The organism is Pseudomonas sp. PDM03, assembly GCF_014852385.1.
In the GTDB taxonomy this organism is placed as follows: domain Bacteria; phylum Pseudomonadota; class Gammaproteobacteria; order Pseudomonadales; family Pseudomonadaceae; genus Aquipseudomonas; species Aquipseudomonas migulae.
The window spans coordinates 1-56605 of sequence record NZ_JACVBM010000027.1; the positions used below are offsets into that span (position 1 = coordinate 1).

General features: G+C 60.4%; 53 protein-coding genes and 2 pseudogenes (1 of these 55 cut by a window edge). 23 read left to right on the forward strand and 32 right to left on the reverse strand.

The annotated features are described in order from the left end of the window. Positions 1-222: 222 nt before the first annotated feature. The 4 genes and pseudogenes from IB254_RS30035 to IB254_RS26575 form a co-directional block, all read right to left on the reverse strand. Complete coding sequence (locus tag IB254_RS30035) at positions 223-1104, reverse strand: methyl-accepting chemotaxis protein (RefSeq protein WP_411737737.1); 882 nt, start codon at positions 1102-1104, stop codon at positions 223-225. A gap of 27 nt (positions 1105-1131) precedes the next feature. After that, a pseudogene (locus IB254_RS30040) lies at positions 1132-2187 on the reverse strand (methyl-accepting chemotaxis protein); the annotation flags it as partial. A 108-nt stretch (positions 2188-2295) separates the two neighbouring features. Further along, a complete protein-coding gene (locus tag IB254_RS26570) occupies positions 2296-3678 on the reverse strand; it encodes a PLP-dependent aminotransferase family protein (protein WP_192420359.1) in 1383 nt (460 codons plus the stop codon). A 181-nt stretch (positions 3679-3859) separates the two neighbouring features. After that, positions 3860-4621, reverse strand: a complete 762-nt coding sequence (locus tag IB254_RS26575; protein WP_008041586.1) for an SDR family oxidoreductase — start codon at positions 4619-4621, stop codon at positions 3860-3862. Positions 4622-4857: 236 nt separating this feature from the next. On the opposite strand from IB254_RS26575, the gene IB254_RS26580 reads away from it, so the two are divergent. Next, positions 4858-5862 (forward strand): NADP-dependent oxidoreductase, encoded by a 1005-nt coding sequence (locus IB254_RS26580; protein WP_192420362.1) that lies wholly within the window; start codon positions 4858-4860, stop codon positions 5860-5862. A 102-nt stretch (positions 5863-5964) separates the two neighbouring features. On the opposite strand, the gene pyrF is transcribed toward IB254_RS26580, so the two are convergent. Beyond that, complete coding sequence (pyrF, locus tag IB254_RS26585) at positions 5965-6663, reverse strand: orotidine-5'-phosphate decarboxylase (RefSeq protein WP_167362965.1); 699 nt, start codon at positions 6661-6663, stop codon at positions 5965-5967. 293 nt (positions 6664-6956) lie between these two features. Here pyrF and IB254_RS26590 point away from each other — a divergent pair, with 293 nt between their 5' ends. The 3 genes from IB254_RS26590 (at position 6957) to xopAW (ending at position 9632) form a co-directional block, all read left to right on the forward strand. Beyond that, entirely contained in the window at positions 6957-7715 is a 759-nt protein-coding gene (locus IB254_RS26590; RefSeq protein WP_008029291.1) for a response regulator, read from the forward strand. Beyond that, on the forward strand, positions 7715-8764 hold the full coding sequence (locus IB254_RS26595; RefSeq protein ID WP_008029293.1) for a sensor histidine kinase: 1050 nt from the start codon (positions 7715-7717) through the stop codon (positions 8762-8764). Before IB254_RS26590 ends, IB254_RS26595 begins: the two co-directional genes overlap by 1 nt. 130 nt (positions 8765-8894) lie before the next feature. Then, positions 8895-9632: a XopAW family type III secretion system calcium-binding effector gene (gene xopAW / locus IB254_RS26600; protein ID WP_192420364.1), complete on the forward strand. Its 738-nt coding sequence runs from the start codon at positions 8895-8897 to the stop codon at positions 9630-9632. Positions 9633-9760: 128 nt separating this feature from the next. Here the strand turns inward: xopAW and IB254_RS26605 are convergent, their stop codons facing one another. From IB254_RS26605 to IB254_RS26625, 5 genes are all read right to left on the reverse strand, one after another. Beyond that, positions 9761-10816 (reverse strand): AI-2E family transporter, encoded by a 1056-nt coding sequence (locus tag IB254_RS26605; protein ID WP_192420366.1) that lies wholly within the window; start codon positions 10814-10816, stop codon positions 9761-9763. Between the two features lie 70 nt (positions 10817-10886). Further along, entirely contained in the window at positions 10887-11693 is an 807-nt protein-coding gene (locus IB254_RS26610) for a DUF4892 domain-containing protein (protein ID WP_008029299.1), read from the reverse strand. A gap of 8 nt (positions 11694-11701) precedes the next feature. Then, positions 11702-12361 (reverse strand): glutathione S-transferase family protein, encoded by a 660-nt coding sequence (locus IB254_RS26615; protein ID WP_192420368.1) that lies wholly within the window; start codon positions 12359-12361, stop codon positions 11702-11704. Between the two features lie 50 nt (positions 12362-12411). Continuing rightward, on the reverse strand, positions 12412-13266 hold the full coding sequence (locus tag IB254_RS26620; protein ID WP_192420370.1) for an alpha/beta hydrolase: 855 nt from the start codon (positions 13264-13266) through the stop codon (positions 12412-12414). Beyond that, on the reverse strand, positions 13263-14069 hold the full coding sequence (locus tag IB254_RS26625; RefSeq protein WP_192420372.1) for an alpha/beta fold hydrolase: 807 nt from the start codon (positions 14067-14069) through the stop codon (positions 13263-13265). The genes IB254_RS26620 and IB254_RS26625 overlap by 4 nt, the downstream gene beginning before the upstream one ends. A gap of 206 nt (positions 14070-14275) precedes the next feature. Here IB254_RS26625 and IB254_RS26630 point away from each other — a divergent pair, with 206 nt between their 5' ends. Further along, positions 14276-17218, forward strand: coding sequence for an RHS repeat-associated core domain-containing protein (locus IB254_RS26630; protein WP_192420374.1), 2943 nt, complete (start codon positions 14276-14278; stop codon positions 17216-17218). Between the two features lie 51 nt (positions 17219-17269). Here the strand turns inward: IB254_RS26630 and IB254_RS26635 are convergent, their stop codons facing one another. The 5 genes and pseudogenes from IB254_RS26635 to IB254_RS26655 form a co-directional block, all read right to left on the reverse strand. Further along, a complete protein-coding gene (locus tag IB254_RS26635; protein WP_192227929.1) occupies positions 17270-17713 on the reverse strand; it encodes a hotdog fold thioesterase in 444 nt (147 codons plus the stop codon). Between the two features lie 32 nt (positions 17714-17745). Next, positions 17746-19411, reverse strand: a pseudogene (locus IB254_RS26640) (AMP-binding protein). A gap of 237 nt (positions 19412-19648) precedes the next feature. Continuing rightward, entirely contained in the window at positions 19649-20101 is a 453-nt protein-coding gene (gene sixA / locus IB254_RS26645) for a phosphohistidine phosphatase SixA (protein WP_192420376.1), read from the reverse strand. Further along, positions 20098-20445 carry a DUF4389 domain-containing protein gene (locus tag IB254_RS26650; protein ID WP_008029309.1) on the reverse strand — a complete coding sequence of 116 codons (348 nt, stop codon included), beginning with the start codon at positions 20443-20445 and terminating at the stop codon, positions 20098-20100. The genes sixA and IB254_RS26650 overlap by 4 nt, the downstream gene beginning before the upstream one ends. 31 nt (positions 20446-20476) lie before the next feature. Beyond that, positions 20477-21502 (reverse strand): NAD(P)H-dependent glycerol-3-phosphate dehydrogenase, encoded by a 1026-nt coding sequence (locus IB254_RS26655; protein WP_192420378.1) that lies wholly within the window; start codon positions 21500-21502, stop codon positions 20477-20479. Between the two features lie 196 nt (positions 21503-21698). Between IB254_RS26655 and IB254_RS26660 the strand changes: the two genes are divergently transcribed. The 7 genes from IB254_RS26660 (at position 21699) to IB254_RS26690 (ending at position 29221) form a co-directional block, all read left to right on the forward strand. Further along, entirely contained in the window at positions 21699-23822 is a 2124-nt protein-coding gene (locus IB254_RS26660) for a TonB-dependent receptor plug domain-containing protein (RefSeq protein ID WP_192420380.1), read from the forward strand. Then, positions 23823-24755: an ABC transporter substrate-binding protein gene (locus IB254_RS26665; protein ID WP_192420382.1), complete on the forward strand. Its 933-nt coding sequence runs from the start codon at positions 23823-23825 to the stop codon at positions 24753-24755. Next, the gene (locus tag IB254_RS26670) at positions 24752-26653 is read left to right on the forward strand and encodes an ATP-binding protein (protein WP_192420384.1); all 1902 of its coding nucleotides are present in this window, start codon (positions 24752-24754) and stop codon (positions 26651-26653) included. Before IB254_RS26665 ends, IB254_RS26670 begins: the two co-directional genes overlap by 4 nt. Before the next feature lie 247 nt (positions 26654-26900). Continuing rightward, a complete protein-coding gene (gene fabA, locus IB254_RS26675) occupies positions 26901-27416 on the forward strand; it encodes a 3-hydroxyacyl-[acyl-carrier-protein] dehydratase FabA (RefSeq protein WP_003179264.1) in 516 nt (171 codons plus the stop codon). An 11-nt stretch (positions 27417-27427) separates the two neighbouring features. After that, positions 27428-28648, forward strand: a complete 1221-nt coding sequence (gene fabB, locus IB254_RS26680; RefSeq protein ID WP_008029314.1) for a beta-ketoacyl-ACP synthase I — start codon at positions 27428-27430, stop codon at positions 28646-28648. 54 nt (positions 28649-28702) lie between these two features. Beyond that, positions 28703-28960 (forward strand): hypothetical protein, encoded by a 258-nt coding sequence (locus IB254_RS26685; protein ID WP_192420386.1) that lies wholly within the window; start codon positions 28703-28705, stop codon positions 28958-28960. 72 nt (positions 28961-29032) lie between these two features. Further along, complete coding sequence (locus tag IB254_RS26690) at positions 29033-29221, forward strand: hypothetical protein (protein WP_192420389.1); 189 nt, start codon at positions 29033-29035, stop codon at positions 29219-29221. A 70-nt stretch (positions 29222-29291) separates the two neighbouring features. On the opposite strand, the gene IB254_RS26695 is transcribed toward IB254_RS26690, so the two are convergent. From IB254_RS26695 to IB254_RS26730, 8 genes are all read right to left on the reverse strand, one after another. Then, positions 29292-29834 carry a DUF2058 domain-containing protein gene (locus IB254_RS26695; RefSeq protein WP_008041629.1) on the reverse strand — a complete coding sequence of 181 codons (543 nt, stop codon included), beginning with the start codon at positions 29832-29834 and terminating at the stop codon, positions 29292-29294. Positions 29835-29862: 28 nt separating this feature from the next. Beyond that, positions 29863-30696 carry a nucleoside triphosphate pyrophosphohydrolase gene (gene mazG / locus IB254_RS26700; RefSeq protein ID WP_192420418.1) on the reverse strand — a complete coding sequence of 278 codons (834 nt, stop codon included), beginning with the start codon at positions 30694-30696 and terminating at the stop codon, positions 29863-29865. Positions 30697-30819: 123 nt separating this feature from the next. After that, positions 30820-33063, reverse strand: a complete 2244-nt coding sequence (gene relA, locus IB254_RS26705; protein ID WP_008029318.1) for a GTP diphosphokinase — start codon at positions 33061-33063, stop codon at positions 30820-30822. Positions 33064-33185: 122 nt separating this feature from the next. Then, complete coding sequence (gene rlmD / locus IB254_RS26710; RefSeq protein WP_192420391.1) at positions 33186-34538, reverse strand: 23S rRNA (uracil(1939)-C(5))-methyltransferase RlmD; 1353 nt, start codon at positions 34536-34538, stop codon at positions 33186-33188. After that, positions 34538-35440, reverse strand: coding sequence for a cysteine synthase CysM (cysM, locus tag IB254_RS26715; RefSeq protein ID WP_008029320.1), 903 nt, complete (start codon positions 35438-35440; stop codon positions 34538-34540). Before cysM ends, rlmD begins: the two co-directional genes overlap by 1 nt. 108 nt (positions 35441-35548) lie before the next feature. Further along, positions 35549-36571, reverse strand: a complete 1023-nt coding sequence (locus IB254_RS26720; protein ID WP_192420393.1) for a PDDEXK nuclease domain-containing protein — start codon at positions 36569-36571, stop codon at positions 35549-35551. Positions 36572-36755: 184 nt separating this feature from the next. Then, positions 36756-38162: a sensor histidine kinase gene (locus tag IB254_RS26725; RefSeq protein WP_192420395.1), complete on the reverse strand. Its 1407-nt coding sequence runs from the start codon at positions 38160-38162 to the stop codon at positions 36756-36758. Continuing rightward, entirely contained in the window at positions 38149-38871 is a 723-nt protein-coding gene (locus IB254_RS26730; RefSeq protein ID WP_008041637.1) for a response regulator transcription factor, read from the reverse strand. Before IB254_RS26730 ends, IB254_RS26725 begins: the two co-directional genes overlap by 14 nt. 214 nt (positions 38872-39085) lie before the next feature. Here IB254_RS26730 and IB254_RS26735 point away from each other — a divergent pair, with 214 nt between their 5' ends. After that, the gene (locus tag IB254_RS26735) at positions 39086-41839 is read left to right on the forward strand and encodes a response regulator (protein ID WP_192420397.1); all 2754 of its coding nucleotides are present in this window, start codon (positions 39086-39088) and stop codon (positions 41837-41839) included. A 163-nt stretch (positions 41840-42002) separates the two neighbouring features. Continuing rightward, complete coding sequence (locus IB254_RS26740; RefSeq protein WP_192420399.1) at positions 42003-42992, forward strand: 2-hydroxyacid dehydrogenase; 990 nt, start codon at positions 42003-42005, stop codon at positions 42990-42992. A 5-nt stretch (positions 42993-42997) separates the two neighbouring features. Here the strand turns inward: IB254_RS26740 and IB254_RS26745 are convergent, their stop codons facing one another. Beyond that, positions 42998-43375 carry a hypothetical protein gene (locus tag IB254_RS26745; RefSeq protein ID WP_192420401.1) on the reverse strand — a complete coding sequence of 126 codons (378 nt, stop codon included), beginning with the start codon at positions 43373-43375 and terminating at the stop codon, positions 42998-43000. A gap of 134 nt (positions 43376-43509) precedes the next feature. Here IB254_RS26745 and IB254_RS26750 point away from each other — a divergent pair, with 134 nt between their 5' ends. Both IB254_RS26750 and IB254_RS26755 read left to right on the forward strand, forming a co-directional pair. Next, positions 43510-43944: a hypothetical protein gene (locus IB254_RS26750; protein WP_008029332.1), complete on the forward strand. Its 435-nt coding sequence runs from the start codon at positions 43510-43512 to the stop codon at positions 43942-43944. Continuing rightward, complete coding sequence (locus tag IB254_RS26755) at positions 43944-44348, forward strand: META domain-containing protein (protein WP_192227941.1); 405 nt, start codon at positions 43944-43946, stop codon at positions 44346-44348. Before IB254_RS26750 ends, IB254_RS26755 begins: the two co-directional genes overlap by 1 nt. A 95-nt stretch (positions 44349-44443) precedes the next feature. Here IB254_RS26755 and IB254_RS26760 read toward each other — a convergent pair whose 3' ends face one another. Then, positions 44444-44911, reverse strand: coding sequence for a TlpA disulfide reductase family protein (locus tag IB254_RS26760; RefSeq protein ID WP_192420403.1), 468 nt, complete (start codon positions 44909-44911; stop codon positions 44444-44446). A 114-nt stretch (positions 44912-45025) separates the two neighbouring features. On the opposite strand from IB254_RS26760, the gene arsC reads away from it, so the two are divergent. The 3 genes from arsC to IB254_RS26775 are packed head-to-tail and all read left to right on the forward strand — an operon-like array spanning position 45026 to position 46399. Beyond that, positions 45026-45379: an arsenate reductase (glutaredoxin) gene (gene arsC, locus IB254_RS26765; protein WP_192420405.1), complete on the forward strand. Its 354-nt coding sequence runs from the start codon at positions 45026-45028 to the stop codon at positions 45377-45379. Beyond that, positions 45376-45972, forward strand: coding sequence for an NAD(P)H:quinone oxidoreductase (gene wrbA / locus IB254_RS26770; RefSeq protein WP_008011647.1), 597 nt, complete (start codon positions 45376-45378; stop codon positions 45970-45972). Before arsC ends, wrbA begins: the two co-directional genes overlap by 4 nt. 1 nt (position 45973) lies before the next feature. Next, positions 45974-46399, forward strand: a complete 426-nt coding sequence (locus IB254_RS26775; protein WP_008029342.1) for a DUF2069 domain-containing protein — start codon at positions 45974-45976, stop codon at positions 46397-46399. Positions 46400-46501: 102 nt separating this feature from the next. On the opposite strand, the gene IB254_RS26780 is transcribed toward IB254_RS26775, so the two are convergent. Further along, complete coding sequence (locus tag IB254_RS26780) at positions 46502-47176, reverse strand: DNA-3-methyladenine glycosylase I (protein ID WP_008029344.1); 675 nt, start codon at positions 47174-47176, stop codon at positions 46502-46504. A 127-nt stretch (positions 47177-47303) separates the two neighbouring features. Beyond that, positions 47304-48128, reverse strand: coding sequence for a tRNA 2-thiocytidine(32) synthetase TtcA (ttcA, locus tag IB254_RS26785; RefSeq protein ID WP_192420407.1), 825 nt, complete (start codon positions 48126-48128; stop codon positions 47304-47306). Between the two features lie 376 nt (positions 48129-48504). Here ttcA and IB254_RS26790 point away from each other — a divergent pair, with 376 nt between their 5' ends. Both IB254_RS26790 and IB254_RS26795 read left to right on the forward strand, forming a co-directional pair. After that, entirely contained in the window at positions 48505-49107 is a 603-nt protein-coding gene (locus IB254_RS26790; RefSeq protein WP_008029348.1) for a Yip1 family protein, read from the forward strand. 149 nt (positions 49108-49256) lie between these two features. Next, a complete protein-coding gene (locus IB254_RS26795) occupies positions 49257-49751 on the forward strand; it encodes a SprT family zinc-dependent metalloprotease (RefSeq protein WP_008029350.1) in 495 nt (164 codons plus the stop codon). 112 nt (positions 49752-49863) lie between these two features. On the opposite strand, the gene IB254_RS26800 is transcribed toward IB254_RS26795, so the two are convergent. Together IB254_RS26800 and IB254_RS26805 are read right to left on the reverse strand one after the other, a co-directional pair. After that, the gene (locus IB254_RS26800) at positions 49864-51045 is read right to left on the reverse strand and encodes a CaiB/BaiF CoA transferase family protein (RefSeq protein WP_192420409.1); all 1182 of its coding nucleotides are present in this window, start codon (positions 51043-51045) and stop codon (positions 49864-49866) included. Positions 51046-51190: 145 nt separating this feature from the next. Beyond that, positions 51191-52525, reverse strand: a complete 1335-nt coding sequence (locus tag IB254_RS26805) for a dicarboxylate/amino acid:cation symporter (protein WP_008029353.1) — start codon at positions 52523-52525, stop codon at positions 51191-51193. A gap of 338 nt (positions 52526-52863) precedes the next feature. On the opposite strand from IB254_RS26805, the gene IB254_RS26810 reads away from it, so the two are divergent. After that, positions 52864-53862, forward strand: a complete 999-nt coding sequence (locus IB254_RS26810) for an AraC family transcriptional regulator (RefSeq protein WP_192420410.1) — start codon at positions 52864-52866, stop codon at positions 53860-53862. Between the two features lie 123 nt (positions 53863-53985). Here IB254_RS26810 and IB254_RS26815 read toward each other — a convergent pair whose 3' ends face one another. From IB254_RS26815 to IB254_RS26825, 3 genes are read right to left on the reverse strand one after another with little or no spacing between them, the layout of a single operon-like run. Beyond that, a complete protein-coding gene (locus IB254_RS26815; RefSeq protein ID WP_008041754.1) occupies positions 53986-55332 on the reverse strand; it encodes an ATP-binding protein in 1347 nt (448 codons plus the stop codon). Then, positions 55329-56006, reverse strand: a complete 678-nt coding sequence (locus tag IB254_RS26820; protein ID WP_008029360.1) for a response regulator — start codon at positions 56004-56006, stop codon at positions 55329-55331. The genes IB254_RS26815 and IB254_RS26820 overlap by 4 nt, the downstream gene beginning before the upstream one ends. A gap of 48 nt (positions 56007-56054) precedes the next feature. Continuing rightward, complete coding sequence (locus IB254_RS26825; RefSeq protein WP_008029361.1) at positions 56055-56360, reverse strand: hypothetical protein; 306 nt, start codon at positions 56358-56360, stop codon at positions 56055-56057. Between the two features lie 143 nt (positions 56361-56503). On the opposite strand from IB254_RS26825, the gene IB254_RS26830 reads away from it, so the two are divergent. Further along, positions 56504-56605: the start of a dienelactone hydrolase family protein gene (locus IB254_RS26830; RefSeq protein ID WP_192420411.1), read on the forward strand. The gene runs 690 nt beyond the window's last position; the window shows 102 of its 792 coding nt (coding positions 1-102); it begins with the start codon at positions 56504-56506; the stop codon falls past the right edge of the window.

Sequence of the window (56605 nt, forward strand, 5' to 3'; positions counted from 1 at the left end):
CTTTCAGGTCCATAGGTTTCAGCTCTCGCCACGGCATGGTCAGATCCTCGGAATCGACCAGTGCCAGTTAAAAACTGTTACCTATGTGCTTGAACTGTTTTGTTACCTATGTGGGTGAGTCATACCGGCAAGACTTTTTGGTTCCTTTTGTGGCGTTTGACAAAAGGGACTCGCCGTAAGGGCGAAACCGTAAGTGGCCGTTACCGCAGAAATGGATATGTATCAAAGCCGGAAATGCCCGACCATCCCCTTCAACTCAACCCCCAACTGCGCCAACTCGATACTCGACGCCGCATTCCCCTGCATCGCCAACGAAGACTGATCCGCACTCGCACGAATACTGGTCACACTGCGATTGATCTCCTCAGCCACAGAACTCTGCTCCTCCGCTGCCGCTGCAATCTGCTGGTTCATCTGCTGAATCAACGACACCGCCGCAGCAATACTGCCCAAGGCACTTTCGGTCTGAAGTGCATCACTGACCGCCAGTTTCACCAATTCGCCACTGCTCTGAATCTGATGCACCGACGACTGCGCCGCCGAACGCAAGGCGCTGACCAGACGTTCAATCTCCTCGGTCGATTGCTGAGTCCGCTTCGCCAGCGCCCGCACTTCATCGGCGACCACCGCAAACCCCCTGCCCTGCTCGCCGGCCCGTGCCGCCTCGATGGCCGCATTCAGCGCCAACAAGTTGGTCTGCTCAGCCACACTCTTGATCACGCTGAGCACCGTGCCAATATTCTGAATCTCCGCACTCAGGCTCTCGATGCTGGAACTGGCCGAGGACGCCGAGTCGGCCAGCTGTTCGATCCGCGCCATGCTCTGGCGCACCACCACCTGGCCACTTTCGACCTTGTCGTCCGCCGTCTGCGCAGCCTGGGCAGCTTCTTCCGCGTTACGTGCAACATCGTGCACGGTGGCGGTCATCTGGTTCATTGCGGTTGCGACCTGCTCGGTTTCTTCTTTCTGACTGCTGACTTCAAGATTGGTCTGTTCGGTCACCGCCGACAGCGATTGCGCGGAACTGGCCAATTGCTCGATGCCCGCCTGCAAACCGCTGACAATGCTGCTGAGCCCCGCGCCCATTTGCTGCATGGCCTGCATCAGTTGGCCGATCTCGTCCCGGCGGGTCACTTCAACCGTCGCACTCAAATCGCCCGCAGCAATTTGCTGAGCCACACGAATCACACTGCGCAACGGCCCCACAATCAATCGGGTAATCACCCACGCAGCGATCAGCCCGACCAGCAAGGCCAGGGCCGATGAACCGATAATCAGCAACGAATTCTTTTTCAGCTCGGTCTGCATCGACTGGTCTTCGGCCACATAGGCCTGATCCACCCGCTCCACCACCTGCGCGGCGCGCTGATGCAGCTGTTCATAGACGGTTTTTTCCTGCGCCAGCAGGCCGGTGTACTCGGCAAGTTTTTCGCTGAAACCACCAATGTGCCCAACCACCTCATTGAGGACCGTCTGATAGCCCTCGTCCTTGACCGTGGTTTTCAACTGCTCGGCCTGAGCCAGCGCCTGATCGGCCTGCTCGATCTTGCCTTGGCCGGCACTGTCATCGCCCTTGCGGCTCTGGTCCAGACGCACGCGCGCCTCGTTCATGGCTTGCAACATCAGCCGCGATACCTGGCTGACTTGATTGGCCTGTTCGATGAACTGGCTACCGTCCTTGCCCTCGGATTCCTTCAAGGTATAAGCGCCATCGTCGGCGAGACCGGCCTGCAACACATCAAGGTTGTTGGCCACGCTGGACACCGACCAACTGGCCATTTCCAGCGCCAGGTCCTTGGCCTGACTCAGCGAGACAAATTCGTCAAAAGCCTTGCGGTAAGCTCCCAGCGATTGCTCGACGTCGTTCATCACCGGAACGTTGGCCGGTGATTGCGCCTTGAGCTGGTTCGCCAGGACGACCAGGCCTTCAACGCCCTCGTGCAACGCAGTGACGATTTTCGGGTTGCCGTGCAAGGCGTATTCCTGCTCGAGCAACCGCACCTTGAGCAGGCCACTGTTGAGCGACGACATCTGTTTGAGCCCGTCGAAGCGCTGGCTGATGGTTTGCAGGGACCATACGCCGATGGCCGCTACCAGGGCTGTCAACAGCAGCACCAGCAGAAACCCGACACCCAGTTTTTTTGCCATACCGAGGTTGGCAAAACGTCCTTGCACGGCCGAAATCATTGCACTTAGTCCCCTGACATAGTCTGTTAACGCAGATTCGCAACGGGCCTGTGTCAACACAAGTCTCTGGCGTCGGAATAATGGCCAAAAGCTACGCCAACGTCGTTTTCAGAACGCTTGAGGTCGATCCGAAGCGGTGGCCTGAAAAAACGCCCGGGCTCGCGGATCACAGGCATAGGCCACATTGATACGCTGCCAGTCACCGGCCACGCCGGCGGGACTGAAGGCTGTCGCGCAAGACAGCAGGACACCGTAGCGCCGAGCCTGAATCCGCAGGTGAGCGTAGTCGGACTTGCGCGATCGCGCCCAGATGAACAGGCCGCCGACGGGTTTGCCGAAGACCTCCCACTCAGCGTCTTCCAGCATCTGCAATGCGGCCTCTCGGTCACCGCTCAGACGCTGCCGCAGGCGCAGCACCAACTTGCGATAGGCACCGCTCGCCAACAGGCAGGCCAGTACCGACTCGCAAAACCCGGAGGTGCCCAGGCTGCTGATCCTCTTGACCTCGGCCAGCCTCGATATGACTTCCGCGCCAGCCACTACAAAGCCGACCCGCAACGAACTGCTGAGAATCTTGGAGTAGCTGCCGAGGTAAATCACGTTGTCATCGGTCTCCAGGGCAGCGAGCCGCACGCCCGGGCCACTGTGCAAATCCGCGTAGACATCGTCTTCGATCACCAGCGCACCATGGGTTTTTGCCAGTTGCAGGACCCGCTCCGCCACCGCCGGCGCCAGGCTGCTGCCCGTCGGGTTGTGATAGAAACTGTTGATGAACAATGCCCGGGGCTTGTTCTCCCGCAGCAGTACCGTGAGCGCTTCGATGTCCGGCCCGCGCGGCGTGCGCGGTACTTCGAGCATGTTGACACCGCGCAGCCTGAGCAACTCGAACAACAAGGAATAACCGGGGCTTTCCACCACCACGCAATCACCTGGCTTGAGCAAAGTGCGCACGATCAGGTCAAGCCCCTGACTGGCGCCCGCCGTTGTCATGATTCGACTTTCTTCTGCGGCGATATCCAGCAGCCTCAGGCGCTTGAGGATTTGCTGACGCAACGCCCGCAAACCCAGCGGCGCGCCGTAATTGAACAGCGCAGACATGTCCGTGCGACTGACCTCACGGATCGCGTAGCTCAGGTCGTCGGTTTCACGCCAGCTTTCGGGAAGCCCGCCACTCCCCAGCGGCAGCTCACCCTCCCTGCTGTGTGAATTAACCTCTGCACCTTCTGACCACGGCGAGTCCGCAGCGACCAACGCCGGGGTTGCGACGACGAACCCCGCGCCATGACGTGGCGCCAGCATGCCTTGAGCCACCAGCCGCTCACAGGCCTCGACGACGCTGACCTGACTGAGCAAGTTGACCCGTGCGATTTGCCGCGCAGAAGGCAAACGCGTCCCCGGCTCTATTTCGCTCCGACGCAGCCAGCAAGCCAGCGCGTCGACGATTTGCTGTACGACCGGCACCATTGCCTGTCGATCGATTCTCAATTCCATGAGCAAGCAAACTCCTGTTCGTTTGGCGGAAAACAGTTAATCACAGCAACGCTGGATGGGCTGTGCGACAACGCCGCCAAAACTCACGGATCTAACCATTTGAAACACATTGCCCGAGCCATTCCCCAGGCAAAAAAAACCCGCACACGTGGCGGGTTTTATTGCGGTGCATGGCCCGGCTTCAGAACGCCGTGACGCCACCGTCCACCGCCAGCGAATGACCGGTGGTGAACGCGGCACCGTCGCTGCACAGGTACAGCACGGCACTGGCGATTTCTTCGACCTTGCCGATGCGACCCACCGGGTGCATGGCGCTGGCGAACTCGCCCTTCTTCGGATCCGCTTCATAGGCGCGGCGGAACATGTCGGTGTCGATCACCGCCGGGCATACCGCGTTCACGCGAATCTTTTTCTTGGCGTATTCGATTGCCGCCGATTTGGTCAGGCCGATCACCGCGTGCTTCGACGCCGCATAGATGCTCATCTTCGGTGCGGCACCGAGGCCAGCCACCGAAGCAGTGTTGACGATCGCGCCACCGCCCTGAGCCAGCAACAACGGCAGCTGGTACTTCATGCACAGCCAGACGCCTTTGACGTTGACGCCCATGATCGCGTCGAATTCGTCGACCGTGCCTTCGGCCAGTTTGCCTTTCTCGATTTCAATACCCGCGTTATTGAAGGCGTAGTCGAGGCGGCCGTAGGTATTCACCACTTCGTCCATCAGATTTTTTACATCGCTTTCCAGGGTGACGTTGCAACGCACGAAGGTCGCTTCGCCGCCCGCCGTACGAATCAGCGCCACGGTGCCTTCACCGCCAGCGGTGTCCATGTCGGCCACCACCACTTTCAACCCTTCGGCGGCGAACGCTTGGGCGGTCGCGCGGCCGATACCATTGGCGGCGCCCGTGACTACAGCGACCTGGCCGGAAAACGTCATGCTCATTGTGATGCCCTCGAAGTGAAGAATGTGCAGGTTAGCGTGCGACCAGTCTAGCCACAGGCACGACCCGCGCGGCAGCACTATCAGAAGCCCGGTTAAGCGACCATGAGTTGCAGTGATAAAACCACCAGACCGACTATCACTGCACTGGATCGATGTGCATTCGCCGCATCAGCCAAACTTGCGGGGTCGTCCATGAAGGTCTATCAACAAGTCTTCATTCATCTTGAGTGCCTGTCATGACTACCCAGACCAATCGCCAGTTCCTGCTCGCCAAACGTCCGGTGGGCGCGGCGACCCGCGAGACATTTACCTATCAGCAAGTCCCGGTCGGCGAACCGGCCGCGGGTCAGATCCTGGTCAAAAACGAATACCTGTCCCTGGACCCGGCCATGCGTGGCTGGATGAACGAGGGCAAATCCTACATCCCGCCGGTCGGTATCGGCGAAGTCATGCGCGCACTGGGCGTAGGCAAAGTCGTGGCGTCCAGCCATCCGGGGTTTGCGGTCGGGGACTACGTCAACGGCGCCCTGGACGTGCAGGATTACTTCCTCGGCGAGCCGCGTGGCTTCTATAAAGTCGATCCGAAACTGGCACCGCTGCCACGTTACTTGTCCGCGCTGGGCATGACCGGGATGACGGCCTACTTCGCCCTGCTCGATGTCGGCGCACCGAAGGAAGGTGACACCGTGGTGCTCTCGGGTGCTGCGGGTGCGGTGGGCAGCATCGCCGGGCAGATCGCCAAGATCAAAGGCTGCCGCGTGATCGGCATCGCGGGCGGCGCGGACAAGTGCAAGTTCCTGATCGACGAACTGGGTTTTGACGGTGCCATCGATTACAAGAGCGAAGACGTCGTCGCCGGCCTCAAGCGCGAATGCCCGAAAGGTGTGGACGTGTATTTCGATAACGTCGGCGGCGATATTCTCGACGCCGTGCTGAGCCGTCTCAACCTGAAGGCACGGGTGGTGATTTGCGGCGCCATCAGCCAGTACAACAACAAGGAAGCGGTCAAAGGGCCGGCCAACTATTTGTCGCTGCTGGTTAACCGCGCACGCATGGAAGGCTTTGTGGTGATGGACTACGCCGCACAGTTCGCCGCGGCCGGGCAGGAAATGGCCGGGTGGATGGCCAAGGGGCAGCTCAAGAGCAAGGAAGACATTGTCGAAGGGCTGGAGACGTTCCCGGAGACGCTGATGAAGTTATTCAGCGGCGAGAATTTCGGCAAGTTGGTATTGAAGGTTTAACACCAACCTGTAGGAGCCGGCTTGCTGGCGATAGCATCACTGTGGTTTGTCTGAAACACCGCGGTGATGCGATCGCCAGCAAGCCGGCTCCTACAAAGGTGATCAGGCGATTTCGGCTACGACGTCAGCCAACGCCTTGGCCGGATCCGCCGCCTGGCTGATCGGACGGCCGATCACCAGGTAATCGGAACCGGCATCCAGTGCCTGACGCGGCGTCAGAATGCGGCGCTGATCGTCCTGGGCGCTGCCCGCCGGACGAATCCCCGGGGTCACCAGTTGCAACGACGGGTGAGCCGATTTCAAGGCCTGGGCTTCCAGCGCCGAGCACACCAGACCGTCCATCCCGGCTTTTTCCGCCAGCGCAGCCAGGCGCAACACTTGCTCCTGCGGTTCGATGTCCAGACCGATGCCGGCCAGATCTTCGCGCTCCATGCTGGTCAGCACGGTCACGCCAATCAGCAGTGGTTTCGGACCGGTACGCTGATCGAGCACTTCACGGCAAGCCGCCATCATGCGCAGACCACCGGAGCAGTGCACGTTGACCATCCACACACCCATTTCCGCCGCGGCTTTTACCGCCATGGCGGTGGTGTTCGGGATGTCGTGGAACTTGAGGTCCAGGAACACTTCGAAACCCTTGTCGCGCAAGGTGCCGACGATTTCCGACGCGCAGCTGGTGAACAGTTCCTTGCCGACTTTGACCCGGCACAGTTTCGGGTCCAACTGGTCGGCCAGCTTCAGTGCGGCGTCACGGGTGGGGAAATCCAGGGCGACGATGATAGGAGTCTGGCAGACGGACATGTGCGGGCTCTCAGGCAGGACGAAATCGGCGCGCATTGTAGCGGAACCAGCGCGGCTGCGGGACCCGATGATCGGTAAATCGTCGTCGGCGCTCAGCCAAGCCTAGCCCTTTCGCCGATTGTGTCGAGACCGATACACTCACGACACGCCCACAACACCCTTCCCCGCTACCCTCGGCAGCCGCAACACGTCCTTACAGCACTTCCCGCCTCCGGGCCGGACGCCTATGCTGAAGCCACAACCTCGCAGCCCATCTTTGTGGTTGGCAGCCTACCTGGCAGATGAACGCACGCATGCACAACACCCACGCACCTGTGAACGACGATCAAAAAGCGCCCGGCGATGACAAACGCTGGAGCATTCGCGCCCTGATCGTCGACGATGACGTCCCGATCCGCGAACTGATGATCGACTACCTGGCCCGCTTCAACATCCACGCCAGCGGCGTCACCGATGGCGCGGCCATGCGCCTGGCGCTGCAAGCGGAGCATTTCGACGTGGTGGTGCTCGACCTGATGCTGCCCGGCGAAGACGGTCTGTCGCTGTGCCGCTGGTTGCGCGCCGAATCGGACATTCCGATCCTGATGCTCACCGCGCGTTGCGAACCCACCGACCGGATCATCGGCCTGGAACTGGGCGCCGACGATTACATGGCCAAACCGTTCGAACCACGGGAGCTGGTCGCACGGATTCAGACCATTCTGCGTCGGGTGCGCGACGATCGCACCGAACAGCGTGCGAATATTCGCTTCGACAACTGGCGCCTGAACAGCGTGCTGCGCCAGTTGATCGCGGCGGATGGCCTGGTGGTGCCGCTGTCCAACGCCGAGTTCCGCTTGCTCTGGGTGTTCATCGAACGTCCGCGCCGGGTGCTCAGTCGTGAACAATTGCTGGATGCGGCGCGCGGTCGTTCGATAGAAGCCTTTGATCGCAGTATCGACCTGCTGGTTTCGCGTCTGCGCCAGAAACTCGGGGACGACCCGAAAGCCCCACAGTTGATCAAAACCGTTCGCGGCGAGGGTTACCTGTTCGACGCACGAGACATCGGCTGATGCGTGCGCGCTTCGATACGCTGTTCGGTCGCCTGTTTGGCGTGCTGCTGGTGGCGATCATCCTGGCGCATCTGCTGGCGTTTGCCTGGTTTCATCATTACGGCCCACCTCCGCCGCCGCCCCCGCCCGAGTTCGCCCAAGGCTTCGACGGACCGCGCCCGCCGCCGGACCCGCGTTTCGAAAACCGGCCACCACGGCCATGGTTCGGCGGGCCACTGGTGCCACTTACCTTCCAGCTGATTTCGCTGATCATCGCCGCCTGGTACGGCGCCAAACTGTTGAGTCGGCCGATCCAGCGCCTGAGCGACGCCGCCGAGCGCCTGAGCGAGAACCTCGACAGCCCGCCGCTGGATGAGTCCGGCCCACGGGAGGCCCGGCAAGCGGCCTACACCTTCAACCTGATGCAAAAACGCATCATCGAACAGATGCAGCAGCGCTCGCGGATGCTCGGTGCGGTGTCCCACGACCTGCGAACGCCGCTGTCACGCCTCAAGCTGCGGCTGGAACAGATCGACGACGACAAGCTGCAAGGCCAGATGCGCCAGGATCTGGACGACATGATCAGCATGCTCGACGCCACCCTCACCTACCTGCACGAGCAGCGCACCAGTGAGGCACCGCAGTGGATGGACGTGCAGGCGCTGGTCGAATCCCTGAGTGAAAACGCCCAGGACCAGGGTTGCGATGTGCAGGCCAACGGCCATTGCGCACCGTTGCAAGTGCAGCCGATGGCGTTGCGCTCGTGCATCAACAATCTGCTGGATAACGCACTGCGTTATGCCGGGCAGGCGCAGATCGTGCTTGAGGACAATCGCGAACATCTGGTGATTCGGGTCATCGACCATGGGCCGGGGATTGCGGCAGATAAACGTGAAGCGGTGTTTGAACCGTTCTTCCGCCTGGAAGGTTCGCGCAACCGCAACTCCGGCGGTGTCGGTCTAGGCATGACCATTGCGCGTGAAGCGGCTGAACGATTGGGTGGGCAATTGAATCTGGAAGAAACTCCCGGTGGCGGTTTGACCGCCGTTATCTGGTTGCCCCGCACCTGAATCCCCACAGGGTCTGAGTCTGACCTGTGTGTACCAATCGGTACAAACCCCACATACCTACGACAACTTGCTCCTTGAGGCTGCATAAGCCGGTGCACCCACCGGTTTTCCATTCCAGGGAGTGAGCCCAATGATCGGTAGCGTCAGCAACTACACGAGCTATACCAGCACCAGCAGCACCACAACCAGCAATGCTCGCAGCCAGCAATTCCAGAAAGAACTGCTCGCCAGGCTCGACACCAACAGCGACGGTTCGGTGGATCAGGACGAGCTCACCAGCGCTCTGTCACAGAAAACCGAGGACGGCCTGCTGGTCAGCCTGAGCAAGAACTTCGCCGACCTGGACAGTGACGACAGTGGCAGCCTGAGCAGCGAAGAAATGGCTGCGATGGCACCACCGCCACCACCACCGCGAGATCAGGCACCCAACACCGAACTGGCCGACGCGCTGATCAGCGCACTGGACTCCGACAGTGACGGCGCCATCAGCAGCGATGAACTGAGCAACGGCCTGACCAACGCCGGCAGCAGTGCCGACAGCACAGAGATTTTTTCGGCGCTGGATAAAAACGAAGACGGCGTCGTCAGCAAGGACGAACTCGCCGCCAGCCTCGCCCCGCCGCCACCGCCGCCGCAACAGGTGCCCAGTGACGAATTGTTCAGCCAACTCGACGCGGACAGCGACGGCAGTGTCAGCGCCAGCGAATTGAGCAGCGCGCTGCAGGCCGGTCGCGAGAAAAACAGCAACAGCGCAACCGGTCAGGCGAACGTGACTGAAGCGCTGAATAAAATGATCGCCAACCTGAGCAAGCAGTACTCGCTCGACAAAGTGGCGACGGTAGGCAAGTACCTGAACGTTACAAGCTGAGCAAAAACTCACGCATCTAATTGTAGGAGCCGGCTTGCTGGCGATCGGATCACCGTGGTTCACCTGAAACACCGCGGGGATTCGATCGCCAGCAAGCCGGCTCCTACACATTGATCGTGGTCGGCCATTTACGGCCGGCGATCTTCCACCCGCGCCTGACTCTTGCTCCAGTCGGTCAACAGGCTGTACGCCACGGCCAGCAACGTCGGCCCGATAAACAGGCCGATGAACCCGAACGCAATCAACCCGCCAAACACGCCCAACAGCACGATCACCAACGGCAAATTGCCGCCGCGGCTGATCAGATAAGGCTTGAGCACGTTGTCGACCCCGCTGATGATGAACGTCCCCCAGATTCCAAGAAACACCGCCATCCCGTATTCGCCCTTCCAGGCGAGCCACGCCGTGGCCGGAATCCACACCAGCGGTGGCCCCATGGGAATCAGGCTCAGCAAGAAGGTGACGATGCCCAGTACCAGCGCCCCCGGCACCCCGGCAATCAGGAAGCCGATCAGCGCCAGCACCGCTTGCGCCGCCGCAGTCCCGATCACGCCGTTCACCACCCGTTGCACCGTACCCGCCACCAGCTCGATGTAATAACCGGCGCGATCACCGATCAACCGTTGCAGCAGCCCATGGACAAACGCCGCCAAACGCGGCCCGTCCCGGTAGAAAAAGAACACGAACACAATGCTGAGCGTCAGCTCGAGAATGCCGCCGCCAATCTGTGCACTGCGCGCCAGCAACCAGTTGCCGACCTGCCCCAGATAAGGTTTGAGCGACACCATCATCGCCGCGCCCTGCTGATCGATGCTGTTCCAGATCACCACCAGACGTGCGCCTACCAAAGGAATACTGCCCAGCCATGTCGGCGCCTCGGGCAGGCCATCCATCTGCACGTCCTTGATGAACGCCGTGGCATCACGCACATGGTCCGCGAGGTTGAAACCCAGCCACACCAGCGGCACCGCCACCAGCAACATCCAGCCGAGGGTCAGCAATGCCGCCGCCAGGGATTCACGCCCATTGAGCCAACGGGTCAGCAAGCGCATCAGCGGCCAACTGGCGAACGCAAGCACTGCGCCCCAGAACATGGCCGACCAGAACGGCGCCATCACCCAGAAGCTCGCGCCAAACAGCACCAGCAGCAGGATCTGCACCAACAGCCGATCGTTATTGATCATCCGCGTCTCGAAAAAAGTCAGTCAGCCAATAGAGTAGGCGAACGCGGCAAGCACGTCCGCCTGCCACAGCTTATCGCAACAGTTCGATGTGCAGGCCAGAGCCTTCGACGCTGCCGGTTTCCATTCTGGCCGTGCGCACACCCTGGCCGATCAGGGCCTGGCGCCAGGCTTCGGCCTTCGGCCCGGACACACTGACCCGCAACGTGGTGTCCAGGTTCAGTCCACGGGAGATCAGGCGCAGCCAGGTATCGTCAGGGTCGCCGGTCAGCTTGGGGAAATCGAGCTCGCCGGTGCTCTTGAGTTCTCGAAGCAAGGTGGCGGAAGTCGGCAGCAAATCGCCCAGCGGTGCTGCGGCGTCGAACTGCTCGACGTGCAAATAGGCTTTGCGATTGCCGCGAGTGATGCTGTAAAGCGCCACCAGGGTGTTGTCCCGCGGCGCCGCCAGACGCAACAACAGGTAGGCCTGCTGATCGTCGGCCCCATAGAGTTTGGCATTGCCGAAGACCTCATTGGCCCACAGGCTGCTCTCGCCGCAATCGCGGGCCTGGCACCAGAACAGCAACTGGGCGTCCTGCTTCTGCAAGGCTTCGCGAGCCGCCGTGAAGGCTTCGGTGGAGGAATGCTCCGCAGGCAGCTCGTAGGTCACCGAGGTGGTTTGGCCCCGGGCGCTGACCTGACCGTCGAAGCGCAACTGCCCACTGATCTTGCGGATCGAGCCCAACGGGTAGATCCGTTCGAGTTCAGCCGTGGGGCGATAGTCGACGATCTGCGAGTCGGCCAGGCGCGGCACGATCGGCAGGTCCTGACTGCCCGGCACATCGGCGGCAAACAGCGAAGGACTGAAACAACACAGCATTAGCAGACTGAGTGATCGCATGGACAGGCTCATCGGATCAGCATGGCCTGGGCACCTTTGACGACACTGGCGTCGTCGATGCGTTCGGGCACCAGCAAACCGCGCTGCACCGCCGGGCGCGCCGCCATCGTCGCCATCCAGCGTTGCAATGCAGACAAGCCGTCCACTGCCACACCGGACCACTCGTGACCACGGACCCACGGATAGGTCGCGATGTCGGCAATGCTGTATTCGTCCGCCAGAAACTTTACGTCTTGCAGGCGCGTGTCGAGCACTTCATACAGACGGCGGGTTTCATGCTGATAACGGTCGATGGCGCCCTGGAGCTTTTCCGGAAAGTAACGGAAAAACACGTTGGCCTGGCCCTGCATCGGACCGATTCCACCCATCTGGAACATCAGCCACTGCAGCACCACCGAGCGCCCCTTCGGGTCCTTGGGCAACAGCTTGCCGCTCAGTTCTGCCAGATAAATCAGGATGGCGCCGGATTCGAACACGGCAAAATCGCCGTTGGCGCGATCGACAATCGCCGGGATCCGGCCATTGGGGTTGATCTTGAGGAAGTCCGCGGACTTCTGTTCCTTTTTGTCGAAACTCAAGGCGTGCACCGTGTAGGGCAGGCCGAGTTCCTCGAGCACGATAGAGACCTTGTGGCCATTCGGGGTCGCAGCGGTGTAGAGATCTATCATGGTTGTCTCCCATTTCAACCCGCCCAGCCTCGACAGTTGCCCGGCGCAAGTCAAGGAACGGCGAAGAACCGATTGAAACAGTCTGCGACAAGGTCGGCACCGGATTCGTCATTCAGGTGCAAATGATGACCGCCAGGCAGCTGTTCACGGCTAAAGGGTAGACGCTCCAGCAACTCTGGATGTTTGGCGAGCATGCCGTCGGCCGCGACGACCAGCAGCGCAGGACAACTGACGCGCTGGACGAAGGCCATGGCTTGTTCGGTGGTCAGACGCAGCGGCGATGGCAGCGTCAGACGGCTATCGGTGCGCCAGGTGTAACCGCCCGGCACTGGCATCAAGCCGCGTTGCGCCAGCAGTTCGGCGGCCTCGCGACTGACCGCCACCAGGCCTTTCATACGCGCTTCGATGGCGCGTTCAAGGGTGTTGTAGACCGGTTTGCTTTTCTCTCGCAGGTCCAGTTGCGCTTGCAGGGCCATGCCCATGCGCTCGGCAGCATTTTCGCCTTTGTCTGTAGGAGGAATGATGCCGTCGATCAAGGCCAGGTGCGTAACTCGCTCCGGCAGCGACCCGGCGATGATCAACGAAGCGATCGCCCCCATGGAGTGCCCCATCAGCGCAAAACGCTTCAAGCCCAGCTGTTCGGCGACTTGCAGCACATCATGGGCGTAGTCCCACATCGCGTAGCCGGCACCCGTCGGGCGATGCCCGGAATGACCGTGACCGGCCATGTCCAGCGCAATGATGCGCAGCCCTTTGAGCTTCGGCGCCAACCGGGCAAAGCTGTTGGCGTTGTCCAGCCAGCCGTGCAAGGCAATCACCGGCAAACCGTCTTCGGGGCCGAACAGGTGCGCCGCCAGCTCAATGTGCGGCAGGCTCAGACGGACTTCTTCGACGGCATGGTTCATGCGCAATCCTGCTGATGACGAGCATCCCAGCGGCTGAACAGTTTTTTCAGCAGCGCGGCGGTGTCCTGGGGACGTTCAAGGGGAAACATGTGGCCGCCGGGCATGGTCAGGGATTCGCCCAACGGCATGCGCCCGACAGAATTGGCGTGATGGCGCATCACCACGCGGCTTTTGTGCCCACGCACCACCGCCAGCGGCACTTTCAGTTGCCGTGCGCGACCGGGACTGGTGTGGGGCACGCCCCGGTAGATGCTGATTTCCGTGGCGGGGTCGAAACGCAGACGCAGTTTGTCGCCGACCTGATGCAGGCCGTGTTGTAGGTAAGCATCGAAACATTCAGGGTCGAAACCACGAAACAGCGTTTTACCGGCGAAATAACGGCGGGCACTCTCGATATCGGCGAACTCTTCGCGCCGCCCAAGTGTGCGACCGGCCGGGGTCAGGCGGTCGATAAAACCGAAACGCTTGGCAGCGAGGATCACCCATTGATCGGCACGGGTCAGCACCGGCGAATCGAGCATCACCACGCCGCGATACAGCTCGGGACAACGCAATGCCGCGTGCAGGTGCAGCACGCCGCCGAAGGAATGGCCGACGCCCCACACCGGTTCCGCCTGTTGCTTGAGGTGATGAATCAGCTCGTCGACCAGGTTGTGCCAGTTGTCATCCGCCGGGAAACGCGGGTCATGGGCGTGCTGCTCCAGATGCGTCACCTGATACTCGGGCGCCAGCGCCGCGAACAACTTGCCGTAGGTCCCGGAGGGGAACCCATTGGCGTGGGCGAAAAATATCTGCTGCGACATACCGGTCGTTCCATCAAACGAAAAACAGAACCCGATTGTCCGCAAGCCCACCGGGAACCGCAATGACCGTAACTGCCAGGAATGATGACAGTCGTGCCGTGGCTATGAGCGGCACCGTGGGCCGGACCTGTTATTTATGACAGTTGACAGTCAAACCTCATGACGCGGATAAGAGCACTGTCGCCAAACCTCGGGCAATGCCTGTCATGACCCACGCCAACACGCCCGCTATTGCAGTGATCGACTCCCGCGGTCTGGGCGTGCGTGCCGTGGCGTATCACCGCCGCGACAATTCTGCAGTCGAAAGCTGCATCACCCAGCAGGTCCACGATGTTGCCGGGCGTGCCGTGTTGAGCCGCGATCCACGGTTGTTTCGTTTACATCAGGCAGACCAGAGCGCCGCCAATCAAATCAGCGCGTTCAGCCTGTCGGGCGCCCTGTTGTTGTCCGAAAACAGTGATGCCGGCTGGCGCCTGGGCTTGCTCGGCGAGGACGGACAAGGCGTCGAAGGATGGGATCAGAAGCTCACCCATAGCCGCCTGCACTACGACGGGCAGCGCCGGCCAATCGCTTCATTCGAGAGCGCCCACGGTGAAGCGCAACGCTGCATCGCAAGGTTTGCCTACGCGGCTGCCAGCGCCGATGAAAGCCTTAACCTGCGTGGCCAACTGATTCGCCAGGACGACACCGCAGGCACTTTGCACTACCTCTCGTTCGGCATTGGCGGCACATCGCTGCAACACAGCCGTACTTTTGTCGAAGATCCGCAATGGTCCGTGGATTGGCCCGCGACGGAGAGCGAACGCGATGGTTTTCTGGAGGATGATCCAGCGATCACTCGCCTTCACTGCAACGCCGTAGGCGACCCCATCAGGCAGACCGACGCAAAAGGTAATGCTCAAGCGTTCATTCAGACCCGTGCAGCCGAGCTGAAGGAAGTTCGCCTGACACTGGCCGGACAGACCGAGGAAAAAACCCTGGTCAGTGACATCCAGTACAACGCTTTCGGTCAGGTCGAGCGGCAACGTGCAGGGAATGGCGTTATTTCGTGTGCGACGTTTCGCCCTGAAGACGGACGCTTGGAACATCTGAAGGCTTACGTGCCAGATCAACCTGCGATCCAGGACCTGACTTACGAGTACGATGCCACAGGCAATATCACGGGCCTGACCGACACTGCCGACCCAACTCGCTATCACCGCAATCAGCGGATCGAACACACCCATCGCTACCGTTATGACAGCCTTTACCGACTGATAGCCGCCACCGGCCGACAGCTTCGCAATACCTGCGGCGGGCCGCAGTTACCGGCGTTCCAATCTGCGCCCGACCCCGGGCAACTGGAAAATTACACGCGTATTTACACCTACGATGCCGCCGGCAACCTGGAAGTCATGCAGCATCAGGCTGACAGTGCCAGCCGCACCGAACGTACAGCCATCGCCGCTTCCAGCAATCGCAGCCTGCCTCAAAAGACCAATGGCGAGTTACCCGACGACAACGACATTGCCGCCGGTTACGACCTGAACGGCAACCGCATGACCCTCCAACCGGGACAAGACTTGCTGTGGGATTTACGCAACCAATTGCGCCAGGTCGATCGAGTGGTGCGCGAGGACAAGCCTGACGACACCGAGATTTACCTCTACGACGGCAGCGGCCAACGCCTGCGAAAGATCCGTCAGACCTACACCGGCACGTTGATCCGCACCCACGAAACCCGCTACTTGCCGGGTGTGGAAATTCGCTCGTCTGCTGACGAAATCCTTCATGTCATCACGGTGGAGGCCGGGCGCGGCAAAGTGCAGGTACTTCATTGGGAGAAAAAACCAGCGTCGGGCATTCCCCAGGACCAGCATCGCTACAGCTTCACCGATCATCTGAAGTCCAGCACCGTCGAGCTGGATGAAGACGCCAAACTGATCACATGGGAAAGCTACTACCCGTACGGTGGGACCTGTTGGTGGGCCGGGCGGAACAAGTTGGAAGCCAGTTACAAAACGATTCGCTACTCGGGGCAGGAGCGGGACGCCACTGGGTTGTACTACTACGGTTTCCGGTATTACATGCCGTGGTGTCAGCGGTGGCTGAATGCAGATCCGGCGGGAGTGGCGGCCGGTTTAAATTTGTACACCATGGTCGGTAACAACCCGATGCGTTACGTCGATTTGCAAGGCTTGGTAGAAGTAGACGCCAGCCGAGTCAACGCAGCATCAGCGACGGCTATACACAGGTTTACGGCTGCGGCTTTTGGTTTTGGTGTGCTGATTGCAACTCGGACTGTACTCGAACAAATCGAGCCGAACCACGAGTCCAACCTGGCCTTACATTCGTTAGCTGCGACTCTGGAAGGGGGGGCAGCCGGCTACATGGGCTATGGACTCACAAAAAGTGTTGGCCTGCATGATGGTATCGCCGTAATGACCGCGGCTGTAGCGGCTATCGGTTTCGCAACACCTGCACTCCTTAGTGAACAGGGGATGCCGCCTTCGACTACGGATCCGGAGCTTCATCGCGATGCCATCGGACGCGTAGCTTCTGTAATGGGTGGATTAGCTATTCAATTTGCAATGGATACGTTCACAGCAGGCGCAGATATCCAATTCAATTCATCCGCCGACGTCTCTGACAAATTCAAAACCTTGCTGAAGACATCGATCGGATATGCGGGTATTCGAGCAGGCGTAGGCGCACTCAACTCGTTATTGCCGGCGTCGATCAGTGGAATCCTGGGCCCTGCGGCAGAAGCGGCGGACGGCTTCCTGGAGACCTACATGAAGCCTTACCCGTCAGGTAAAACCGATTACGTTGAAAACACTAAAGCCGGCATGCCGAGCAGCTGGAAAAACACCTTCCAAGGCGCTGTAACACGTTCGGTCGGCGGATCTCTCTACCGTATGCTGGGCGCAATCCCCTCCTCCAGCCTCTCCTCCCTGGCACGGGGAGCGCTCGTCGGTGCTATCGGATTTTTCACTGAGTTTCGTCCTCTGGCTGCGAATCAGATGAAGAAAGGATTCATCAAGGATTCGCTGTCCCCGGCTTTCGACATTGAAACCCCACCTTCAAGACGAGGCAGCGCCACAGCACCTTCGGGTCGCGGATATTGGGAAGGGAGCTTGCATCTGGATCGGCTGTTTCGTGAACCTTGATACGAAGCGGACCGGCGCGCTCCCTGCGTCTTCGGCCCGCAGTCAATGTCTTCACTGCCTTGGCGGCGCTTCCCCCAACGGCACCACCGCCATGGTCAACCGCGACACGCAACTGGCCTTGCCCTCATCGCTGGTCAACCGAATGTCCCAGACATGGGTCGTGCGCCCGATGTGAATCGGTTTGGCCACCGCCGTCACCCGTCCGCTTCGCAGCCCCCGCAAATGGTTGGCGTTGATCTCAAGGCCTACGCAGTAAAACCTGCTGGCATCGATGCACAGATAACTGGCCATGGAGCCGACTGTTTCAGCCAACACCACCGAGGCACCACCGTGCAGCAAACCATAAGGCTGGTGCGTGCGATGATCGATGACCATGCTCGCGGTCAGGGACTCTTCGTCGAAGGCTTCGAAGCGAATATCCAGCACTTCGCCGATGGTGTTTTTCTGGATCGCGTTCAACTGCTCGATGTTGGGAGTGGTACGCCACAAACTCATTGCACACATCCTTTGTTGGTTTTATTCGTGGCTCAATCCTGCCACAGCACCGCTTCGCTATGCTCGCTCCATTCTTCGAACCGGGGGCCGTAAGCCGCTTCGATCACGTTGCGCTTGATCTTCAGGGTTGGCGTCAGGAAGCCGTTTTCCACGGCCCAGCTGTCTTTGACGACAACGAGCCGGCGCAGGCGCTCATGTTTGTCGAGGGCGCCGTTGACCTCTTCGAGAAGTTTTTCCAGGCTTGAATGCAGGCCGGCACGCGCGGTTCCGCCGGCGTCCTGCTGCCCGACTGCCGAGAGCACGCACAACCCCAGCGGCGCGCTCAACCCATCGCCGACCACGCACACTTGCTCGATGCGTGAATGCACCGCCAAACGATTTTCGATCGGCGCCGGGGCCACGTATTTGCCTTTGCTGGTTTTGAAAATTTCCTTCAGGCGGCCGGTCAGGCGCAGGTTGCCTTCGGCGTCCTGTTCGCCTTTGTCACCGGTGCGCAGGAAGCCGTCCTCGGTGATGGTGTCGGCGGTTTTTTCCGGTTCCTTGAAATACCCGAGCATGGTTGCGCCACTGCGCACCAAGACCTCGCCCGATTCGGCGATCCGCACTTCAACGTCGGGGCAAGGCTTGCCGATCCAGCCCGGTTTGTTGTCGCCGGGCCGGCCGATGTGCGAACCCGCAGCTTTCGGTCATGCCGTAGACCTCCAGCACGTCCAGCCCGAGTTTGCGGTACCACAGCAACAACGTCTGCGGCACCGGCGCGGCGCCGGACAACGCGACGCGCAAGGCATCCAGCCCCAGCCCGGCGAGTACTTTGTGCCCTACCCGTTTGCCGATGAAGGGCAGCCCGAGCAGAAAGTCGAGGCGTTTTGCCGGGATCTTGCCGTACACGCCCATCTGGAATTTGGTCCAGATGCGCGGCACACCGAACAGCGCAGTGGGTCGCGCCCGCTGCAAATCGGTGAGAAAGGTGTCGAGGCTCTCGGCAAAGAACACGGTTTGCCCGGTGTAGATGGACGCCAGTTCGACGAACATGCGTTCGGCGACATGGCACAGCGGCAGGTAAGACAGCAACCGATCCGACTCATTGAGGCCGAACAACTGCGTGCCTCGGGTGGTGGCGAACCCCAGATTGCCGAAGCTGTGCATGACGCCTTTGGGCATGCCGGTGGTGCCGGAGGTGTAAATGATGGTCGCCAGTTGGTCAGCGGCAGGTTTGGGGTCGTCCTGGATAGGTGAGCAGGCTTGCAGGTCGGCCCAACTGAAATCGAAGGTACCCGGCGGGTGCAACGGCAGGCTGATGGTCGGCAAGTCGGGATTGACCCCGCGGGACATGCCGGGCCAGTCGTCGAGTTTGCCGATGAACGCCAGCGTCGCTTCGGAGTGTTCGAGTACTTGCGCGACGGATTCGGCAGTGAGGTTCGGGTACAACGGCACCGACACATGCCCGGCCATCCAGATCGCCAGGTCGGCGATGATCCAGTGGGCGCAGTTTTTCGAGATCAGGGCGATGTGGCTGCCTTGCGGAAGTTCACGGGCGCGCAGCCAGTGCGCGGCGCAGCGAGCCTGATGGCCGACGTCTTCCCAGGTCAGGGTCTCGACCTGGCCACCACCCGTGGGCTGGACCAGAAAGCGCTGGCGGGGATGACGGGATTCGCGCTCGTAGAAGACGTCCAGCGGCAAACGAAAAGCAGCAGACATGCGACTCGCTCCTTTATTTTTGGTCTGGAGCAAGCGTAGTCAACCAAGCGATTGCTTGGTTGACTATTTCATTACAAAAAATCAGCCACACGCTGAGCACTGTAGGAGCGAGCGGTGCGGCGGTCCGACTTGTCCGCGATGGTGGTGAACGATGACGCGTTTTTCCTGAAATCACACGTTATCGTTCACCACCATCGCGAGCAGGCTCGCTCCTACAGGGGATTGGTGGCGGCAGCTTTACGGGTGCTTGATGCTGTTGAGCTTCATCGCTCCGGCCAGCGGCAAATCGCCTTCCAGTTCCGCAAGACCGGCGGTGGCCACCCTTTCAGGGTCCTGCACATGACCATGCTGCAGATAACCCAGCAAATTACCCACCAACGGGTTATGACTGACCAGCAAGGCGCGATCCACGGACACCAGTTGCTCCGAAACGACTTGCGGGCTGTACTCGGGGGTCAACCATTCGACCGTGCGAATTTCCGGCCCGAACCCCAGCGTCTCGCGCACCAGTTGTGCAGTTTCCTGCGCACGCCGGTAGGGGCTGGCATAGATCGCGGTCAGTTTTTTGTCCATCAACTCGGCTGCCGAGCGCAGCACCTCTTCGCGACCGTGGGCGGTCAATGCCCGCTCGGAATCAGGACGTTTGCCGTGCGGCTCGGCTTCACCATGACGCAATACCCAGAGTTTCATAGCTTGGGTTCCTCATCTCGGGCCGGATGCGGCGCAGGCGCCACGACGTGTGGCGCTTCACCTTCCGGTGTACGCGGCGTCGGCCAGTCAGCGAACGGCCAGGGTTTCTGGTCGCTGTGAAACGTGCCGAAACGACCGATCTGCGCCAGGAACTGGCTCAGGCTGTCGCCGAAATTCATCAGGCTGGCGCTCGGGGCGCCATAGATCAAACGATAGACCAGTTGCACCAGCACCACGGCGCCGAGGATGAACTGCGCCACCTGCCAGACCAGCAGGAAGACAATCATCCACAACACCCGCAGCAGGATGGATTCGTATTGGGCTTCTGTTTTCGGATCGTTCATGTGCAATTCCCTGCCTGTTTTAACAGCGTGATCAGTTGAAACCACTGGTGGAAATAAAGTCGACGTCGGTTTTCGGTTCGCCACGCATCAACAATTCAATCACCTGATTCAGCGTGCGCCCTTCGAACAGAATCGCGTGCAATCCGGCGACCAGCGGCATGTACACGCCCACCTCCTGAGCCTTGGACTTGAGCACTTTCAAAGTGTTCACACCTTCAGCGACTTCGCCCAGGCGTGTCACCGCGTCTTCCAGGCTCAAGCCCTGACCGAGGGCGAAACCAACCTGGTAGTTACGGCTTTTCGGCGACGAACAGGTGACGATCAAGTCCCCCACCCCGGCCAGCCCCAGGAAGGTCATGGGGTTGGCGCCCTGATTCACCGCGAAGCGGGTCATTTCCGCCAGCGCCCGGGTGATCAGCATGCTCTTGGTGTTTTCGCCCATGCCCAGCGCCACCGCCATGCCGGCGATGATCGCGTAGACATTTTTCAGCGCCCCGCCCAACTCCACGCCGAAACGGTCGGCGCTGGCGTACACGCGAAAGGTGCGCCCGTGCAGCGCTTCCTGAACCCGTTGGCAGAGTTCTTCGTCTTCGCTGGCGACTACCGTGGCGGTCAGCGCGTGCTCGGCGATTTCACGGGCCAGGTTCGGTCCGGACAGCACGCCGATGCGCGCTTGCGGGGCGATTTCTTCGAGGATCTCGCTCATCAGTTTAAAGGTGTGGGCTTCGATGCCTTTGGTCAGGCTCACCAGCAACTTGCCGCTCAAGCGATCGGCGTGTGGAACCAGCACCGCGCGCAGCGCGCTGGAAGGCAGCGCGACAAAACACAGATCGCAGGCGTCCAGCGTGGCTTGCAGGTCGGTGACCGCTTCCACTCCCGGCAGAATCTTGATGCCCTTGAGGTAACGCGGATTCTCGCGATTGACCCGAATGGCCTCGGCCTGCTCGGGGTCACGCATCCACTGCCGGACCTGATGCCCGTTCTCGGCCAGCAGATTAGCCACGGCGGTACCAAAACTTCCGCCTCCCAGGACCGCAATTGGGCGCTGTTCAGTCATATGCAATCCGTTAATCCATACCAATGGCGATGTCGGCATTATACGGAGCGGCCCAGTGGCGGCCAGCCCCCGCGTCAATTACCGGCACTTGTAGAAAGAAGACGGATAAATCCGAGGAAAATGCCGGCATCGTGACTGAAAAAGTCGACCCGCTCGGTTAACATGCGCGCCAATTAATCGCTATCAAGGATGTGTTGTGTCGTTTGGCCCCGCTGCACCTCGCTCTCCGCTGGTCCTGGCGCTGATATTCAGCCCGCCATTGCTGGCCGACGACCTGTTTCTCGACAACGAGCCGGTGCCGCAAGTGCTGACGGCTACGCGTCTTAAACAGTCGCCGGCGGCGGTTCCGGGAAGCATGACGGTGATCGACAGCGAACTGATCAACGCCAGTGGTGCCCGTGACATCAGTGAATTGCTGCGACTGGTGCCGGGGATGATGGTCGGCAACATCAGCGGCAATCAGGCGGCGGTGAACTATCACGGCACCAACGCCAGCGAAGCGCGGCGCATGCAGGTGCTGATCGACGGGCGCTCGGTGTACCGCGCCGGCCTGGCCACGGTCGACTGGAGCGACATTCCGGTGGCCATGGAAGACATCGAGCGCATCGAGGTTTTCCGCGGCCCGAACACGGTCAGCTATGGCGCCAATGCGTTGATGGCGGTGGTCAACATCATCACCCGCAACCCGGCCGACAGCCATGGCACGCGGGTCAAAGTCACCCGTGGCCAGCGCGGCATCGATGACTTTTACGCCAGTCAGGGCGTGGGTTGGGACGGTGGCGACATGCGCCTGTCGCTGTCCGGCCAGCAGGACGACGGCTTTGACTCGGACCGCAGCGGCGCCGATTATCGCGACAGCCGCCGCTTGAACCGCTTCAACCTCGCCGTCAGCCAGACGCTCAACGAACAGCAAAGCCTCGATTGGCAATTGAATGCCAAGGACGGCAGCAACCAGCGGCCTTATACCTACCGCCCGGTGTTTTCGGGGATTACCGCCGCCGGGAACAATTCCGACGTTGAGGCCAAGGACTATGCCGGTTCCCTGCGCTGGAACCTCGATGTTAATCCTGATCACAGCCTTTATATCCAGGGCTCGGCCCAGCACTGGGATCGTCAGCAGACCTGGCGCGCCTGCGACGCCGAGGTTTCGTTCAGCCCTGAACTGACCGAGCTCTGGCAGCTCAATCCGAATTACACCGAGCGCCTGGCGCGCAATATCGAGCGCTACGTCGGCCTCGGCGCACCGTCCGGCACGCCGACAGAAAAAGCCTTGGCCAGTAAAGTGCTCGACCAGTGGCGCAACGGCGCCCGCCAAACCTTGTGCGGCGACATCGACCAGAGCACCCGCGAGACGCGCTACGACCTCGAACTGCAAGACACCCTCAGCCTGTCCGACAGTCTGCGACTGGTCAGCGGCCTGAACTATCGTTACGACCGGGCAGATTCCGAGACCTACTTCAATGGCACGCTCGACGACACGACATGGCGCGCGTTCGGCCAGCTCGAGTGGCGCGCCAGCGAACACTGGCTGTTACAGGGTGGTGCGATGTTCGAAGACACGCAATTGATCGGCAGTTCGCTGACACCGCGCGTGGCGGTCAACTATCTGATCAATCCGCGCCACGGTTTGCGTGCGGTGTATTCGGAAGCCATCCGCTCGCCGGACATGTTCGAGAACAACGTCAACTGGAGTTACCGGGTGACCAACCTGCAACCCGCTGCCTACGGCCAGAACAGCGCCCGCTATTTCGTCAAGACCCGCGGTCCCGGCAATCTCGACCAGGAACACATGCGCTCGCGGGAACTGGGCTACAACGGCTACTTCGCCGAGTGGAGGCTGGCGGTGGACGTGAAGGTGTTTCACGACGAAATCACCGGCATGATCAGCGAGCCGCTACGCAACAATCAGTACATCGCCAGCAACGCCAACAGCTCGCGCTTCACCGGTACGGAAACCCAACTCGACTGGCGTCTGAGCAGTGCCGATCGCTTGCGCCTGACCTACGCCTACGTCGATGCCGAGGCGAGCAACCCGCTGGATGCGCAACAGACCGCACGCAACAGCGGCTCCGCCGGTTGGCTGCGCGATTGGGGCCACGGCTGGAACAGCGCGCTCTTCTACTATGGTGACGACGCGCTCAACGGCTATCGCTTTGAGCGGGTCGACACGCGCATCGCCAAGCGCGTTGGCCTGGGCAAGGCCAGCCTGGAACTGGCCGGCGTGCTTCAACAGCGCCTCGACAATCAACCCACGACGTTCATCGACAACCGCTACGACGAGCGGCGAGTGCTCTACTTCAGCGCGGAGCTGGCGTTCTAAATGGTGCGCTCTCTATCACGGATGATGCCAAACCCTGGCCGCCTGCTGGCCGGGTTGTGCCTGGTGTTTGCCGGATGGCTGGGTAGCCTTTCGGTACACGCTGCCGAAATTCTGCTGGCCGGCGCCGACGACAGCGCGGGCATGCGGTCTTTCGCCAAGGCCCTGAGCGACCTGCGCCCGGCCGACAACGTTCGCTTTCAGCCACTGGCCAATCTGCCGACACCGGACAAATTGCCCGCCGGCACCCGGTTGATCCTGCTGGATCTGCCGAGCCTCGACTGGCGCCTGCAAGACGCCCGAGGCCCGGCGACGCTGGTGCTGCGCATCAGCCGCCTGCAAGCCCGTCAACGCCTGGGGGCAACTGTGCCGGCGCATTTGAGCCTGTTGTGGAGCGACCCGCCGCTGGATCGGCAATTGCGCCTGACCCGAATCCTGTTGCCTCAGGTCAAACGGGTCGGGGTGCTTTACGACAGCCACAGCGAATTTCTCCTGAGCGAACTGCGCGAGATCGCCAAGCCCCTGGGTTTCGAAATCGTCACCGAGCGCTGGGACAATACCCATGACAGCCGACCGTTGCAGACACTGCTGAAAAACAGTGACGTGCTGCTGGGCCTCGACGATCCCGACCTGTACAACCCCAAAACCGCGAAAAACCTGCTGCTCAGCAGCTACACACGGCAAACCGCATTGATCGGCCCCAACGCCGGGTTCGTCAAGGCCGGAAGCCTGACCAGCACCTACAGCGACCAGAGCGACTGGCTGGCGATTCTCGACGACCTGCTGGACCGACCACCGGCCACGTGGCCGCGCACGCACTACGCCAATCGCTTCAAAGTATTGAGTAACCCACAAGTGGCTCGTTCGTTAGGCATTGAACAGATTAATGAAGCGTTGGTCGCAACACAGCTGGCCGAAGGAGAACGCCGCCCATGACTTTCCGTCGTCGTTGGGACATCAACACGCGAACCCAGATCATCAGCCTCGGCCCTGCCCTGCTGCTGACCTTGCTGCTGATCAGTTTCTTCACCTTCGTGCGGATCCAGGACTTGCGTCAGGAGCTCAATCACACCGGCCAGCTGATCGCCAACCAACTGGCGCCGGCCGCCGAGTACGGGGTGATTTCCGGCAACAACGAGGTGCTTGAAAGTTTGCTCAAGGCCACCCTGGCCACGCCTAATGTGCGCTTTCTGGAAGTCCAGGACAGCGCCAACCGGATTCTGGTGTACGTCGAGCACCCCTCAGAAACCCACACCCGCTCGCAACAGGTCGAAGTGTTCCAGGCGCCAGTGCGCTTGCAACGCATCGCACTGCACAATGATTTCTTCCAGGGTGGCAAAGTCACTGGCGCCGCCCCCGCCGAGGATTATCTGGGGCGGGTGATCGTCGGCCTGTCGAATGACGCCTTCAGCAAGCGCCAACAGGAAATCCTCTTCAAGGCCGGTGTCCTCGCGCTGTTCGCCCTGCTGTTCACATTCCTGATTGCCCGGCGCCTAGCCGGCAGCCTGTCGCAGCCGATCCGCGACATCGGCAACGCGGTCAAGGCGATCCAGAGCGGCGACTACAAAACGCCATTGCCGATTGTCGACGACACCGAACTCGGCGCGCTGTCGCAGCACATCAACAACCTCGCCAGCGGCCTGGAACAGGCCAGCCGCGAACAGCATCAGGCCATGGCGCAGTTGATCCAGACGCGCGAAGAGGCGGAAAAAGCCAACAACGCCAAATCGGACTTCCTGGCGATGATGAGCCATGAATTGCGCACACCGATGAATGGCGTGCTCGGCATGCTGCAACTGCTGGAAACCACCGACATGACCGCGGAGCAGGTCGAGTACGCGGCGCTGGCCTCGGAGTCCACCGAGCACTTGCTTAAAGTCATCAACGACATTCTCGACTTCTCGCGCATTGAACGTTCAGAGCTGGAACTGGAGCACATCCCGTTCAACCTCGAGGACCTGATCGGCAGTTGCGCCCAGTCGTTCTCGCACAGCGCGATACAACGCGGGCTCGACCTGGCGTTGCTGATTCCCGAGGACATGCGTGACTTGCAGGTGCAGGGCGACCCGACGCGGATCCGGCAAATCCTGGTGAACCTGGTGGGCAATGCGCTGAAGTTCACCGAAAAAGGACGCGTCAGCATCGAGCCGCAGTGGCAGTCGCTGGATCACGAACTGTTGTGGTTCACCTGCACCGTGCGCGACAGCGGGATTGGTATCTCGTCCGAAAGCCTGGAATTGATGTTCAACGCGTTCCAGCAGGCCGACAGTTCTATTTCAAGGCGTTACGGCGGCACCGGGCTGGGGCTGCCGATTGCCCGCACCCTGGCAGAACGCATGGGCGGAACCTTGCGCGCCCAGAGCGAGGAAGGTCGCGGCTCGGTGTTCACCCTGGAAATCCCGCTGGCACTGTATAAACAGAAACTGCCGGTACTGACACCGCGCACACCGACCGGCAGCGGTGACGGTGAGGGGCGCAATGTGCTGTTGGTCGAGGACAACCCGGTCAACCAGACCGTTATCGAAGCAATGTTGCGCAGTCTGGGCTTTACTGTCAGCGTCGCCACCGACGGCGCTCAAGCGGTGCGAAGTGCCGAAAGTCTGATTTTCGAAGCGATTCTGATGGACTGCCGACTGCCGATCATTGACGGCTACGAGGCCACCCGCCAGATCCGCCAACTACCCGGCTGCACTGACCTTCCGATCATCGCGCTGACCGCCAACGCCTTGCAGGGCGACCGCGAAGCCTGTTTATCGGCGGGAATGAACGATTACCTGGCCAAGCCCTTCAAACGCACTGATCTACAGCAAATTCTGCAGCGATGGGTGCAGTAGTGCAGGCCTTTCGACCATCTGCGACTGGCGTGAAAGGCGAAAGTGCGGCAGTCTTAGGCACCCGAACAGGCCCGAAAAGGGGCTTGAATAATAATTTCAGTGCACAAGTGTACATTCATGTCCTTGGTGCTGTGACTTTCACCACAACGCAATAGTCTATGAGTAGGCTGCCGATTCGAGGCATGAACGCTTCGATCGGTCGGGAAGATTTGCCCCACCTGCCGCATGGGACTATTGAGGAGCTCGCATGACCAAACAAAACGCCTTTACTCGGGAAGACCTGCTGCGCTGCAGTCGCGGTGAGCTGTTCGGCCCGGGTAACGCGCAACTGCCCGCCCCGAACATGCTGATGGTGGATCGCATCACCCTGATCAGCGAAGAAGGCGGCAAGTACGGCAAAGGTGAATTGGTCGCCGAGCTGGATATCACTCCGGATCTGTGGTTTTTCGCCTGTCACTTCGAAGGTGACCCGGTGATGCCAGGCTGCCTGGGCCTCGACGCCATGTGGCAACTGGTCGGTTTCTTCCTCGGCTGGCAAGGCCTGCCGGGCCGTGGCCGCGCCCTGGGTTCGGGCGAAGTGAAGTTCTTTGGTCAGGTTCTGCCGACCGCGAAGAAAGTGACCTATAACATTCATATCAAGCGCGTCCTCAAAGGCAAGCTGAACCTGGCCATCGCCGATGGTTCGGTGACTGTCGACGGTCGCGAGATCTACACCGCCGAAGGCCTCCGGGTCGGCGTTTTCACCTCCACTGACAACTTCTAAGGGTTATCCGCATGCGCCGCGTCGTTATCACTGGTCTGGGCATCGTTTCGTGCCTGGGCAATGACAAAGAGACCGTCTCCGCTAACCTGCGTGCAAGCCGCCCTGGCATCCGGTTCAACCCGGAATATGCCGAAATGGGTCTGCGTAGCCAGGTTTCCGGCTCCATCGACCTTCCCCTCGAAGAGCTGATCGATCGCAAGATCTATCGCTTCGTCGGCCACGCGGCGGCTTACGCCTATCTGGCCATGAAAGACGCCATCGCCGACTCCGGTCTGACCGATGAGCAAGTCTCCAACCCGCGTACCGGCCTGATCGCCGGTTCCGGTGGCGCCTCCACGCTGAACCAGATGGAAGCGCTGGACATCCTGCGCGAGAAAGGCGTGAAGCGCGTTGGTCCATACCGCGTGACGCGGACCATGGGCAGCACCGTTTCCGCCTGCCTGGCCACACCGTTCCAGATCAAGGGTGTGAACTACTCGATCTCCTCCGCCTGCGCCACCAGTGCTCACTGCATTGGTACTGCGGTCGAGCAGATCCAGTTGGGCAAGCAGGACATCGTATTTGCCGGTGGCGGTGAAGAAGAACATTGGAGCCAGTCGTTCCTGTTCGACGCCATGGGCGCACTGTCCACCCAGTACAACGAAACCCCGGAAAAGGCCTCCCGCGCCTACGACGCCAAGCGTGACGGTTTCGTCATCGCCGGCGGTGGCGGCATGGTGGTGGTCGAAGAGCTGGAACACGCTCTGGCTCGCGGCGCGAAAATCTACGCGGAAATCGTTGGCTACGGCGCGACCTCCGACGGCTACGACATGGTTGCCCCAAGCGGTGAAGGCGCCATCCGTTGCATGCAGATGGCCATGTCCACCGTTGACGCACCTATCGACTACCTGAACACCCACGGTACCTCGACTCCGGTCGGCGACACCAAGGAAATGGAAGGCGTGCGTGCGGTATTCGGCGACAAGGCTCCGGCCATCAGCTCTACCAAGAGCCTGTCCGGTCACTCCCTGGGCGCCGCTGGCGTTCACGAAGCGATCTACTGCCTGCTGATGATGGAAGGCAACTTCATGGCGGGTTCCGCCAACATCGACGAGCTGGACCCGGCGGTGGCAGACATGCCGATCCTGACCAAGACTCGCGAAGACGTCGCCTTCAACACCGTGATGAGCAACAGCTTCGGCTTCGGTGGTACCAACGCTACTTTGGTACTGAAGCGCTGGCAGGGTAAGTAATACCCCGCCGCTACGCTGCACACAAAAACGCCCCGACTGGTTCGGGGCGTTTTTTTGTCTGAAGAAAATAAATTCACTGCGATTTCTTCTGTAGGAGCCGGCTTGCTGGCGATCCAGTCGACGCGGTTGTTCAGACGCATTGCGTTATCGTTCATCGCCAGCAAGCCGGCTCCTACAGGCTTTGTTTGCTGGAAACATGAAGCTTTTGTCATGAAACCCAAAGCCCTGCGACCGAATGTCGCGTATTACGCGGGCTGCAGCACTTTTGCAGAATTGGCAAGAGTGCGTTACCAAATGCAGTCGTTTACTTAGCAAGCTAACCAAACATATAACTGAGTCCTGCACACGCCTTGCTGCAGATATCACAGAGATTGGAGCTAGCAGATGACTGTAAAAGTAACTGAACGCGACGATTCACATAAATCCCACGAAGGCGTAGCCGCCGGCATCCGCATCTGGGACGTACACCAACAAGGCATGTTGGTAGGGATGTTCCACTCCGAAACCGACGCCCACAGCTACAAGGCCGAACTGGAAACACTGGAGCAACAACGAGAGCTCCGATCCGCATAAGCAACGACAGCATTGAAAACGACAAACCCCGCCATGAGCGGGGTTTGTCGTTGTAGCAGTCGTTAACCGCTTACCACATCAGATCATCAGGAATCTGATAGGCCGCGTACGGATCGTCTTCAGCTGCCGCTTCTTCGGTCTGCACATTCAGCTGCACGATGCGCTGCGGATCGCGCTCCTGGATCTTCAGGGCCGCCTCACGCGGGATCACCTCGTAACCGCCGGCATGGTGCACGATCGCCAGCGAACCGTTGCTGAGCTTGTTGCGCATCAGCGCGTTGACCGACAGGCGCTTGACCTTCTTGTCGTCAACGAAGTTGTAGTAGTCCTCGGTGGTCAGCTTCGGCAGGCGCGAGACTTCGATCAATTGCTTGACCTGCGCGGCACGGGCCTTGGCCTCGGCTTTCTCTTGCTGCTGACGGTTCAGCTCCTGGTCACGCTTGACCTTCTCGGCCAGTGCTTCCTGCGCCAGACGCTGCTGGGTGTCGTCCTGTTCGATCTGACCTTTATGGACCAGACGCTGCTGCTTCTGCTTCTCTTTGCCGACCTGTTTGGCCTGCTTTTGGTTGACCAGCCCTGCCTTTAGCAACTGGTCGCGAAGGGAAATGCTCATGGTGCTTATTTCTCACTTAGGCCACTGCTCAACCGCAGCTGGGCAAATTCTTTTCCTGACGTTTGGCTTCGCCCCACAAGGCGTCCAACTCTTCGAGGGTGCAATCTTCTATGGGACGGTGGGTGTCGCGCAATGCCTGTTCGATAAAACGGAAGCGTCTTTCGAATTTGCTGTTGGCACCGCGCAAGGCGGTTTCCGGATCGACCTTTAAATGACGCGCCAGATTGACCACGGAAAACAGCAGGTCACCGACTTCATCGGCAATCGCTGCCGAGTCATTGTCGGCCATGGCTTCGAGCACTTCATCGAGCTCTTCGCGGACTTTATCCAGCACCGGCAACGCATCCGGCCAGTCGAAACCGACCTGCCCTGCACGTTTCTGCAACTTGGCCGAACGGGATAACGCCGGCAGCGCGGCGGGCACGTCGTCGAGCAAGGACAGTTGTTGCGGCGCCACAGATTTCTCGGCGCGCTCTTCAGCCTTGATTTCTTCCCAGCGCTGCTTGACCTGCTCTTCACTCAGACGCGGAACATCCAGCGGCGCGTACAGATCGCCGGTGGGGAACACGTGGGGATGACGACGGATCAACTTGCGGGTGATGCTGTCGATGACGCCGGCAAATTCGAAGCGCCCTTCTTCCCGGGCCAGTTGGCTGTAATAAACCACCTGGAACAGCAAATCGCCCAGCTCACCCTGCAAGTGATCGAAGTCTCCACGCTCGATGGCGTCGGCGACCTCGTAGGCTTCTTCAAGGGTGTGCGGGACGATGGTCGCGTAGGTTTGCTTGATGTCCCACGGGCAGCCGAACTGCGGGTCACGCAAACGGCTCATCAGGTGCAGCAAATCTTCAAGGCTGTACATCATTTATCTCTCACCACAAAACCCTGTAGGAGTGAGCCTGCTCGCGATGGGGGCGTGTCAGTCAGCATTGATCGTGACTGATACACCGCTATCGCGAGCAGGTTCACTCCTACATGGATCATCTCAAGGCGTACGGTTACGCCGGGTTTCGATGATGTTCGGCAACTGGGATATCCGCCCCAGCAACCGCCCAAGCGCATCCAGCCCCGGAATCTCGATGGTCAGGGACATCAACGCGGTGTTGTCCTCTTTGTTCGAGCGGGTATTGACCGCCAGCACGTTGATCCGCTCGTTGAGCAGCACTTGCGAGACGTCACGCAGCAAACCGGAACGGTCGTAGGCACGGATGATGATGTCCACCGGATAGGTGAGCACCGGCACCGGACCCCAGCTGACCTGGATGATCCGCTCAGGCTCGCGACCGGCCAGTTGCAGCACCGAGGCGCAGTCCTGACGGTGAATGCTCACGCCACGGCCCTGGGTGATGTAACCGACGATGGCATCGCCCGGCAACGGCTGGCAGCAGCCCGCCATTTGCGTCATCAGGTTGCCGACGCCCTGGATCTGAATGTCACCGCGCTTGCCCGGTTTGTAGCCGGTGGCCTTGCGCGGAATCAGTTCCAGCTGCTCGTTGCCGCGTTCCGGCTCGACCAGTTGCTGTGCGAGGTTCACCAGTTGCGCCAGGCGCAAATCGCCTGCGCCCAACGCGGCGAACATGTCCTCGGCAGTCTTCATGTTGGCCTTGTCGGCCAGCTTGTCGAAATCCACCGCCGGCAAGCCAAGGCGACTGAGTTCGCGTTCGAGCAGGGTTTTACCGGCCGCGACGTTCTGATCGCGTGCCTGCAATTTGAACCAGTGAACGATCTTCGCCCGCGCCCGCGAGGTGGTGATGTAACCCAGGTTAGGGTTCAGCCAATCGCGGCTCGGGGTGCCGTGCTTGCTGGTGATGATCTCGACTTGCTCACCGGTTTGCAGGCTGTAGTTGAGCGGTACGATGCGCCCGTTGATCTTCGCGCCACGGCAGTTGTGACCGATCTCGGTGTGCACGCGGTAGGCGAAGTCCAGCGGCGTCGCGCCTTTCGGCAAGTCGATGGCGTGACCGTCGGGGGTGAAGATGTACACCCGGTCCGGCTCGATATCGACCCGCAGCTGTTCCGCCAGGCCGCCGATGTCGCCCAACTCTTCGTGCCACTCGAGCACCTGACGCAGCCAGGAGATTTTCTCTTCGTAGTGGTTGGAGCCGGACTTGACATCGGTGCCCTTGTAGCGCCAGTGCGCGCAAACGCCCAGCTCGGCCTCTTCGTGCATGGAATGGGTGCGGATCTGCACTTCCAGCACCTTGCCCTCAGGCCCGATCACCGCCGTGTGCAACGAGCGGTAGCCGTTCTCTTTCGGGTTGGCGATGTAGTCGTCGAACTCTTTCGGGATGTGCCGCCACAAGGTGTGGACGATGCCGAGCGCGGTGTAGCAGTCGCGCATTTCCGGCACCAGCACGCGAACGGCGCGAACGTCGTAGATCTGGCTGAACTCCAGACCCTTGCGTTGCATTTTGCGCCAGATCGAATAGATGTGTTTGGCCCGGCCGCTGATGTCGGCATCGACGCCGGTGGCCTGCAATTCGACTTTCAGCTGGTTCATCACATCGGCGATGAAACGCTCGCGATCCAGGCGCCGCTCGTGCAGCAACTTGGCGATCTGCTTGTACTGATCGGGCTCGAGGTAGCGGAAGGACAAGTCCTCCAGTTCCCACTTGATGTGACCGATGCCGAGACGGTGGGCGAGCGGCGCGTAGATGTCGAAGACTTCCCGGGCGACGCGGTTGCGCTTCTCGTCGTCGGCGGTTTTCACCGCACGGATCGCGCAGGTGCGTTCGGCCAGTTTGATCAGCGCGACACGCACGTCGTCGACCATGGCCACGAGCATCTTGCGCAGGTTTTCCACCTGGCCCTGAGTGCCCATCACCATGGATTTACGCGGGCTCAGGCTGTCGCTGATCGCCGCCATGCGTTGCACGCCGTCGATGAGTTTGGCCACCACGGGACCAAAACGCTGGCTGACCGCCGGCAACTGGATCTGGCCTTCGCGCACGCCTCGGTACAGGACCGCAGCGACCAGCGAATCCTGATCGAGCTTGAGGTCGGCGAGGATCTCGGCAATTTCAAGGCCGGTGCGGAAACTGGAGTTTCCCTCGGACCACAAATTCTTCGCCGCATTGGCTTGTTGTTCTGCCTCGCGAGCGTACTCGCAGGCTTCTTTCAAGGCTTCGCGATCCAGTGCCAGATCGACACTGACCGCATGATCGAGCCAAGCCTCGAGATTGATACTGCCGTCGGTGTTGATCGGCTGGTGTGCTCTCACCTGTACCATCTTGCTTACCTTCCCTACGACGCAGATTCAATGCGTCAAATCGCTGACCTTCGCTGCCCATGAGCCCACGTCGGGCTGGTACGCGGCTGCACGGGCGGGCCAGTCGGACCAGACGAGCCTTCCTAACTCGCTTCAAATAACGCCATGGCTTCGACATGTGCCGTCTGAGGAAACATATCGAGAATCCCGGCACGTTTTAACCGGTAGCCCTGCTTGATCAATTCCACTGTGTCGCGCGCCAGCGTTGCCGGATTGCATGACACATACACCAACCGCTCGGCACCCATCGACTTGAGCTTGCGCACCACCTCGAAAGCACCGTCACGGGGTGGGTCCAAGAGTACCGCACAAAAGCCTTCGCGCGCCCATTCGGCATCGGTCAAAGGCTGGGATAAATCGGCCTGAAAAAACTTCGCATTATGAAGATTGTTGCTAGCGGCGTTCGCAGTTGCGCGCTCGACCATCGCCTGCACACCTTCGACTGCCACCACTTCGCGAACCGCTTTGGCCAGCGGCAAGGCAAAGTTACCCAACCCACAGAATAGATCGAGAACGCGCTCATCCGCTGTCGGCTTCAACCAGTCCAGCGCCTGGGCAACCATCGCTTCGTTGACCGCCGCGTTGACCTGAATGAAGTCTCCCGGCCGGTACGCCAGGTTCAAATCCCACTGTTCAAGGCGATAGCCCAAAGACTGATCGGCTTGAACCGGTTGTGGTTCGCCCTCTCCATGCAGCCACAATTGAGCTTCATGAAACGAGCAGAAATCCTTGAGGATCGTCAGATCGGATTCAGACAACGGCGCCATGTGCCGCAGCAAAACCGCCAACGACGAACCACTGAACAATTCCACATGCCCCAGCGCCTGAGGCTTGCTCAAGCGGCGGAGCATTTCCGGCAAGCGGGTCATGATCGGTTGCAAGGGCTGTACCAGCACCTGGCATTCGTTGATCGCAACGATGTCCTGACTGCCAGCGGCGCGGAAACCGACTTCGAGTTTTTTCGCTTTCATGTCCCAGCGCACCGCTACACGGGCGCGACGGCGGTAAGCGAATTCCGGACCGCTTAACGGCGCGGCCCATTCTTCGGGCTCGACACCGGCGACCTTCGACAACTGCTCGGCGAGCATGCGCTGTTTCAGGGCAAGTTGTTCGGTGTGCGGCAGATGTTGCACGCTGCAACCGCCACAGCGACCGGCATGCGGACACGGTGCCGGACGACGCAGTTCGCTGGCCTGGAACACACGCTCGGTGCGCGCCTCGACTACTTTGCCGTGAGCGCCCAACACGCGCGCCTCGACCTCTTCACCGGCCAATGCGCCGATGACGAACCAGGTGCGACCTTCGAAAAACGCGATACCGCGACCGTCATTCGCCAGGCGCTCTATAGTCAGGCGCTGCTTTTTGCCGGTCGGAATTTGCGGGGCCTTGCTGCCGCCGGTGGGCTGGAAGCGCAGGCCTCTCTCGTGCTTGGCCATCAGTTGGGCGCGTCGAAAATGCCGGTCGACAAGTAACGGTCGCCACGGTCGCAGATGATCGCGACGATCACCGCGTTTTCAACTTCTTTGGACAGGCGCAGCATCGCTGCCACGGCACCGCCCGAGGACACGCCGCAGAAAATGCCTTCTTCGCGCGCCAGACGACGGGTCACGTCCTCGGCTTCGCTTTGCGCCATGTCGACGATGCGGTCCACGCGATCGGCCTGGTAGATCTTCGGCAGGTATTCCTGCGGCCAGCGACGGATGCCCGGGATCGCCGAGCCTTCCATCGGTTGCAGGCCGATGATCTGCACGTTGTCGTTCTGCTCTTTCAAGTAGCGCGACACGCCCATGATGGTGCCCGTGGTGCCCATCGAACTGACGAAATGGGTGATGGTGCCCTCGGTCTGACGCCAGATTTCCGGGCCGGTGGTGGTGTAGTGCGCTTCCGGGTTATCACCGTTGGCGAACTGGTCCAGCACCTTGCCACGGCCCTCGGCTTCCATTCGCTGAGCGAGGTCGCGTGCGCCTTCCATGCCTTCTTCCTGGGTCACCAGGATCAGCTCGGCGCCATACGCCGTCATCGCGGCTTTGCGCTCGGCGCTGGAGTTGTCCGGCATGATCAGGATCATCTTGTAACCCTTGATCGCGGCGGCCATGGCCAGGGCGATCCCGGTGTTGCCCGAGGTCGCTTCGATCAGCGTATCGCCGACGTGGATCTGCCCACGCAACTCGGCGCGGGTAATCATCGACAGCGCCGGCCGGTCCTTGACCGAACCCGCCGGGTTGTTCCCTTCGAGCTTGAGCAAAAGGGTATTGCTGGTGGCGCCGGGCAGGCGCTGCAAACGAACCAGCGGAGTGTTGCCGACGCAATCGGCGATGGTTGGGTACTGCAAGGTCATGGCGTATTCGCAATCCAGACTGCGGGGGCGCCTATCATACCGGCAAACGTTGGAAGGCCATATCACGCAAAGTGCGGTGCTTATGGCTTATGGGAATAAGGGACTGATTCAGCCTTCTTTCGCCTGCGCAGCATTCAAGGCATAGAACTCATGCAGCTTGGCCTGAAGCAATTGTTTGTCCGGTAGCTGAACCTGGTACTCGGCAATCAGCGCTGGCGACAGACTGCGATTAAGGGCGTACTCGACCACTTCATCTTCCTTGCTGGCACAAAGCAATACCCCAATGGCAGGGTTTTCGTGGGGCTTGCGCTCACCACGATCCAGCGCTTCCAGATAGAAATTCAGCTTGCCCAGGTACTCCGGTTCGAAACGACCGACCTTTAGTTCAATGGCCACCAGGCAGTTGAGCCCACGGTGGAAGAACAACAGGTCCAGGGCGAAATCCCGGCCGCCAACTTGCAGCGGGTATTCGGAACCGACAAAGCAGAAATCGCGGCCAAGCTCGATCAGAAACTCCTTGAGGCGTGCCAGTAAACCCTGATGCAGATCGGTTTCGGCGTGGGCACCGGGCAAGTCGAGAAATTCGATCATGTAGGCGTCGCGGAATATCTCAAGTGCCGAGGGGTGAGTTTGTTTCAGCGCGGCGGAGGCTTTTGCCGGTTGGGTGATACTGCGTTCGAACAGTGCAGCCTTTAACTGGCGTTCCAGCTCGCGCTTCGACCACTTTTCCTGAACGGCCATACGCAGATAAAACTCGCGCTCTTCCGGGTGTTTGCTTTGGCTTAGGACGATCATGTTATGGGTCCAGGGTAATTGTCTCACCAGTGGTGAGACAATTGCGTCGCCCCGATAAGTCTCGTAGAACTGGCGCATGCGGAACAGATTTGGCCGGGTAAAACCACGCAACCCGGGCTGCGTCCGGGCCAGATGCTCAGCCAACTGACTGATCACGGCATCACCCCATTCAGCCAGTTCAATCTTGCGACTGATATAACCACCAACCTGCCAGTACAACTCGATCAGCTGGGTATTCACCGTCTGTATCGCCTGTTGCCTGGCACCGTGAATCAGTGCAAGCACTTCATTGAAACGGTCGTCGGTTGTGTTGCCGGAAACGTGGATTGCAGTCATGCCTGATTCCTTGAACATGAGTTAAAGCGTGAGCTTAAACCGTCAAAGATGCTTGAAATGACCGGTGATACCCTTTGGGAAATGTCGTACAGAAACCCCGGAACGCTCCGGCAAAATCAAAGCATTGGCGGACGGGAGGGCCTCTTCGCGGGCAAGCCCGCTCCCACAGGGAATCAGGGGGTGATCACACCATTTGCGGTCGGCACACATCCACTGTGGGAGTGAGCCTGCTCGCGATGGCGTCATCAGCCACCAACCGCATGTTCAGCCGCAACCCTGCCCCAGTGTTCTCAGCCCAAAGCCGCCCGCCCTGCAGCTGTACCGCATTCCTTGCAATGCTCAGCCCCAACCCGAACCCGCCATTCCCCGGCCGCGAACCATCAAGCCGCGTAAACGGCGAGAAGATCCGCTCAAGATCCTCTTCAGCCACCCCGCCCCCTTCATCCTCCAGCCACAGATGCCAGTAACCGCCTTCACGCCTTCCATCCAGACGCACGATGCCGCCCTTCGGTGAATGGCGAATGGCATTGCGCAGGATGTTTTCCAGCGCCTGGGCCAAGGTGTTGAGATTGCCGCGCACCCAGCAGGATGAATCCACCGCGCACTGCAATTGGTCGGTGGGGCAGCAACTTTCATAGCAGGCGTTGTCCGTGAGCATTTCCCACAGTGCCTGAATCTGGATCGCCTCGTCGGGCAAGGGCGTACGCTCGGTGTCGAGCCAGGCCAGTTGCAGCGTGTCTTCGACCAACCGTTGCATGCCATCCACTTCGCGACCAATGCGTTCACGCAGTTGCACCAGACTTTGCTCACCCTCGCTCGCCACGCGCAAACGGCTCAAGGGTGTTCGCAATTCGTGGGACAGGTCGCGCAGCAGCTGTTGTTGGAGGGCCACCGTGCTTTGCAGGCGCTCGGACATGTGATCGAACGCGCGGCCAAGCTCACCCAGTTCATCGCAGCGATTGGTCGTGCGGCTCGACAGGCGCACGCCCAACTGGTCGGCGCGCCACGCATTGGCCTGCTCGCGCAGTTGATTGAGGGGCACGACCAGTAATCGATACAGCCCGACGCACAACAGCAAGGTGAACAGTCCGGGAATCACGCCGTTGGTGATGACGCGCCAGAACACCCGGTAGCGCCCCGGCTTGAACCGCTGGGGCAGTTCGATCACCACGCTGCCGACGGATGAGTCGCCGGGAAACGGTACGCGCAGCCACGGCAGGCGTTTTTTGTGAATGGGCCAGTCCAGGCCACGCAGAAAAGTCAGGCGCTGGATTTCCTGGTCCGTCAGCGATTGGCTGCTCAACGACTGCAAATCGCCGCCAATCACACCCACCCAGCCCTTTTCACGCTGTCGCATATCCTGCAGCCAGGCATCGACACCTGCGCTCTGCCCCTGCTCCCATGCCTGTTCGGCTTCGGCGGCATAGCGCGTCAGAGTGCCTCGGGCTTCGTCAGAGAGAAACTGGTTGCGCTGTTCCATGTAGCGGCCCCAGGACCAGCTCAGCCAGATCATCAGCAGACAGAACGCCACCAGCAGACAGGCGAGTTTCCAGAACAGCGAATGCCTGCCCGGCAGGTCAGACCACTTCATGGTCAGCACTCAGGACATAGCCCTTGCCCCACACCGTGCGCACTTCCCGTTCGGTGTAGCCGATGGCCTTGAGCTTGCGACGGATCTGGCTGATGTGCATGTCGAGGCTGCGGTCGTGAGCCGCGTAACCCCGTTGCAACACGTGCTGATAAAGGAAGGCTTTGCTCAGCACCTCATCGCCGTTGCGATGGAGGGTGTCCAGCAACCGGTACTCGCTGCGGGTCAGGCCGGCGGCGTGTTCGCCATAGAACACCTCGAAGCATTCATCGTCGAAACGCAGACTGTCCGCCACCAAGGCAACCGGCGCCACGGCCGGGCGACGATCCAGTGCGACGCGCCGCAGGATCGCTTCGATGCGCACACGCAACTCGGCCATGCTGAAGGGCTTGGGCAAATAATCATCGGCGCCGAGGCGGAAACCGCTGATGCGATCGGCTTCGGCGCCCAGTGCCGACATCAGCACCACCGGGGTGGAATGGCTCTGGCGCAATTGGGTCAGCACGTTCAATCCGTTCATGCCCGGCAGCAGAATGTCCATCAGCACCACATCGAAGGCTTGCTCACGGGCAATCGCCAGGCCTTCCTGGCCGTTTTGGCACCAGGTCACCTGGAAACCGCTACGACCCAGTTGCTCGTGCACATAAGCACCGAGCACCAGGTCGTCTTCGATGGAGAGGATTCGGGGATGGCCAACAGAGATGGGAGTCATGAGTATCTGCAAATAATTCTCAGTTGATGATTATTCAAGATTGCCTCGCCGGGGGCAACCCAAGGTTTGCCAGCCACGCAAAAGCGCTGGACTGCCCGACGAATGACGTCATCAATTTTACGAGGATTGCCCGCAAGCAAATCGCTACACTGCGCAAGTGGCGTGTACCGGATGTACGCGCAGGTTCTTAAATGGCTGGATGCAGGAGAGAGGCGTGCTCAAGAAACTGGGAATAAAAGGCCGCGTGCTGTTGCTGACCTTGCTTCCGACCAGCCTGATGGCCTTGGTGCTGGGCGGCTATTTCACCTGGATGCAGCAATCCGACCTGCAAACCCAACTCATGCAGCGTGGCGAAATGATCGCCGAACAGCTCGCGCCCCTTGTCGCGCCGGCCATGAGCCACAAGGACACCGACCTGCTGGAACGCATCGCCACCCAAGCACTGGAAACGCCCGATGTGCGCGCGGTGACGCTCCTCGCCCCGGACCGCACGTCGCTTGCGCATGCCGGCCCGACCATGCTCAATCCGGCGCCGTTGGGCAATGGCTCGCAAATGTTGCGCCGCAGCGGCAACGATGCGACGCGTTACCTGCTGCCGGTGTTCGGCAAACACCGCAACCTGGCCGGTGACCTGATACCCGAGGAGTCTGACCGCCTGCTGGGTTGGGTCGAACTCGAACTGTCCCACAACGGCATGCTGCTGCGCGGTTATCGCAGCCTGTTCGCCAGCCTGCTGTTGATCGGCGCGGGCCTCGCCGGTGCGGCGCTGCTGGCATTGCGCATGGGCCGTACGATCAATCGGCCGCTGAGCCAGATCAAGCAAGCGGTGGCGCAGCTCAAGGACGGTCACCTGGAAACCCGCCTGCCGCCGCTCGGCAGTCAGGAGCTCGATGAACTGGCGTCCGGCATCAACCGCATGGCCGGCACCCTGCAGAACGCCCAGGAAGAATTGCAGCACAGCATCGATCAGGCCACCGAAGACGTGCGCCAGAACCTGGAAACCATCGAAATCCAGAACATCGAGCTGGACCTGGCGCGCAAGGAAGCCCTGGAGGCGAGCCGGATCAAATCCGAGTTCCTCGCCAACATGAGCCATGAAATCCGTACGCCGCTCAACGGCATTCTCGGTTTCACCCATCTGCTGCAAAAAAGCGAACTGACCCCGCGTCAGCTCGACTACCTGGGCACCATCGAAAAATCCGCCGACAGCCTGCTGGGGATCATCAACGAGATCCTCGACTTCTCGAAAATCGAGGCCGGCAAACTGGTGCTCGACCACATTCCGTTCAACCTGCGCGATTTGCTCCAGGACACCCTGACCATCCTCGCCCCGGCCGCCCACGCCAAACAACTGGAACTGGTGAGCCTGGTCTATCGCGACACGCCGCTGTCGCTGGTCGGCGATCCACTGCGCCTGAAGCAGATCCTCACCAACCTGGTGAGCAACGCGATCAAGTTCACCCGCGAAGGCACCATCGTTGCCCGCGCCATGCTCGAAGACGAGCATGAAGACAGCGTGCAACTGCGCATCAGTATTCAGGACACCGGCATCGGCCTGTCGAACGAGGACGTGCGCGCGCTGTTCCAGGCTTTCAGCCAGGCCGACAATTCACTGTCCCGGCAACCCGGCGGCACCGGCCTGGGGCTGGTGATTTCCAAGCGCCTGATCGAACAGATGGGCGGCGAGATCGGCGTCGACAGCACGCCGGGCGAAGGCTCGGAATTCTGGATCAGCCTGAGCCTGCCGAAAACCCGCGACGACGCCGAAGACCTGCCCGGCCCGCCGTTGCTCGGACGCCGGGTCGCCGTGCTGGAGAACCACGAACTGGCCCGTCAGGCGTTGCAGCATCAACTGGAAGACTGTGGCCTGGAAGTCACCCCGTTCAACACTCTGGAAAGCCTGACCAATGGCGTGACCGGCGCACACCAGACCGATCTGGCGATCGACCTCGCCGTGCTTGGCATCACCAGCAACGACATGCCGCCGGAGCGCCTCAACCAGCATATCTGGGACCTCGAGCACCTCGGCTGCAAAGTGCTGGTGCTGTGCCCGACCACCGAACAGACGCTGTTCCACCTCTCGGTGCCGAACCCGCACAGCCAGCTCCAGGCCAAACCGGCCTGCACGCGCAAGTTGCGCCGGGCCTTGTCCGATCTGGTCAATCCGCGCCAGCAACGTAGCGATCCCGGCGAGCCGGTGTCCAGCCGCGCGCCGAAGGTGCTCTGCGTCGATGACAACCCGGCCAATCTGTTGCTGGTGCAAACCCTGCTCGAAGACCTTGGCGCCAAGGTGCTTGCGGTGGAAAGCGGCTATGCCGCCGTCAAAGCGGTGCAGACCGAGACCTTCGATCTGGTGTTGATGGACGTGCAGATGCCTGGCATGGACGGGCGCCAGACCACCGAAACCATTCGCCAGTGGGAAAGCGAAAGGCATTGCACGCCGCTGCCGATCGTGGCCCTCACCGCTCACGCGATGGCCAACGAAAAACGCGCGCTGCTGCAAAGCGGCATGGATGATTACCTGACCAAACCGATCAGCGAGCGGCAATTGGCTCAGGTGGTGTTGAAGTGGACCGGCCTGGCATTGCGCAATCAGGGGCCCGAGCGTTCCAGCGACAGTCACGGCGGCAGCCACGAGCTGCAAGTGCTGGATCACGAAGAAGGGTTGCGGCTGGCGGCGGGCAAGGCGGATCTGGCGGCGGACATGCTGGCGATGTTGCTGGCATCGCTGGAAGCCGACCGCGAAGCCATCCGCTTCGCCCGGGAAACCAACGATCACAACGCGTTGATCGAGCGCGTACACCGCCTGCACGGCGCCACCCGTTATTGCGGCGTGCCGCAGCTGCGCGCTGCCTGCCAGCGCAGCGAAACCCTGCTAAAGCAACAGGACCCGAAGGCTCCGGGCGCATTGGAAGACCTCGACCGCGCCATCAATCGCCTGGCGGCGCATGCCCGTATCAATGCTTGATGCAACGCAATGGCGTTGATCACCATCAGCGCTAGTCTCACCGCAATCATTGTAGGAGCCGGCTTGCTGGCGATGGCGGTGGGTCAGTGACATAAATGCAGACTGACACGCCGCTATCGCCAGCAAGCCGGCTCCTACAGGTGACCGGGACAAGGAGGAAGTAATGCGTACGATTCTATTCAGCAGCCAGACCTACGACCGCGACAGTTTTCTCGGCGCCGACCTCCCTGCCGGCATCGAGCTGCACTTTCAATCGGCGCGACTCAGCCTCGACACGGCAGCGCTGGCGGAACATCACGAAGTGGTCTGTGCCTTTATCAATGACGACCTCGGCGCCCCGGTGCTCGAACGCCTGGCAGCGGGCGGCACACGCCTGATTGCCCTGCGCTCGGCCGGCTACAACCATGTCGACCTGGCGGTGGCGAAGCGCCTGGGATTGTCGATCGTGAGGGTTCCGGCCTACTCACCCCACGCGGTGGCCGAACACGCGGTGGCGCTGATCCTGGCGCTCAACCGTCGTTTGCACCGTGCCTACAACCGCACCCGCGAAGGGGATTTCAGCCTCCACGGGCTGACGGGGTTCGACCTGGTGGGCAAAACGGTCGGCGTGGTCGGCACCGGGCAAATCGGCGCGACCTTCGCGAAAATCATGAACGGTTTCGGCTGCCGGCTACTGGCCTATGATCCTTACCCCAATCCACAGGTCGAAGCCCTCGGTGCACGTTATTTGAGTTTGCCCGAGCTGCTGGCCGAATCGCAGATCATCAGCCTGCACTGCCCGCTCAACGAGCAGAGCAAACACCTGATCAACCGCGAGTCACTGGCGCACATGCAAGCCGGCGCCATGTTGATCAATACCGGTCGCGGCGGTCTGGTGGACACGCCGGCGCTGATCGACGCGCTGAAAGACGGCCAACTCGGTTATCTGGGGCTGGATGTGTATGAAGAAGAGGCGCAGCTGTTCTTCGAGGACCGTTCCGACCTGCCGCTGCAGGACGATGTGCTGGCGCGCCTGCTGACCTTCCCCAACGTGATCGTCACCGCGCATCAGGCCTTCCTGACCCGTGAAGCCCTGGGTGCAATCGCTGCTACGACGTTGCAGAACATTGCAGCCTGGGCGGCCGGCACGCCGCAAAATCAGGTCGAGGGCTGAGCGGATCAGACCTTGGACAACAGGATCATCAAGGCCAGCCAGCCAAAACCGAGCAAGCGCTGGCCTGTTGAATGCCCGGGACGCAGCAGGAACCAGACAAAAAACGGTGGCAGAAAGAAAATCATCAGTTTCAGCCACAGCTCCACCGGACGCGGACCGTTGAGCGTCGGAGCAGGAACCGCAGCCTCGACGTCGGCTTTGCGTTTACGCCCGAACGCGGCCGGCGAAACCTTGGCCACGCTCTCGTCTTGCGGCAAACGTCCGAAAGACAGTGGCGCCTTTGACGTTGCCGCTTGCGCCGTTGTCGGCGCACCGCAATGAACACAAGCAGGCGCCGTTGAACTGATGCGTTGCTTGCACTCAAAACATTCGATTAACGCCATGTCCGTTCCTTAGAAATACAAAAGCGGCAGTTTGCCATGAGTCGGCAGGTCATTTGAACCTGATCGAAGGTCATCTGCTTGCGCAATGCTGCGTGCAGGCCCGTGCTAGCATACCGCGCATATTTGGAGGACCCATGGTCGAACACGATTTCCGCTATAACTTGATGAACCCGCAACACACCCTCACCGAATGCCGCGCCCTCGTGCCGGGGCGTTATCAAGTCACCGGCAACGGCGGCTCGATTCGCAACAATGACGTGCTGGTCGTGACCCTCAAAGGTGCCAAGGACTTGTCCATGCGCCTGACCGTCGAAACGGTTCGTCATTTGATCAACCCGCCCGGTCAATGGGTCGCGGTGGCCAGTGGTCCGGTGTTCGGTGAACTGGCGATCCACACCTGGAAAGTCAACTGCGACAGCTGCGCCAAAGAGCTGAGCTTCGAGTTCGCGGTCGACGCCAAACTGGGTAACAAGGCTGAAAAGCCTGCCGCCACCGCGCGGATCGCCGAGTTGGGCTGGACCGCCGTCGGTGAGAAGCACCTGTGCCCGAAATGCCAGGAGCCTGCGTGATGAAACGCCTTGCTCTGACCGCAATGGTCGGCGCCAGCCTGCTGGGCTGTGCCGCCGAGCCGGTAAAATTGCAGCAGAACCGCAGCTACATTCTGGAATGGATCGGCGAACGCCCGCTGATGGATTACAGCCACCTGACCGTCACCCTCGGCGAAGACGGCCGTGCCTATGGCAACGGCGGCTGCAACCACTGGTTCGCACCGTATACGCTCGAAGACGACAAGCTGAGTTTCGGCAAGGTCGGCAGCACGCGCAAACTGTGCGCGCCGGCGTTGATGGAACAGGAAAAGCGCTTCCTCCAGGCCCTGGAAAACGTGCAGCGCTGGGATGTTTCGCCGATCGACCAGATGCGCTTCTGGCCGGCCGAAGGCAAGCCACTGCGTTGGTGGCTTGAAGAAGGCTGACCCCTAAAAAGATCGCAGCCTTCGGCAGCTCCTACATGTCTTGCCGTACACCTGTAGGAGCTGCCGAAGGCTGCGATCTTTTTCTCAGGAACGACTCAATTCTTCGCCTGCAACGCCTCAAGTTTTGCCATCAGCCCCGCCGCTGTCTGCTCGCCCATCAACTGTTCCCGCACCTTGCCCTTGTTATCGATGATGTACGTCACCGGCAACGCCTCGCTGCGCGGCAGTTCAAACAGCTCCGCCGGATCAGAAGCCAATACGGTGAACCTGATCCCCAGTTTCTCGCTGGCGCTTTTCAGCTCTTCGCCCTGCACGTTGTCGAAGTTGACCCCGAACACACCGATCTTCTTGTCCTTCAACTGCTCGGCCAGCCCGTTCAATTCCGGGATCTCGGTCCGGCACGGGCCGCACCATTCGGCCCAGTAATTAAGCACCAGCCATTGTTTGTCCAGACGTTCGGCGGCGACTTTTTGGCCGTTCTGATCGATGCCATAGTCATTGCCGCAGCCCCCCAACATCAGCGCACCGATGATCGCCAATGCCGCTGCCAATCGCCTTGTCATGTCGTGATCCTTGTTCAAAATTGAATGCGCCTGCGACCCATCGCCTCCCAAGGTTCTGGATTACGCGCTGCACAGTTAGAATAGCCGTCACCTTACGCAAGATGCGACCCGCACATGACCGATCTGACGCTTTATCACAACCCGCGCTGCTCGAAATCCCGCGGTGCGCTCGAACTGCTCGAAGCCCGTGGCCTGACGCCGACCGTGGTGCGCTACCTCGAGACCCCGCTGGACGCCGCGCAATTGCAGAACCTGCTGAAAAAGCTCGGCCTCGGCGCCCGGCAATTGCTGCGCACCGGTGAGGACGAGTACAAGACCCTCAACCTCGCTGACACCAGCCTGAGCGAGGCGCAATTGATCGCCGCCATCGCTGCGCACCCGAAACTGATGGAGCGACCGATTCTCGAAGTCGGCGACAAAGCCGTCATCGGCCGTCCGCCGGAGAACGTGCTGGAGTTGCTGCCGTGAGCGCGCCGTACATTCTGGTTCTGTATTACAGCCGTAGCGGCTCGACCAATGAAATGGCGCGGCAGATCGCCCGCGGTGTCGAGCAGTCCGGGATGGAAGCGCGCCTGCGCACCGTGCCGGCGATTTCCACCGAGTGCGAAGCGGTGTCGCCGGACATTCCGGACGAAGGCGCGCTGTACGCCAGCCTCGACGACCTGAAGAACTGCGCAGGCCTGGCCCTCGGCAGCCCGACGCGTTTCGGCAACATGGCCGCACCGCTCAAATACTTCCTCGACGGCACCAGCAACCTGTGGCTGACCGGCGCCCTCGTCGGCAAACCGGCCGGGGTTTTCACTTCCACCGCAAGCCTGCACGGCGGTCAGGAAACCACGCTGCTGTCGATGATGTTGCCGCTGCTGCACCACGGCATGCTGATCACCGGCCTGCCGTACAGCGAATCCGCGTTGCTGGAAACCCGTGGCGGCGGCACGCCTTATGGCGCCAGTCATCACGCCGGTGCCGATGGCAAAAGCGGCTTGAATGAACATGAAGTGGCGCTGTGCCGGGCCTTGGGTCTGCGCCTGGCGAAGACCGCACAAAAGTTGGTGAGCTGAGATGGCGAAAAAGCCGAAGATCCTGCCTTCCATTGAATGGCTCGAACCACGGGTTCGGGCGATGCGCGTCATCAGTCTGCTGTGCTACTTCGGCCTGGTGGGATTGCTCTGCGCTTATTACCTGGTGGTCGCCGACCTGCATGGCGCGCGGCCGTGGGTGATTCTGCTGATCGAACTGGTGCCGCTGCTGTTGCTGGCGCCGGGGATGATCGTCGGCAGCGCGCGCGGGCATTCGTGGATGTGTTTTGTGGTGAACCTGTATTTCATCAAGGGCGCACTGGCGGCGTATGACCCGAACCGGCAGCTGTTCGGTTTGCTGGAAATGGGCGCGAGCCTGGCGGTGTTCTGCTCGGCGCTGTTGTATGTGCGGTGGCGGTTTCAGTTGAATCGCAAGTTGGCGGGTGAAGGCGAGATTAGCGTCGCCTGACAGATTGCAATCGCTAGCAGGCTAGCTCCCACAGGGGATTTGTGTACGCCACAGATCCAATGTGGGAGCCAGCCTGCTGGCGATTGGCCGGGCGACTCGGTGTCAATGATTGGCGGTGTACGCCAGCATCATCGAGATCTGACTCATCGGCCGCCCGCCGCTTTCTTCATGCCACTGGTTGAACACGCCCTGCACCGTGGCCAGATCCCGCAGACTGGTTGGCACTTTGTCGACGATCTTCTGCGCATTCAGCGCCGCCACCACGTCATAACTCGGCACAAAGGTGTCCTTGCCGACCATGCGCAAAAATCTTGGTGCCGACAAGCCACCCAATTGATGACCGTGCTTTTTCAGGTAGGTCCACAAGCCGACGATATCGGTCACCGGCCAATCGGCGATCAACTCGCCAAAACTGCCTTTCTCATGGGCCACGTCCAGCACGAACTGCGCATTGCGCGGCACGCTCTTGAGCTTGCCCAGGTGGCGGATGATCCGCGCGTCCTGCATCAGGCGTTCAAGGTGTTCGGCGCTCATCAGCACGACTTTTTCCGGGTCGAACTTGAAGAACACTTCTTCGAAGGCCGGCCACTTGGCGTCCACCAGGCTGTGCTTGAGCCCGGCGCGGAACACACGCAGCGCCATGGTCGAGAGGTAGCGATCGTCGCTGATATCGCGCAATTGCGCGGCAGTCTTAGGAACGGGCAGATGGGCTTCCAGTTCGGCTGCGGAACCGAAGCGGTTCAGACAGTATTCGTGCAGCCACTTGTAATCGCGCATGCCCTCTCCTGAGGAATAAAAGAAGAACCTGTAGGAGCAGAGCTTGCTCGCGAAAGCGGTGTACCAGTCAACAAATTCGTTGAATGACACACCGCTTTCGCGAGCAAGCTCTGCTCCTACAGTTTGATTAGAGGTTGACGACGTTGACGAAGCGCGAAGCTGCGGTTTCGTCGATCTTGAGGCTGGTGAAGTCGAACAGGTTGCGGTCCGCCAATTGCGACGGGATCACGTTCTGCAAGCTGCGGAAAATGCTTTCGGTGCGGCCCGGCGTCTTGCGCTCCCACTCCTGCAGCATTTCCTTGACCACCTGACGCTGCAGGTTTTCCTGGGAACCGCAGAGGTTGCACGGGATGATCGGGAATTGCTTGAGGTCCGAGTAGGCCTGGATGTCTTTTTCGTTGCAGTAGGCCAACGGGCGGATCACCACGTTGCGGCCGTCGTCGGCGCGCAGCTTCGGCGGCATGGCCTTGAGCGAGCCGTTGAAGAACATATTGAGGAAGAACGTTTCGACGATGTCGTCGCGGTGGTGACCGAGGGCCATTTTGGTCGCGCCGATTTCGTCGGCAAAGGTGTAGAGCGTGCCGCGACGCAGGCGCGAGCACAGCGAGCAGGTGGTCTTGCCTTCCGGAATCAGCTCCTTGACCACCGAGTACGTGTCTTTCTCGACGATGTGGTATTCGATGCCCAGCGTTTTGAGGTACGCCGGCAGCACGTCCTCAGGGAAACCCGGCTGTTTCTGGTCCATGTTCACGGCCACGATCTCGAACTTGATCGGCGCGACCTTCTGCAAATGCATCAGCACGTCGAGCATGGTGTAGCTGTCCTTGCCGCCGGACAGGCAGACCATGACCTTGTCGCCGTCTTCAATCATGTTGAAATCGGCGACAGCCTCACCGGCCTGACGGCGAAGGCGCTTTTGCAGTTTGTTCTGGTTGACCGTGAGAGTGCCCATGACGCGAGATCCGTGAGGTGTGACGAAAGGCCGGCATTTTACGCAAAAACGCGCCTCCGGCGAAGTACCCGTAATCCCCCTGTAGGAGCGAGCCGGCTCGCGAAGCGGTGTATCAGTGACATCAATGCAATCTGACACACCGCTTTCGCCGGCAAGCCGGTCTCACTCCTACAGGGATTACGTTGACAGTCCCAGCAGCGATTAACAGCCTTGTTTACAGCGCGATTTGCTCTAACGCCCTACAACCTGCGGGGTTAAGACCTTTCTATACTGCGTCATAAGGTCGCACACATATCCAGACCTTTACTTACTTGGCCACTTTGGCCTGTAGGCGCTCCACTGGGGGGCGACGGTAAAAACAAGAGGAGTGACTGGCATGATCCATCACGTAGTGGGGCTCTTCACCCACCCCGACCAGGAATGGAAAGAAATCCGTGGCGACCAAGAGGAAAGCATCAGCCACATGTACCTGACCCACACGCTGATTCTGGCGGCGATCCCCGCCGTGTCGGCGTTTATCGGCACCACGCAGGTCGGCTGGGTAATTGGCAGCCGGGCACCGGTGATGCTGACGCAGGAAAGCGCGCTATGGATGACGATCATGTCGTACGTGGCGATGCTCGGCGGCGTTGCCGTAATGGGCGCGTTCATCCACTGGATGGCCCGCACCTATGACGCCAACCCGAGTCTGGCACGTTGCGTTGCGTTTGCGACCTATACCGCGACCCCGCTGTTCATAGGCGGCCTCGCGGCACTGTACCCACACATGTGGCTGGGGATGATCGTCGGGACGGCGGCCATCTGCTACACGGTGTACCTGCTGTATGTGGGGCTTCCAACTTTCATGAACATTCCATCTGACGAGGGATTTCTGTTTTCAAGTTCGGTGCTCGCCGTCGGTTTAGTGGTACTGGTGGCGATCATGGCGTTCACTGTCATTGTCTGGGGACTCGGCGTGGGGCCGGTCTACACGAACTAGTTACGCTCGCCACCCAAAATCAAGATCTGCCAATACAGGCCGCCGCAAGGCGGCCTTTCAATGTGGGGGGTAACGACCATTCGGCGCCCTGGCGATACGCAAGGCCCGAGCGTTGCGGCATACTCGACGTCTCTGGAGATCCATCAAGCATGCCCGAGCAACTCAATACCCGCGTCGAAGACTGTTACCAACAAGCCGAATCCTTTTTCAAACGAACCTTCAAACGCCCCGTGGTGAGCCTCAAGCTGCGCGGGCAAAAAGCCGGTGTCGCGCATCTGCACGAGAACCTGCTGCGCTTCAATCCGCAGCTGTACCGCGAAAACACTGAAGACTTCCTCAAGCAGACCGTGGCCCATGAAGTCGCCCACCTGATCGCTCATCAGCTGTTTGGCGATCGCATCCAGCCCCACGGCGAAGAGTGGCAACTGATCATGCGTGGCGTGTACGAACTGCCGCCCAATCGCTGCCACACCTACGACGTCAAGCGCCGCAGCGTGACGCGCTATATCTACAAATGCCCGTGCGCCGATAGTGATTTCCCGTTTTCGGCGCAGCGCCATAGCCTGGTACGGCAGGGGCGGCGGTATTTGTGTCGGCGGTGCCGGAGCACGTTGGTGTTCAGTGGGGAGATGCGGGTCGAGTAAGTCGGATTTGTGGTGTTTTGGCGGGCCCCTTCGCGGGCAAGCCTCGCTCCTACAGGTGATCTCGATGCGTCTGTAGGAGCGAGGCTTGCCCGCGAAGAGGCCATCGAAAACCCTACATAATCACCTTGGCACGCCGCAATTCTTCAATTCGCAGCGAACTAAACCCCAACTCCCCCAACACCTGATCCGTATGCTCACCCAGCGCCGCACCGATATGCCGAGGCTCGGGCAACCCATCCGAGAACTTCAACGGACACGCCATCTGCGCCTGGTTCGTGCCATCGCCTCGCGGCACGTCGGTCACCAATTCCCGCGCCTGCAACTGCGGATGCCGAATTGCCTCACCCAAGGTCAGCACCGGCTCGACACACGCATCGAGCTCGGCAAACAGCGCGCACAATTCGGCAAAGTCGTGTTTCTCGAATTCAGTCTGCAGCGCTTCCTTTAGCTTTTTTTGCTGGGCAGGCTGAGGTGACAGGCCCAACGTCGCCAACTCCTCCAGTCCCAGTGCCGTGCACAGCTGCTTCATGAACGGCGGCTCCAGGCTACCCACCGATAACCAGCGGCCATCCCGCGAACGGTAATAGTCGTAGAAGCTGCCGCCGTTGAGCATCTGGTTTTCCCGGCCCGGCTCCTCGCCGCAGGCCAGGTACCCGGCCCCGGCCATGGCGTTCAGGCTGAACGCGCAGTCGGTCATGCTCACATCCAGATGCTGCCCCAACCCGCTTTGTTGCCGGGCGATCACCGCCGCCAGCAGGCCGATGACGCCGTGCAACGAACCGCCGGCGACATCCGCCACTTGCACGCCCAAGGGCAGCGGGCCGTTGTCGGCGCGACCGGTGTAGCTCGCCAGCCCCGCCAACGCCAGGTAATTGATGTCGTGGCCGGCGCGATCCTTGTAGGGGCCGGTTTGCCCGTATCCAGTGATCGACACGTAGATCAGCTTCGGGTTGATGGCCTTCAACGCTTCATACCCCAGCCCCAATCGTTCCATCACACCGGGGCGGAATTGTTCCAGGACGATGTCGTAGTCCTGCACCAGTTGCTTGATCACCGCCAGTGCCTCGGGCTGCTTGAGGTCCAGCGCCAGGCTGCGCTTGTTGCGATTGAGGTATGCGTGGCTGGCCGACACGCCTTGGTCATGGGGCGGCAGCACCCGCAACAGGTCCATGCGGGTCGGCGATTCGATGCGCAAAACCTCGGCGCCCATGTCAGCCAATAACAGCGAGGCGAACGGTCCCGGCAACAATGTCGAGAAATCCAGAACCTTGAGTGATGCCAATGGGCCGGGCATGAGCGATCTCCGTATTCGATGCCTCCAGCCTAGGCAGCCAATCACATTGCAGCAATCACCTGATGTGTCAGCAACTGTGACCGTTACGCTCAAATTCCAGGCATGAAAAAACCCGCCGAAGCGGGTTTTTTCATGACAACGCGTGTTACTTGACGTTGCTTGGGGTTGGGCCTTCGGCCACACCCAGGTCATCTACTTCACGTTCGTCGGAGATACCGCGACCGCCGGAAGCCAGCTCGACTTGCAGCTTGTCTTCGTCCAGCTCTTTCACCCACTTGGCCACGACCAGGGTCGCAACGGCATTACCAACGAGGTTGGTCAGTGCACGGGCTTCGGACATGAAGCGGTCGATACCGAGGATCAGCGCCAGGCCGGCAACCGGCAGAGTACCCACGGCCGACAGAGTGGCTGCCAGCACGATGAAACCACTACCGGTCACACCAGCCGCACCTTTGGAGGACAACAGCAGCACCAGCAGCAAGGTGATCTGGTGAGTGAGGTCCATCGGCGTATCAGTCGCCTGAGCGATAAACACAGCCGCCATGGTCAGGTAGATCGAAGTACCGTCGAGGTTGAAGGAGTAACCAGTCGGGATCACCAGACCCACTACCGATTTATCCGCACCCAGGCGTTCCATTTTGATCAGCATGCGTGGCAGAGCCGATTCCGACGAGGAAGTGCCCAGTACGATCAGCAGTTCTTCACGGATGTAGCGGATCAGCTTGAGTACGCTGAAACCATGCGCGCGGCAGATGGCGCCCAATACCAGAACCACAAACAGGATGCAGGTGATGTAGAAGCAGATCATCAGCTGACCGAGCTGTACCAGCGAGCCAACACCGTAAGCACCAATGGTGAAGGCCATGGCACCGAAGGCACCGACTGGGGCGAGCTTCATGATCATGTTGATGATGTTGAACATCACGTGAGCGAAGCGATCGATAAAGTCCAGGACCGGCTTGCCGTACGCACCCAGGCGATGCAGGGCGAAACCGAAGATCACCGAGAACATCAGAACTTGCAGGATATCGCCGTTGGCGAAGGCGCCGACGATGGTGTTAGGGATCACATTGAGGATAAAGGCGACGATGCTCTGGTCTTTACCGGCCGAGATGAAGCCAGCGATTTTGCTGGTGTCCAGAGTCGTTACGTCGATGTGCATGCCGGCGCCCGGTTGCACGACGTTGACCACGACCAGACCGATCAGCAAGGCAATAGTGGAAACGATTTCGAAGTACAGCAGCGCATAACCGCCGGTCTTGCCGACCGATTTCATGTTCTGCATGCCGGCGATACCGCTGACGACCGTACAGAAGATGATGGGCGCGATGACCATTTTGATCAGTTTGATGAACCCGTCACCCAGCGGCTTGAGGGCCACACCGGTCTGCGGGTAGAAGTGACCAAGCAGGATGCCGATGGCGATGGCAACGATCACCTGGAAATACAGGGATTTGTACAGTGGCTGACGAGTCGTCATTGCAAAGTTCCTCAAGAGTGCGCGCTAACAACATCCATCTGTTGCCCACGACACCTGAATTGCGAACCCTCCTGCACTGGAGGGATTTGTTTTTTCGAGCTGCGCGACGGCAGGCATCTGCTCGTTGTATCGCAAGCGGCGTGCCACTTTTGCAAAATCCGCTGCGAGCCTTTTGACATCAGGGGTTACAGGTTCAACGTGCCTTGGGTGCGCTATAAAACAGTGGCGGATTTCCGCCCATCCGCCAAACCTCGTCCTGCAATTTGGCGGATATCCGCCTTGTCCATTGCCTGACCCGACGACTACCATCCGTCGTTCAATAGACGGACCTGCCTTCTATGCGCGAACGTACCATCGCCAGCCATTTCGCCCGTGCCGCCCTCGGTGGCGCGCGTCGGCTGGGTCATGACTGTTCAAACCTGCTGCAACAACTCGGCATCAGCCCCGAGCTGCTGGAAGAACCGCGTGCGCGCATTGCGCCTGAGCAGTTCACCCGTTTGATCCAGGGATTGTGGCTGGCACTCGACGATGAGTACCTGGGCTTCGGGCCGGTCCCGAGTAAAACCGGCAGTTTCGCGATGATGTGCCACGCGGTGATTCACTGCCGCAATCTCGATAAGGCACTGCATCGCGGCTTGTTGTTTTATAGCCTGTTCCCCGGCGGCCCGCGCCTGACCCTGACCCGCGAAAACGAAATGATCCGCCTGAGCCTGGACGATTCGCAGTTTCAGGACCCGGACCATTTCCTCACCGAGAGCCAGTTGATGGTCTGGCATCGCCTCGGCAGTTGGCTGATCGGCCAGCGCATCCGCCTGGAACAAGCGACGTTCAGTTACCCGAGGCCCGAACACGGCGCGGAATACGAGTTGCTGTTCCCCTGCCCGATGGAATTTTGCGCGTCGCAGAGCAGCCTGCTGTTCCACAGTCGCTACCTGAACATGCCGTTGCTGCAGGACGAGCGGACCCTCAAGCATTTCCTCGAACACTCCCCCGCCGACCTGTTGTCGCGCCCGGATGACGGCGACAGCCTGAGCAGCCAGTTGCGCCGCTTGCTCAGCCGCGACAGTGCGCGCTGGCCGGACCTGGAAGCGGTGGCCGCGCACCTGCACATCAGCCCGCAGACGCTACGCCGGCATTTGCGCGAAGAGGGTTCGAGTTTTCAGGAGTTGAAGGATCAGTTGCGCCGGGACATTGCGATTTATCACTTGGGGCGCGCGGACCTGTCGTTGCAACAGATTGCCGAGCAGTTGGGGTTTTCCGAGCCTTCGGCGTTTCATCGGGCGTTCAAGAAATGGACCGGGCTTACACCCGGTGCCTATCGCGCCCAGGAGAATTAAAACGCATAACCTGTAGGAGCCGGCTTGCTGGCGATGGCGGTGGGACAGTCGACATATTTATCGTCTGACCGGACGCCATCGCCAGCAAGCCGGCTCCTACAGGGGATCGCGGTGTTTCGGCAATCACACCACCGGAAAATGAATCCGGAACGCCGCGCCGCCCATCGGCGAATCGCCCAGGGTCAGCTTCGCGTTGTAACTCTCGATGATGTCCTTGACCACCGCCAACCCGATCCCCTGCCCCGGGTGCTGACGGTCCAGCCGTTCGCCGCGCTGCAGAATCCGCGCACGCTGATCCGGTGGCACACCCGGCCCGTCGTCCTCGACGCACAACTCGACCCCGCTCAAGGTCTCGCGCACGCTGATGCGCACTTCGCCCAGGCACAGGCGATAGGCGTTTTCCAGCAGGTTGCCCATCATTTCCAGCAAGGCACCCTGTTCGATCGGCACGTAGCATTGCTCCGGTAGATCGAAGGCCACCCGCACGCGCTTGTCGCGGTAGACCTTGTCCAGCGTGTCGCAGAGGCTTTGCAGCACCGGACGCAACCGCACCTGATGACGCACCAGGCCGCTTTTGCGCAGGCTGGCGCGCTGCAACTGATAGCTGATCTGCTGGCTCATGCGCTCGATCTGGGTTTGCAGCACCCAGGCCTGATCACGATCCGCCGGGCGTTGCGCCATGTCTTCGCTGACGCCTTGCAGCACGGTCAACGGGGTTTTCAGGCTGTGCGCCAAGTCGCCGAGGGAATCGCGATAGCGGCTGCGCTGTTCGCGCTCGCTGTGCAGCAAGCGGTTGAGCGAGCCGGTCAGGCGCAGCAATTCACGCGGGTGCTGTTCGCTGAGGCTTTCGCGGGTGCCGCTTTCGATTTCGTCGAGTTCCTGACTGAGTCGGCGCAACGCCTGCAAACCCCAGGTCAGACCGATCCACAGCAACGCCAGCAGCACCAACAAAGCGGCGCCGAAACCCAGATAGAGATTTTCCCGCAGGCCTTCGAGCGTGTCTTCGTACTCGCGCACCGGTTGCAGCGCGACGATGCTGAACGCCGCGCTTTTGCCGCCGAGCAGTTTGACTTCGACGTCATAGACGAAGAATTCCTGGCCATTGGCTTCGCTGATCCTCGCGAACTCGTTACCGCGCCCGTCGTAACGCGGTTTGTAGTTGATGTCCTCTTCCTGAGTGCCCTTCGAGCGCCAGACCAGGTGACCTTCACGGTCATAGATGTAGCCGAGCAAACGGCTGTCGGTGAGGTTGAAACGCTCGTCCGGCAATTGCGCCGGCATCTGCAAGTGGTTGCCCTCGACCCGGGCGGCGGAAATCAGCGTGGTGACGTCCGACGCCAGGCGCTGCTCGATGGAATCCTGCAACGCCAGGCTGAACGCGCCCTGCATCGCCGGCAGCAACGCCAGCATGAACAACACCGCCAGGATTGTGGCGGCGAGCATCAAACGGACACGAAGCGAACGAATCAAGTGCAGCGCTCATTGAACAGGTAGCCGAGGCCCCGCACGGTGTCGATCGGCTTGAAGCCGGCCGGGCCTTCGAGTTTGCGGCGCAAGCGGCCGACCAGCACTTCGATCACGTTCGGATCGCGCTCGTCGTCATCCGGGTAGAGCTGCTCCATCAAGCGGTCCTTGGCCACCACTTGCTGGTGATGGCGCATCAGGTATTCGAGGATCCGGTACTCGTAGGCAGTCAGCGCCAGCGGTTGTTCATCGAGGGACGCCTGCTTGCGATTGAGGTCGAGCAGCAGCGGCCCGGCGACGATGGTCGACTGGGTGAACCCGCTGGAGCGACGCAGCAAGGCATTCAGGCGCGCATCCAGCTCTTCGAACTGGAACGGCTTGACCACGTAATCGTCGGCGCCGGCAGCGAGGCCTTCGACCTTGTCCTGCCAGTTGCCGCGCGCGGTGAGGATCAGGATCGGGAAGGTCTTGCCCCGCGAACGCAGCTGACGGATCAGGTCGAGCCCGCCCATGCCAGGCAGGCCGAGGTCTATCACCGCCAGGTCATGGTTGAATTGCTCGGTCTGGTACAGCGCCTCCTCGGCGTTGGCCACGGACTCGACCACGTGACCACTGTCCGTCAGGCGGGTTTGCAGGTGATGGCGCAACAGCGCTTCATCTTCGACGACCAGCAATTTCATAACGCTCTCCCGGGCAATTCAACCTCTCCAGAGGTGCAACGGCGTATTTCAAGACAGATCATAGCGGCCCATGAGGTTCTCCTGACGGAGTTTAATGCCATTGTGAAAGACCGACACGTTCGCGTAAGCAGCGCAGTAATCGGCCTGAGGGTTCGGGCGGCCCAACTGCGCGCCCCAGGCACTGTCATGACTGACCACGCCGTTGGTGCCGATGCTGTGCAGGGTGAGGGACTTTTTGGGTCTCTCGCCGGTCTTCCCAAGAGCAAGGCTGGCGACATTATCGTCGGAAGCGAACGCCGCGGTGCTCGCGCTCAAAACGGTGAATGCCAGCAGCAGGTTTTTAAAGCCAGTCATAGGGGAATGTCCTCATGCGCAGATGCTTTGGGTACGGCGCTACATTACGCACCGGCCCCTGAACTCCCCCTGAACGCACTCTGAACCCGAGCTGAACCAGATCGACTAGGCTGTGTTGACGACTTTTTTCAGGAGATCCGACCATGCGTATATTCCTTGCCCTGTTCTTGCTAGCCGTGAGCGGGCTCAGCCAGGCGGCCATCAAGACCCAGGAAATCCCCTATCAAAGCCCCGACGGCACCAAG

What these genes read in the sequence shown, in the direction of transcription:
- IB254_RS30035 (WP_411737737.1), bottom strand. Translation starts at nt 1,104, where the DNA reads ATGCAGGCCATGCAGCAAATGGGCGCGGGGCTCAGCAGCATTGTCAGC.
- IB254_RS26570 (WP_192420359.1), bottom strand. Translation starts at nt 3,678, where the DNA reads ATGGAATTGAGAATCGATCGACAGGCAATGGTGCCGGTCGTACAGCAA.
- IB254_RS26575 (WP_008041586.1), bottom strand. Translation starts at nt 4,621, where the DNA reads ATGAGCATGACGTTTTCCGGCCAGGTCGCTGTAGTCACGGGCGCCGCC.
- IB254_RS26580 (WP_192420362.1), top strand. Translation starts at nt 4,858, where the DNA reads ATGACTACCCAGACCAATCGCCAGTTCCTGCTCGCCAAACGTCCGGTG.
- pyrF (WP_167362965.1), bottom strand. Translation starts at nt 6,663, where the DNA reads ATGTCCGTCTGCCAGACTCCTATCATCGTCGCCCTGGATTTCCCCACC.
- IB254_RS26590 (WP_008029291.1), top strand. Translation starts at nt 6,957, where the DNA reads ATGCACAACACCCACGCACCTGTGAACGACGATCAAAAAGCGCCCGGC.
- IB254_RS26595 (WP_008029293.1), top strand. Translation starts at nt 7,715, where the DNA reads ATGCGTGCGCGCTTCGATACGCTGTTCGGTCGCCTGTTTGGCGTGCTG.
- xopAW (WP_192420364.1), top strand. Translation starts at nt 8,895, where the DNA reads ATGATCGGTAGCGTCAGCAACTACACGAGCTATACCAGCACCAGCAGC.
- IB254_RS26605 (WP_192420366.1), bottom strand. Translation starts at nt 10,816, where the DNA reads ATGATCAATAACGATCGGCTGTTGGTGCAGATCCTGCTGCTGGTGCTG.
- IB254_RS26610 (WP_008029299.1), bottom strand. Translation starts at nt 11,693, where the DNA reads ATGCGATCACTCAGTCTGCTAATGCTGTGTTGTTTCAGTCCTTCGCTG.
- IB254_RS26615 (WP_192420368.1), bottom strand. Translation starts at nt 12,361, where the DNA reads ATGATAGATCTCTACACCGCTGCGACCCCGAATGGCCACAAGGTCTCT.
- IB254_RS26620 (WP_192420370.1), bottom strand. Translation starts at nt 13,266, where the DNA reads ATGAACCATGCCGTCGAAGAAGTCCGTCTGAGCCTGCCGCACATTGAG.
- IB254_RS26625 (WP_192420372.1), bottom strand. Translation starts at nt 14,069, where the DNA reads ATGTCGCAGCAGATATTTTTCGCCCACGCCAATGGGTTCCCCTCCGGG.
- IB254_RS26630 (WP_192420374.1), top strand. Translation starts at nt 14,276, where the DNA reads ATGACCCACGCCAACACGCCCGCTATTGCAGTGATCGACTCCCGCGGT.
- IB254_RS26635 (WP_192227929.1), bottom strand. Translation starts at nt 17,713, where the DNA reads ATGAGTTTGTGGCGTACCACTCCCAACATCGAGCAGTTGAACGCGATC.
- sixA (WP_192420376.1), bottom strand. Translation starts at nt 20,101, where the DNA reads ATGAAACTCTGGGTATTGCGTCATGGTGAAGCCGAGCCGCACGGCAAA.
- IB254_RS26650 (WP_008029309.1), bottom strand. Translation starts at nt 20,445, where the DNA reads ATGAACGATCCGAAAACAGAAGCCCAATACGAATCCATCCTGCTGCGG.
- IB254_RS26655 (WP_192420378.1), bottom strand. Translation starts at nt 21,502, where the DNA reads ATGACTGAACAGCGCCCAATTGCGGTCCTGGGAGGCGGAAGTTTTGGT.
- IB254_RS26665 (WP_192420382.1), top strand. Translation starts at nt 23,823, where the DNA reads ATGGTGCGCTCTCTATCACGGATGATGCCAAACCCTGGCCGCCTGCTG.
- IB254_RS26670 (WP_192420384.1), top strand. Translation starts at nt 24,752, where the DNA reads ATGACTTTCCGTCGTCGTTGGGACATCAACACGCGAACCCAGATCATC.
- fabA (WP_003179264.1), top strand. Translation starts at nt 26,901, where the DNA reads ATGACCAAACAAAACGCCTTTACTCGGGAAGACCTGCTGCGCTGCAGT.
- fabB (WP_008029314.1), top strand. Translation starts at nt 27,428, where the DNA reads ATGCGCCGCGTCGTTATCACTGGTCTGGGCATCGTTTCGTGCCTGGGC.
- IB254_RS26690 (WP_192420389.1), top strand. Translation starts at nt 29,033, where the DNA reads ATGACTGTAAAAGTAACTGAACGCGACGATTCACATAAATCCCACGAA.
- IB254_RS26695 (WP_008041629.1), bottom strand. Translation starts at nt 29,834, where the DNA reads ATGAGCATTTCCCTTCGCGACCAGTTGCTAAAGGCAGGGCTGGTCAAC.
- mazG (WP_192420418.1), bottom strand. Translation starts at nt 30,696, where the DNA reads ATGTACAGCCTTGAAGATTTGCTGCACCTGATGAGCCGTTTGCGTGAC.
- relA (WP_008029318.1), bottom strand. Translation starts at nt 33,063, where the DNA reads ATGGTACAGGTGAGAGCACACCAGCCGATCAACACCGACGGCAGTATC.
- rlmD (WP_192420391.1), bottom strand. Translation starts at nt 34,538, where the DNA reads ATGGCCAAGCACGAGAGAGGCCTGCGCTTCCAGCCCACCGGCGGCAGC.
- cysM (WP_008029320.1), bottom strand. Translation starts at nt 35,440, where the DNA reads ATGACCTTGCAGTACCCAACCATCGCCGATTGCGTCGGCAACACTCCG.
- IB254_RS26720 (WP_192420393.1), bottom strand. Translation starts at nt 36,571, where the DNA reads ATGACTGCAATCCACGTTTCCGGCAACACAACCGACGACCGTTTCAAT.
- IB254_RS26725 (WP_192420395.1), bottom strand. Translation starts at nt 38,162, where the DNA reads ATGAAGTGGTCTGACCTGCCGGGCAGGCATTCGCTGTTCTGGAAACTC.
- IB254_RS26730 (WP_008041637.1), bottom strand. Translation starts at nt 38,871, where the DNA reads ATGACTCCCATCTCTGTTGGCCATCCCCGAATCCTCTCCATCGAAGAC.
- IB254_RS26740 (WP_192420399.1), top strand. Translation starts at nt 42,003, where the DNA reads ATGCGTACGATTCTATTCAGCAGCCAGACCTACGACCGCGACAGTTTT.
- IB254_RS26745 (WP_192420401.1), bottom strand. Translation starts at nt 43,375, where the DNA reads ATGGCGTTAATCGAATGTTTTGAGTGCAAGCAACGCATCAGTTCAACG.
- IB254_RS26750 (WP_008029332.1), top strand. Translation starts at nt 43,510, where the DNA reads ATGGTCGAACACGATTTCCGCTATAACTTGATGAACCCGCAACACACC.
- IB254_RS26755 (WP_192227941.1), top strand. Translation starts at nt 43,944, where the DNA reads ATGAAACGCCTTGCTCTGACCGCAATGGTCGGCGCCAGCCTGCTGGGC.
- IB254_RS26760 (WP_192420403.1), bottom strand. Translation starts at nt 44,911, where the DNA reads ATGACAAGGCGATTGGCAGCGGCATTGGCGATCATCGGTGCGCTGATG.
- arsC (WP_192420405.1), top strand. Translation starts at nt 45,026, where the DNA reads ATGACCGATCTGACGCTTTATCACAACCCGCGCTGCTCGAAATCCCGC.
- IB254_RS26775 (WP_008029342.1), top strand. Translation starts at nt 45,974, where the DNA reads ATGGCGAAAAAGCCGAAGATCCTGCCTTCCATTGAATGGCTCGAACCA.
- IB254_RS26780 (WP_008029344.1), bottom strand. Translation starts at nt 47,176, where the DNA reads ATGCGCGATTACAAGTGGCTGCACGAATACTGTCTGAACCGCTTCGGT.
- ttcA (WP_192420407.1), bottom strand. Translation starts at nt 48,128, where the DNA reads ATGGGCACTCTCACGGTCAACCAGAACAAACTGCAAAAGCGCCTTCGC.
- IB254_RS26790 (WP_008029348.1), top strand. Translation starts at nt 48,505, where the DNA reads ATGATCCATCACGTAGTGGGGCTCTTCACCCACCCCGACCAGGAATGG.
- IB254_RS26795 (WP_008029350.1), top strand. Translation starts at nt 49,257, where the DNA reads ATGCCCGAGCAACTCAATACCCGCGTCGAAGACTGTTACCAACAAGCC.
- IB254_RS26800 (WP_192420409.1), bottom strand. Translation starts at nt 51,045, where the DNA reads ATGCCCGGCCCATTGGCATCACTCAAGGTTCTGGATTTCTCGACATTG.
- IB254_RS26805 (WP_008029353.1), bottom strand. Translation starts at nt 52,525, where the DNA reads ATGACGACTCGTCAGCCACTGTACAAATCCCTGTATTTCCAGGTGATC.
- IB254_RS26810 (WP_192420410.1), top strand. Translation starts at nt 52,864, where the DNA reads ATGCGCGAACGTACCATCGCCAGCCATTTCGCCCGTGCCGCCCTCGGT.
- IB254_RS26820 (WP_008029360.1), bottom strand. Translation starts at nt 56,006, where the DNA reads ATGAAATTGCTGGTCGTCGAAGATGAAGCGCTGTTGCGCCATCACCTG.
- IB254_RS26825 (WP_008029361.1), bottom strand. Translation starts at nt 56,360, where the DNA reads ATGACTGGCTTTAAAAACCTGCTGCTGGCATTCACCGTTTTGAGCGCG.